Below are 57,671 nucleotides of genomic sequence, written 5' to 3' on the forward strand. Positions count from 1 at the left end.
CCGGCAGTCCATCACCTTCCGGGTCGACCGCGACTTCTCCAAGGTGCTCACCGGGCGCGCCTCCATCGGACGCACTCAAATCGACACCGACAGCCTGGTCGAAAACACGCGTGTGACCGGAACCAACGGCAGGCTCGGCCTGACCCTGGCACGCCCAAATGGCAATCTGGAGCTGGATCTCTCCACGGTCACCAATGCAAACGGGGATCGCCAGAACCTCGACCTTCGGCGCAGCCTGCGCTTACCACAGGGGACCCTCTCCGCGGGTCTGGGCCTGACCCGGCCAGAGGAGAGCGGCGGCACCGATACAACGGCCGACATCAACTATACCCAATCCCTGCCCAGCGGCAGCCTGGGGCTGTCGCTCAACCGCTCGGTCCGCTTTATCGAGGAGGACAACGAGGACCAGTCCTTCCTCAGTGCCTCGATAAGGCACACTTACGACATCAATCAGGTCTCCTCGGTCAGCTTTCGGGGCGCGCTGAGCCAGACCGACGGTACGGACCGCACCACACTCAGCGTCAGTTACAACTATGCCCTGACCGCGGATTGGGACCTCTCGTCAGGGTACAGCTTCTCCACACAGGAAGAAGATGGCAGCGCGCGGGCGGACACACACCGCATTTTTGTGGGCTTCAGCCGCCGGTTTGACCTGCCCTTCTGACCTGCCTGCCGACGTCTGCGGCAGGTCATGTCATAACGAAATATTGATAGGATCCGGGTTTATCCCCAGGGACCAGACCACTTAAATTCTGGTTTTTGGGCGGTATTCGGGATAAGGTTGCGCAGCCTGTCAGCTTTCATCCCCGGTCACCATCTGCTTTTGCCAAGGTTTTTAATGATGACAAAGTTTTCGAGTTCGACCCTGACCGCCACAGATCTGCGCGTGAACCCCACAGGTCTTTTGTGGTTTGGCCTTCTGGTGATCGCGGCCCTGCCTGTCTTCTGGATGGGTCTGGCCTCTCTTCTGGTGGCCTGGAGCACGCCAGAATACAGTCACGGCCCTCTCATACCGCTGATTTCATTGTATCTTTTCCTGCGTGAGCTGCGCAATGCGCCAGTGGACAGGTTGGATGCGCCGGTCAATCGCCGCCCCGGTCTGCTGGTGGTTGTGGCCAGCCTGGTGCTGGGCGTTTTCGGCAATCTGGTCCAGATCCCCGATATCATCACCTATGCCTTCATCATCTGGGTCGGCGGGGTCGTTCTGACCTGCTTTGGCTGGGAGCGCGGCAAACATCACCAGCTGCCGGTGCTGCACCTGATCTTCATGCTGCCGCTGCCGCAGTTTCTCTATTGGAAGCTCACGATTTTCCTGCAGGGCGTCAGCTCGGAGCTGGGCGTGTGGTTTGTCTCTCTCGCCGGCATCCCGGTCTATCTGGAAGGCAACATCATCGATCTGGGCGTCTACAAGCTGCATGTGGCCGAGGCCTGCTCGGGCCTGCGCTATCTCTTCCCGATCCTCAGCTTCTCTTACCTCACGGCGATCCTCTATCGCGGGCCGATGTGGCATAAGGCCGTGCTGCTGCTGGCCGCAGCGCCGATCACGGTGCTGATGAACTCTTTCCGCATCGGCGTGGTGGGTGTGCTGGTCAACAGCTACGGCATCGAGCACGCCCAGGGTTTCATGCATTTCTTCGAAGGCTGGATCATCTTCCTGGCCTGCATCGGCATCCTCTTCCTGATGGCCATTGCCCTGCAGCGGCTGACGCCGAACCCGCTGCCGCTGGCTGATGCCATCGACCTGGACTTCCAGGGTTTCGGCGGCCAGTTCAAGAAATTCTTCGCACTCTCCAGCTCGCGCACCCTGGCAGCGACGGCCCTGCTGACCACCGTGATTGGTCTCGCCTTCGTGCTGGCCCCCTCGCCCCAGCGGCAGCATGTGGACCGGGACAGCTTCCAGCTGTTCCCGCGCGATCTGGCCGGGTGGTCCGGATCACAGCGGGCGCTGGATCCGGAGGTGGAGCGTGTGCTGGGCGCCAGCGACTATGTGAACGCCACCTATCTGCACGCCGAAGAGGCCTCTTACGTGAACTTCTTCGTCGCCTATTACGACAAGCAGACCGAAGGCTCGGGCATTCACAGCCCCGAGGTCTGCCTGCCGGTGGGCGGCTGGGAGGTGTTCAGCCTGGACGCCCATGAGGTGACCATTGCCGACACGATCTATGGCACCTTCAACGTGAACCGCGCAGTGATCCAGAAGGGGCTGTCCAAGCAGCTGGTCTATTATTGGTTCGAACAGCGCGGGCGCCGCATGACCAATGATTTCGCCGCGAAAGCGACCGTGGTCTATGACAGCCTGCTGATCGGGCGGACCGATGGCGCCATGGTGCGCTATGTCACCCCCATCGCCGAGAATGAAAGCGAGGCGGACGCGGACGCCCGCCTGCAGCGGTTCATGGGTGTCAGCCTGGCACGGCTGCCGAGCTTCGTCCCTGAATAGAGCCTCTTAAGGTGCCAGAACTGTGACCCCGCGGGCCGCCAGCCGGTCGCGGGAGCGCAGGAAGATCGCCTCCAGCTCTGCTGCTGTCTTGGCGCTCTGCCAAACGATCAGCTCCGCACAGTCGAAGCTGCCGACAAAGGCGGCGGCGTTGAAGTGCACATCCCCCAGGGCGACATTCAGGTTACGCACGGTGCCCCGGCCCGTATTGCCCGCATTGACGATATTGGTGCCGGGCGTGCCGCGGAAATAGATGTGCTGCCCCGCGGCGCTGAGTGAGAGACCCAGGAAGTAGAAACTGTCGAGCGGCGAGTCATTGTCCAGCTCAACAACCTCGGAGCCTCCCTTGTTGCGCACATGCAGATCGTTGGTGTCCCAGGTGAACGGAGACCAGCCCGCCTGCGCCGCCCCTGCCCCGCTGTCCATCACACCACCCAGAATGGCCCGTGTGGTGCCCAGAGGGCGCCGTACGACCGCACAGAAGGTGATATCGGCACTGTCGGCCACATGGCTCAGCAAACCGTTCGCCTGGCCCTGAATGCTCAGATAGCCGTTTGACCGCACAGGCGCCGCCCCACTGGCGACCAGGGACTGCCCGGTGATCATGTCACTGTCCGTGGCATTGTCAGTGCCAAAGAACCAATGCCCCTGCGCATCCGCTTCCGCCGCTGCCGGAAGGCTTGTGGGGGCCACCGGCGTGCCAGACGCCGATGCTGAAAACGCCCCCGTGCCTTCTGCATTCACCGCAGCAACCCGATAGGCATAGGCCGTCCCATTGGTCAGACCCGTATGTACAAAGCCTGTGCTGGCTGAGGTGCCGTCCGCCACAGTCCCAAAACCGGCACCGCTGTCCACCTCGATGGCATAATCCGTGATCGGGCTGCCTCCATTTCCGGGGGCAGACCAGGTCAGGGTGTTGCGCCCATCCCCTGGCGTGACGGACAGGGTGGTGACCTGCGCCGGCACAGAGGCGCTGACTGTGGCGATGGTGATCATACTGGGCGCCTCTTCGGAGAGGGCCTGCACAGTATATGTACCGTCCGGCAGCAGCCCGCTGACATTGAAGGGCAGATCGCCCTCCAGTGTTGTCACCACACCGGTCGATGTATTGCGAAAAGAAAACGTGGGCATATCTGCCTCCCTTACGTAATCGTCGTACCGGCCACGGTCGGGGTTGGTACGGCGGAATAGGACAAAATTGTCTGTTGCGAGATCATCCAGCCACTCGGCACATTCTGTGCCGCGACGGCCAGAGCTGCAGCATAGCGCGTGCCTAGCACCCGCATGGAGGCGGCATTGAAGTGGATCCCATCGAAGGCTGCCAAGCCGGTGCTGCTGACATAGGAGGAATAGGCCACGCGATTTGGCGTATCCTCAAGCCCGGCCTGTACAGTCTGGCGGTTGCCATTGCCCGCGACCCAGGACGGCACCATGCCGCCCAGAAGAAAGGGCGTGGTGTCGTCAGCACCGGTGATCGCGCTGCGCAACGCGGCAACCATCGTATCAAGCCGACCTGCATGCGCCGCCGAAGCTGACACGCTGCCAGAGTCGGTTTCCCCTTGGTGCCACAGGATACCCCGGAAGATGAAATCAGGATGTGCAGCCAGAACCGCGTTGGTGCGGGCCACGGCCTCCTGAAAGAGATCGTCTCCGGGATTCCAGCGGTTGTCGCTGAACCCCGTCCCCCCCCAGGATGCGGGCACCAGAACCAGATCGACACCAGGGTTTTGCGCCAGATAATCGATGCTGAACTGCAGCGCCCACCCCATGCCCCCCGCGACGCGCTGCGTCCCGTGGTCGAGCGGCCGGGCCGCCGGGATCAGGGTCTGATCCGCATTGTCCGTGATATAGGGCGCCTCTGCCCGGGCGGGACTGCGGCTCCATTGGCGCACATTGGATGGCCAGTCCGCGCCTCCGTCGAAGGCTGCGCGGCTGGTTGCATTGGATTGCCCGGCGATCAAAAAGACATGCGTTGTCCGGTTTGAAGACACGGACAGCGTCTCACTTGCCCAGGGGCTGGTGGTCGCGACCTGCCACGATCCTTCCCCAAGGACCGTTGACGCATCAAAGGGCACCGGGCCTGACGCGGTGACCAGCTCCCCCGTCGCCGTGTTGCGGAAAAGAAAATCGACCATGCGTTCAAACCTCGACTATGGATGCGGTCACGGTTGGCTGCGGCGGGATACCCGGGGTCCCGAGGATCATCGCCCCGTCCAGAAACCAGCCACCAAAGACCAGAGAAATGGTGTTGCTATAGGCAAAGCGCGGCGCATATCCGGCCCGGAAACACCGCACCAGAACCCGGATATCTGCCCCGGAATCGGCAAAGGTTTTCTGATAAATAGAGCCTGTTTCCCCTGGAATAGGGACTGAATTGCGCAACCACTGGCGCGTGACAATGGCATCCGCCGGCTCCACCACCTGCACGGGCTGCAGCGTCAGCACGCCGCTCAGCGTGTCATCCCCCACAATCACCGGAGCCGCAGCCAGCACGATCGGAGGCAGAGAGGGGGCCGCAACCCCGCCCGGGGCATTGACCCCGATGGAAAGCCCAAGCTGCATCAGCTCAGACCAACAATGCCTGTTGCATCCGTTCCCGTGGCCCAGACCCGGCGCGCGCGCAGCGGAAAGGCGATGCCTGCGGCCACATAGACCTGCGCTTCGTCCCCGTTCACCGTGGTGACCCGGACAACACCCGCCGAGGAGACATTGATGGCCCGCGTGGCCCGCGGCAAATCGGCACTGTCACTGGGCACAATGGCTGTCAGCGAGGCGGGCGGGCTGTCCAGGCCGGGTTGGTAGGATTCGAAAAAATCGGTCATGACGGTCTCCTGTGCGATCGGACAAATCTGGGATCTACGTAGCCGCAGGTCTTTGCCGGAAAGAAAGCCTGCGACGGCGGACCATAGGCAGATTGTCTTAACGCGCAGCGATGGGTGCGTACGCTCCCTTGCGCCTGCCCTGCCCTGCTGCCAGAACAGAATAATGAGGCTGATGCAGACCCCAAAAGCCAGATGGCAGGCGCTCCTATTCGGCCTCATCGCAGCCAATCTGCTGCCTGAAACTCTTCTGCAGCTCGCCGATGCTGGCTGGTTCGGTGTCGGCTACTGGCGCCTGACCGCCTACAGCTATGGCGGGCTCTGGAGAGGGTTGCTGGCCGGCTGGCAGCCAAACTTCACAGGACAGCCTGCGCTGATGTTCCTGACCTATGGGTTTCTGCACAGCGGCGCGATGCATTTGCTGGGCAACCTCGCAGCCATGCTCTGGCTGGCACCCATCACAGCCCGAGAGGTTGGCGCGCGCGGGCTGGCGCTGATCTATGCCATCTCCGTTCTGGGCGGGGGCCTGATGTTTGTGCTTTTGTCGGACAGCGTGCGCCCCATGGTGGGCGCCTCTGGGGGCGTCTACGGGCTCGCCGCAGCCTGGATCTATTGGGAATACCGGGACCGCGTCTCTGACGGTCTGCCGCTTGGCATCATCTGGATCAAGCTTGTGGTTCTGGGGCTGACCAATGTGCTGGCCTGGTGGTGGCTCGCAGGCGAGATCGCCTGGCAGACCCATGTGGGGGGCTCCATCGCCGCCTGGGGCTGCGCCTGGGCCCTCAGCAAACCGTCACAACCCGACCCTAACGCGTGAAGATACGCTCATAAGCGGCCAGCAGCTGCGGCACTGAATGCTCCCAGGAGAGCGTCTCCAGCACACGCGCACGGCCCAGCTTGCCCATCTGCTGCCCCTGCTCCGGGTTCTCGATGAGCTCTGCCAGTTTCGCTGCGAAATCCTGCGGGTCATTGGCCGTGGCATAAAGCGAGGCCTCCCCGGCGGACGCGCGGCCTTCCTTCAGATCAAACTGCACGCTTGGCTTCTCAAGGGTCATATACTCCATGACCTTGTTCATGGTGGAGATGTCGTTCATCTCGTTCTTCGGATCAGGGGCCACCCCGATATCCGCCGTGTTCAGCACCCGCAGCAGATCTTCGTCATAAAGTGGCCCTGTGAAGGTGAAATACGGCTCTAATCCGCGGCCTTTCACATCTTCGATCACATTCGGCACCTCCGGCCCAAAGCCCACGATGGCGAAATGCACGTCCGTGTGTCCCAACTCATGGATCAGATGTTCTGCGGCCTGCACCAGCAGATCCATCCCCTCCTGCTGGCCAATCACCCCCACATAACCGATCAGCGTGGCGGCCCCCTTCTTGACCTCCGGATCCCCCGGGCCGGGCTTGAACTTTTCGATCTTCGGCGCGGAGCGGACCACAAACACATCCTCCGGCGCCATGCGCCCGCGCCGGATCGCGATCTCGCGAAAGCTCTCATTGGTCGCCATGGAGACATGGGCGGCGGCAAAGGTCATCCGCTCCCACAGCTTCATGACCTTGTAGAGCAGCCCCTTGTTGCCAAATTTCGCCTCGAAGAGCTCCGGGCAGACATCGTGATGGTCAAAGAGATAGCGCGCACCCGAAAGCCGATAGCGCAGGCCAAGAAGGAAGATCAGATCCGGCGGGTTGCAACCGTGGATCACGTCAAAGCCGCGCTCGCGCCGCACAACGCGCGCCAGGCGGAACATATGCCACAGCGCCCCACCCCATTCGCGCGCGTAAGACAGCGCGCCGGAATGCGCCTCGGGCGGCTCGGGGTAGCGGTAGATATGCACCCCTTCGATCTCTTCATAGAGCTTGTCCCAGCCGCGCCCGGTGGGGCAGATGACACTGACCTGATAGCCGTGGCTCACAAGCGTGGTCGCCTCCAGCCAGACCCGGCGATCCAGAGGCACCGGCAGGTTTTCAACGACAATCAAAACCCGGCGGGTGCTCTGCTCTGTCATGGGGGTGCTCTGCTCTGTTCTCACTTGCCTCTACCTAGCCAAGCGGCCCCTTTGATGCCAGCGCCAATTCAACTCGTAGCTGTCAAAGGGTTACGTGCGAAAATTTTCCGAATCTGCATCCTGGAAAACGCTTAGTTTCAATGCGTTATGGAAATTTGTTTCGCGCGCGAAACATTTCACTGGTCCTTGAGCCAGGCCTGCAGGCGCTTTTGCAGCTCAGGCGTCACCGCCTTGCCGCTCAAGGTAAGGGTCAATCCAGACCGGCCCGCCTTGGTTTTGAGAAAGACACCCGTCGCGATTTCTTCCGCTGCGGGCGCTGGTTTGGCAGCGCTTTGCGTGCGGTCCGCCAAGGTCTCTGTGAGCAACGACAGCTCCGCCTCGGGTGTCTCCGGCACAGCCTTGCGCAGCCGATCTTTTAGCCGCACAGCAAACTCCGCATCCTTGTCCAGCCGGGCAGCCAGCGCCAGCCCCAGACGTTCGGCGATGGATGTGGGGAAGGTGAGCAGATCACCCAGCCGATCATGCAGGGTGACAAAGCTGTTGATCTTCGACCGCTTCGCCCGGCTGGCTGTGCTGAAGAGCGCCTGCACCGCCTTAGCGGTTGTGGGGTAAAGCCCCAGCTCCGCCGCTTTCGCTGCGATGCGCGCGCGCTCGAAGTAGGACAGCCCCACCCGGATCTCATTTTCCTCGACCATGGCGAGATAGGCTTCGGCTGCGGTGTCCGGTTTGCGGATGATCGCTAGAACGGTCCCAGCCTCCAGCTGCCGCAGCGCCTGGACCCGCCGCCAGCCGGAGATCAGCCCATAGCGCCCCGGCGCCAATTCCAGCACCTCGATGGGCGTCTGTTGGCCGCGCTCCTCAAGGCTCTGCATCAGGCTCTGCATCTCATCATCATCGATGGTGAGCCGGTCACGGATCAGGTGGTCGGCCTCGATGGCCTCCAGCGGCAATTCCAGCAGCAGGCGTCCCTGATCCTTGGCCGCCTGAAACGCATCTGCCACCTCTTCCAGGGCGGCCTGGGTGGCCGCTTCACCGGCCACATGGGCAATGGGTGCGCGCAAGGGAGTCTGCGGCGCACGGGGCAGGGGTGTTTCGCTGCGCGCAGGCGTCAGCCGTTTACGCTTGGCCATAAGATGCCTCCTTCTCCTCCGCTGCGGCCAGCTCATCCCGCCGCCAGCAACCCAGGAGCAGCCGTTTGAAGGCCGCATAGGTCTCGTCAAAGGTCTCGCGGCCCCGCACGTAGGTGTCGCGGTTGAAGTCGCGGTAATCCGCCTCGTAGATGCCCGAGACCTGCTCGCCCGCCTGCCCGATGAGTGCGGTGAAATCCTGCCGATGCGGCGAGAGCACTGGCCCCAGATAGGCCTGCATCAACGCCGCCAGCTCCCCTTGCTGGGAGGCGTCATAGCGAGTGACCACGGCGCGCACCGCATCCCATTCAAAGGCCAGTTCTTCGCGGCCCAAGGCGCGGGACGCCACGTTCTCGCCCTCCTCGATGGAGGCGAAGGTGGAATGCAGCATGTCGAAAAATCGCCCCGTGCTGTCGAACTCCAGAAAGGAGGCGCCCAGAGGCACCAGCAGGATATCAGCGGCGGCCAGCCCGTTGATCGTGAGATAGCCCAGGGCAGGGGGCGTATCGAGGAAGACCAGATCATACTCATCGAGCACCCCATCTTCAGCCAGCGTATCGGCCAGTGCATCCCAGAGCTTCCACTGCCGTAGCCCAGTGCGCCAGACGGGGATCTGGAACTCCGCCCAATAGAGGTTCAACTGTGCGCCAATCAAATCGATGTTGGGCCAGTGCGTGCCCTGAATAAGATCCTGCGCTTTCAGCCCCATGGCCTCGCTGAGCGTGTCGTCGAAGGGCAGGGGGGGCTCACCCCGATCAATGCGGCGCTGGTTTTCATCGCGCAACCGTGCCCCGTAGTGGCGGGCCATGAGCGGAAACACCGTCTGCCATTCATCCGCCACCTGCCCGCCGAGGATCGAAGTCATGGACCCCTGGCTGTCCAGATCGATCACCAGCACCTTGTAGCCGTCGAGGGCGGCTGACATGGCCAGATGCGCTGCGGTGGAGGTCTTGCCCACGCCGCCTTTGAAGTTGGTCACGGCGACGATCTTGGCGGGCAGACCTTTGGGCCGGTAGGGCAGGTACTCCTTGGCCTTGGAGCCTTCGGCGCCAAAGAACGCGCGCAGGCGTAGCACCTCATCCAGTGTGAACCATTTGGCGCCGCCCTCACTTTCCGAGCGACCCTGCGGCAGATCGGGGTTGTTCTTCAGCACCCGGCGAAAGTGCTGCGGCGCCACGGGGATCAGATATTTTGTGATCTCCCAGGTGGAGAACAGACGCAGGCTTTTCCGTCCCGATCCATCCAAACCCCTGCTGGCCAGATCCTCCCGCCCCGCCGCACAGGCGGAAGCGATCTGGGCAAAACCAGCGGTGCCCATGGGTGCGTCCAAGGCCGCCAAGGCTGCATCCGGGGCAATGTTGAAGTAGGGTGGAAGATCATGGGATGATCTGGACATGGGCTGCTCAATGTTCGCTGTTTTCCTCAATATATCCGAAAACACGATACATGGAATAGAAAACAATACCCCTTCTATATTTCTAAGTAAAATCAATGGTCAAAATCGACAGGCAGGCCGGTCTTATATCCCTTCCAGCAAAAAAATTCTTGTTAAATATCTGTTATACTATAGTTATGGAGTATCTCTGTTTTTCCATCTCATTGAAATTGTGGGTTTTATCTTCTCTTTTTTGCTAAAGGCGACTCTGATCCCACGAAAGAGTGACTCTGGTCCCACGTTCACCCGACTCCGATCCCACGTTGGTGCGATAGACCGGACCTGTGGATATCTCTAAGGTGGCCGTCAATAAAACCACGATACGATTCGCCGTCTAAACAGGCGAACATGAGAGCAGATCAGAACGCGGGGCAGGCAGGTCATGGCGTCACGGCAACCGGGTGCGCGCGGCACCCAAGGCCAAGGGCTTTTACCCGATCGTTATCCGACGGCGGATTTCTTTGTCTGCGACATCTTCGATGCCATCCCCAAATCTGATCTGGGCACGATGGAGCACCCGGTGTTTTCGCTTTCGACCCGGCCTGACCGGCGCATTCTGGAGTATGCGCACAACGGGGTGGAGATCTCGGTGGTGCCGTCCGTGAAGGGTCTGGCCACGATCCACGATAAGGACATCCTGATCTTCTGTATCAGCCAGCTGATGGCGGCGCTGAACGCAGGTCGCGAGGTCAGCCGCACGGTGCGGCTCAAGGCGCATGATCTGCTGGTGGCCACCAACCGGGATACGTCGGGTGACGGCTACAAGCGGTTGCGCGACGCCTTTGAGCGGCTTGCGGGCACGCGCATCACCACCAACCTCACCACTGGCCCAAAAGACGACCCCGTCGAGGTGACCCGCGGCTTTGGCCTGATTGAGAGCTGGGAGATCATCCGCCACACCCGCCGGGGGCGCATGGCCTCCGTCTCGGTGACCCTGTCAGAGTGGCTCTATCGGGCGGTCTTGGGCAAATCGGTGCTCACGCTCAACCGCGATTACTTCCGTCTGCGCAAACCGCTGGAGCGGCGGATCTATGAGCTCGCGCGCAAACACTGCGGGCGGCAGAGCAGCTGGCGGGTGTCGGTGGAAACCCTGCATAAGAAATCCGGTTCCGCCAGCCCGCGCCGGGTGTTCCGCGCGATGCTGCGCCAGATCATTCAGGCGGATATCCTGCCCGACTATCACCTGACCGAAGAGCCGGGTGATCTGATCCGGGTCACACAGCGCGATGCCGTGCTTGACCCTGGCACCGCACCGGTGCTCTCGGCCGAGGCCTTCGACAAGGTGCGCATGCTCGCCCCGGGGTGGGACGTCTATGCGCTGGAGGCGGAGTGGCAGCGCTTCTGGGTCGGGTCGGGCAAGCCGCGCCTGCGCAGCCCGGACAAGGCGTTCATCGGGTGGGTCACGGCGCGACAGCAGTCCCGCCAGTAGGGCAGGGGGCTCAGACCTCGTAGTAGCCTTTGTACCAGTCAACAAAGGCTGCAACCCCGGCACGGAAATCGGTTTGTGGCTGGTATCCTGTCAGCCGCTTCAGCAAATCGGCATTGGCCCAGGTCGCGGGCACGTCGCCCATCTGCATGGGCATCATGTTGCGGATCGCCTTGCGGCCGAGGCTGTCCTCCAGCGCAGCGATGAAATCGAGCAGACGCACCTTGTCGGAATTGCCGATGTTGACCACGCGGTAGGGGGCAGCAGGGCTCAGGCTGTCGCCTTCGGGAATGCTCTCACCCGGAGCAGGGCGCTGGGGCACGGCCTCCATCAACAGCCGAATGCCGCGCACCAGATCGGTCACATAGGTGAAATCGCGCTCCATATCACCGTTGTTGTAGATGTCGATGGGGCGGCCGTCGAGAATGGCCTGAGTGAATTTGAAATACGCCATATCGGGCCGCCCCCAGGGCCCGTAGACGGTGAAGAACCGGAACATGGTGGTGGGCAGATCCCACAGATGCGCATAGGAATGCCCCATGGCCTCATTGGCCTTCTTGGTCGCCGCATAGATGGTCAGCGGGGTGTCGGCCTTGTCCGTTTCGGCAAAGGGCATCTGTTCATTGGCGCCGTAAACCGAAGAGGTCGAGGCCATCAGCAGGTGCTTGACCTCAAGCTGGCGCGCGGCCTCCATCACATTGAAGGTGCCCACCACATTGCCGTCGATATAGGCGCGGGGGTTCTCCAGGCTGTAGCGCACGCCGGCCTGGCCCGCCAGATGCACAATCACATCCGGCGCGAAGGCTTCCGCCGCTGACCAGAGCGTGTCGTTCTGCTCCAGCATCGCTTCGGTCCTGCTGAAATTCGGGTTTTGCAGCAGCGTTTGATGGCGCCGGGCCTTGAGGCGCACGTCGTAATAGTCGGTGATCCCGTCAAACCCGTGCACGATGAACCCTTCGTCGAGCAGCAGCTGCGCGAGATGGTAGCCGATGAACCCGGCGGTGCCGGTGATGAGAACGCGTTGCATGACACTCCTGTCGGGTGGATCCGGTGCTGCATGTCCTAAGACCGCACCCGGACGCGAAGATCAAGAGAGCAGGGGGTGCATCCCGCACTCGTGCTGCAGTTTTTGGGGGCTTTGGGCTCTGTAAGACGCGCGCGCGGTGGCGTCACTATGAGGGTTTTTGACAGCGCAGCCGAAGTTTCTGTGGGCTTGGTGCACTTTATCTGGAAACTCTCCCCCTGCCATGATCGAGTGAGCGCGGGGATTCAACACCCGCGTCACCCTCTTTTTGATGGATAGGAGACCCAAGAGATTGCCCATGCCCGGAAAACACAGCACTGTCCTGGTTGTTGGCGGCGCGGGATACATTGGGTCGCACACCACCCTGGCGCTGAAAGACGCAGGCTTTGCCACGGTCATATACGATAATTTCTCCACCGGGCACCGGGACGCCTGTTTTGCGGATCATCTGGTCGAGGGCGATCTGGCGGATGTCGCCAAGCTGACAGAGACGCTGGAGCGGTTCGAGATCAGCAGCGTGATCCATTTCGCGGCCATGATCGAGGCGGGCCAGTCGATGGTGACACCGCTGCCGTTCTTTGAGAACAACGTCTCGGGCACGGTTTCCCTGCTCAAGGCGATGCTGGCTGCAGGGGTGTCGCGGATCGTCTTTTCCTCGACAGCGGCTGTTTACGGCAATCAAGATGGTCGCCTCACGCTCTCGGAGACGCTGCCGCGCGCGCCGATCACCCCTTATGGTCATAGCAAGGCGATGGTCGAGAGGATCCTGGAGACCTGTGTGCAGGCCTATGGGCTGCAGGCCATCGCGCTGCGGTATTTCAATGCTTCGGGGGCTGATGCAGCGGGGCGCACCGGTGAGCGGCACGATCTCGAAACCCACCTCATTCCGCTGATCATCGAGGCGGCACGCGGGATCCGCCCCAACGTCAAAATCTACGGCACCGATTACGATACGTCGGATGGCACCTGCATCCGCGATTACATTCATGTCTCGGATCTGGCCACCGGCCATGTGGCTGCGGTGCGCTATCTTCTGGATAACAGCAATACGGGCTTCCAGGCGATGAACCTTGGTACGGGCACGGGCTATAGCGTGCGCCAGGTGATCAATACGGTCAGAGAGGTCTCGGGCCGGGCGGTCGATGTTGTCGAGGCAGATCGCAGGCCCGGTGATCCGGCCCGGCTGGTGGCGGATGTCGCAGCGGCCAGAACCGATCTGCATTGGTCTGCTGCCCAGAGCAGTCTGGACGAGATTGTGCGGACCGCCTGGGCTTACGCTGAGGCCAACCTGCCGCACTGAGGTGTGGCGCTAATTTTTACATAACAAGGATTATAAGTCTGTCAGATATGTCGCTCTAACGCGGCGCGCAGCCCGGTCAATGCGGATGCCAGCAGCTGGTCAGCCGATATGGGATCACGGCTTTCCACATAGAGGCGCAGCTCTGGCGCGTTGCCGGAGGGCCGGAGGTGGAGGACCTCGCCCTCTGCCAGCGTCATGCGCAGCCCGTCGGTGAGATCAAGCGCGGTTTCCTGCTTTCCGAGAAGCGCCAGGAAACCAGCGCGCGCGGCAGGATCGGCCTGCCAGGCCCCCAGCAGCGGCCCGCTCTTGCTCTGTTCCACCTCCTGCAACCTGTCCGCGACAGTGACGACCGCTGGCTCCTGTGCCACGCGGGCGGCGACGCCGCCTTCGCGGCTGGCGTAAAGCACCGTGAGCAGCGGCAAGGTGCAATCGCGGGTCACCAGCGGGGCGAGCCCCCCCGCCGGCCCTTGCGCCGTGAAGCCCAGCAGAAAGCCGCCATTGGCCTCATAGCCCACGACCGCTCCACCCCCTGCCATCGCGGCAATCACGTAAGGCGAGCCAATGCGGGTTTGCCGCACGTCCTTGAAGGCTTTCTGCGTCACACCGCTGTTGGAGGAAATCGGCGTGACGATGACTTCAGCGCCCAAAGCTTCGGCAGTGATCTGGCCCAGAATGTCGCCGGGGATCACGCGGCCTGTCTCATCCGCCAAAAGCGGGCGGTCGGAATCGCCATCGGTTGAGACTAAGGCATCCAGTCTGTGCTCTGCCACCCAAGCCTCGATTTGCGTGCGCACCTCCGGAGCCACCGCCTCGGTGTCGACGGGAATGAAGCTCTCGGAGCGACCAAGCTCAATCACCTCCGCCCCCAGCCCGGCCAGAATTGCGGCCAGCGCATCGCGGCCCACGGCACTATGGGCATAAAGACCGATGCGTTGCCCTTGCAGTGCCTGCGCTCCAAAAGCCTCGACATACCGCGCGATATAGCGGGCGTTGGCTTCTGCATCCTGCTCCAGCGGGCCGCGCGGGCCATCCGCCCCCTGCCCCAGATGTGTCAGGATCGCGACCTCATCTGCCTTGGTGATCTCACCGGCGCGGGTGTAGAACTTCAGCCCGTTGCGATCTGCCGGGATATGGCTGCCGGTGACCATCACGGCCCCGCCGCCTGCGGCCTCAGCCGCCAGCGCCAATGCGGGTGTCGGCAACGCACCACAATCGATCACACGGGTACCCATGGCCCGGGCGGCGCGGATCACATCCTCAGCGATGCGGGGAGACGAGGGGCGCAGATCGCGGCCCACGCAGATCACCCCGCCGGTGCCGCAAGCTGTCAGAAACCCCTGAATATGCGCCGTGATCTGCGCAGGCGTCAGATCACTGATCCGCCCGCGCAGACCGCTTGTGCCAAAGCTGAGCGGCACGTCAAAGCGCGCTCAGATAGGTCCCATAGTCGTTCTTGGCGTATTTCTTGGCCTCAGTCGCCAGATCCTCGCGCGTGATCCAGCCCAGCTGGAAGGCGATCTCTTCGGGGCTGCCGATCTGCAGGCCCTGCCGCCGCTCAATGGTGCGCACGAAGTTGCCCGCATCCAGCAGGCTGCCATGGGTGCCGGTGTCGAGCCAGGCATAACCGCGCCCCATGCGTTGCACCGTAAGTGTGCCTTCCGCCAGATACATCTCCAAAAGCGTGGTGATCTCCACCTCGCCCCGCGCCGAGGGTTTCACAGCCCGCGCCTTGGCAGGGGCCGTGCCATCGACGAAATAGAGACCGGTGACAGCGAAATTCGAGGGCGGCACCTCGGGCTTTTCGATGATGCGGCGCGCCACGCCGTTCTCGTCAAAGTCCACCACACCGTAGCGTTCCGGATCCGCCACCTGATAGCCAAAGACCGTCGCACCGCTGTCTTGCGCATCCGCCGCCGCCATCAGTTCGGGCAGCCCGTGGCCAAAGAAGATATTGTCCCCCAACACCAGCGCCGAGGGGCTGCCCGCCAGAAAATCTTCGGCCAGGATGAAAGCCTGCGCCAGCCCGTCAGGCGAGGGCTGTTCGATATAGGTGAGCTGCAGCCCCCATTGCGACCCGTCCCCCAGCATGCGCTGGAACTGATCCTGATCCTGGGGCGTGGTGATCACCGCAATCTCGCGGATGCCCGCCAGCATCAGGGCCGAGAGCGGATAATAGATCATCGGTTTGTCGTAGATCGGCAGGAGCTGTTTCGAGACCCCAAGCGTGATCGGGTAAAGCCGCGTGCCCGAGCCGCCCGCCAGGATGATGCCTTTGCGCTGTGTCATGTGGATCGCTCTCCAAGATCGTTCAGGATATCGCTGAGGCCTGCGCGCCAATCCGGGCGCGGCACGCCCAGGACCGTTGTCAGGGTTGTGCAGTCCATGCGGCTGTTCAGGGGCCGCACCGCCGGGGTGGGATAGTCCGAGGAGGGGATATCCGTCACGGCGCAGTCAATGCCCGCCTGGGCAAAGATCTCGCGGGCGAAATCCGCCCAGCTCACATCCGGGCCACCGCTGCAATGATAAATGCCGGTCTTGCCCTCCGGATCCTCAAGCAGACCCTTTGCCGCCCCGATGCAGGCATCCGCCAGACCCGCCGCCGGGGTCGGCCCGCCGATCTGGTCGGCGACGATGGTGAGGGCATCGCGCTCCTTACCCAAACGCAGCATGGTTTTCACAAAGTTATGCCCATGCGAGGACACCACCCAGGAGGTGCGCAGGATCGCATAAGCGCCTCCGGCCTGAATAACCCCCTCTTCGCCCGCAAGCTTGGTGCGCCCATAAGCGCCCAGCGGGCCGGTGGGGTGATCCGGTGTAAAGGGCTGATCGCCGCTGCCGTCAAAGACATAATCGGTCGAGACCTGCACAAACGGCAGCCCGCGTGCGGCCGCTGCCTTGGCCATCAGCGCGGGCGTGGTGCCATTGATCTGCAGCGCCAGGTCTTCCTGCTCTTCGGCCTTGTCCACGGCGGTATAGGCCACCGCATTGATCACCGCATCCGCATCGGTGGCCTCGATAAAGCCCACGCAGCTGGCGGGGTTGGTGAAATCCGCCTCCTCCAGCCCGCGCACTTCCAGGGCCACATCACCTGCGCGGCGGATCAGCTCCTGGCCCAGCTGGCCGATTTCGCCAAAGACCAGAAGCTTCATGCTTTCACACCCAACCGGGTGCCCACGCCCTTGCGGTCCTGCAGGGCGCGCCACCAGTCCTCATTGTCGAGATACCACTGCACGGTCTTCTCCAGCCCCTCTTCCACGGTGACGGAAGGCCGCCAGCCCAGCTCTTCACGCATGCGCGTGGGGTCGATGGCATAGCGCGCGTCATGTCCAGGCCGGTCGGTCACAAAGGTGATCTGATCGGCATAAGAGGGTGCGTTGTGGCCCACCCCTTCGCCATTTGAGGAGGGTGTCTTGGGCCGCAGCCTGTCCAGGATGCCGCAAAGCGTCTGGACCAGTTCCAGATTCGTGCGCTCGTTCTCACCACCGATGTTGTAGCTGCGCCCCAGCTTGCCCTTTTCCAGCACCGTGAGCAGCGCATCGGCGTGGTCTTCCACGTAGAGCCAGTCGCGAATGTTGGAGCCATCGCCATAGATCGGCAGCTCCTTGCCTGCCAGAGCATTAAGGATCACCACGGGGATCAGCTTTTCCGGGAAGTGGTAAGGCCCGTAGTTGTTGGAGCAATTGGTCAGAACCACGGGCAAACCATAGGTCTCGGCCCAGGCCCGCACCAGATGGTCGGAGGCCGCTTTGGAGGCCGAATAGGGCGAACGCGGATCATAGGGTGTGTCTTCGGTGAACTGCCCCTCCGCGCCCAAGGAGCCGAAGACCTCATCGGTAGAGATATGGTGGAAGCGGAAGCTTTCCGGCTTGCCCGCCTGTGTCCAGTAAGATCGCGCGGCCTCCAGCATCTGATAGGTGCCGGTGATATTGGTCTCGATAAAATCACCCGGCCCGTCGATGGAGCGGTCCACATGGGATTCCGCCGCCAGATGCATCACCGCATCCGGCTTATGGGTGGCAAAGATCCGATCAAGGGCGGCACGGTCGCGGATGTCGGCCTGCTCGAACGCATAGTTCGGGCTTTCTGCCGCCTCGGCCACATTCTCCAGACAGGCCGCATAGGTCAGCGCGTCGAGGTTCACCACCTCATATCCGCGCGCCACAGCCAGCCGCACAACGGCAGACCCGATAAAGCCCGCGCCTCCGGTGACAAGCAATTTCATCGAAACTATCCTTTATACTCAAATGGGCTGTCGAACGCGTCCAGCCCCGGGGCTGCGGCATCTTTCTCGGACAAGACAGGCTCTAAATTACCTAAATCCCAGTTAATCCCGATGGTCGGGCAGTCGAAGCGCACAGCACCGTCACACTCCGGCGCGTAATAGTCGGAGCATTTGTAGACCACCTCGGTCTCGGACTGCCGCGTGGCAAAGCCGTGCAGGAAGCCTGCGGGCACCAAAAGCTGCTTGCCGTTCTCAAAGCTCAGCTCGACGCCCACCCATTGGCCATAGGTGGGGGAGCCGCGGCGGATATCGACCGCCACGTCAAAAAGCGCCCCGCGCCCGCAGCGCACCAGCTTGTCCTGCGCGTGGGGCGGCGATTGGAAATGCAGCCCACGCACGGTGCCCGCCTGCATAGAAAGGGAGTGATTGTCCTGGACCCAGCCGTAATCGAGACCGGCCTCTGCCATCTGACGCTTGCTCCAGCTTTCGCTGAAGAATCCACGCTCATCGCCAAACCGTTTGGGTGTCAAAATGACAACACCGTCGAGCTTCGTTTTCTCTATCTGCACAGCGGGTACCTTTACTCAACCTGAGGTCACGGGTCAGATAGCAAGCTGCCTTGCGGCTGTCATCCACAAAGCTTGCAGAGGCCTATGACCTGTGCCCATCTTGCCTGAAACCACAGCATCAGGCACAAATCGGCATCGGCGGATTTGCGCAGACCTGTATCTTCAGGGGCGGTTATAGATGTCGTCGTGGCGTTGAATGTCATCCTCGCCCAGATAAGCGCCGGTCTGCACTTCGATCAGATACATCGGCACATGCCCAGGGTTGGCCAGCCGGTGCTGCGTGCCCAGGGGGATGTAGACGGACTGGTTTTCCGTCACCAGTTGCACCTCCTCCCCGATGGTCACCTCGGCGGTCCCTGCCACGACAATCCAGTGCTCGGAGCGGTGCAGATGGCTTTGCAGGGACAGCCGGCCATGGGGTTTGACCATGATGCGTTTGACCTGAAAGCGTGCACCGAGGCAGAGCGTCTCATACCACCCCCAGGGTCGGTAGAAGCGGGGATAGTTGGTGGCCTGTTCGGCGGAGGCAGCCTTCAGCAGGGCTACGGCCTCCTTGACCTGCTGGGCGGCCCCCATATCCGCCACCAGCACCGCGTCGCGCATGGCCACAGCGACAATATTCTTCAGCCCCACACCAACCAGATGCAGGTTGTCGTCTTCACTGCGCAGGAAACTGTCCTGGCAGTCCAGCGCAGTGGTGTTTCCCTGCTGCACCAGCCCTCCCTCATCCGGACCGGAGGCCGCCCAGAGCGCATCCCAGCTGCCCAGATCGGACCAGCCACAGCCCAAAGGCACGGCCATGACGCCCTCCGCCTGCTCCATCACCGCATAATCGATGGAGGCTGCGCGCACCGGGGCAAAGGCGTCCTCTCCCAGCCGCAGAAAGCCCAGGTCTTCGCTGCGCGTCGCCACGGCTGCCCGGCAAGGCGCCATCATGTCCGGGGCATGGGCCTCGAAGGCGGCAAGGATGTCGCAGACGCGCCAGAGAAACAGCCCGGCGTTCCACAGGTGCCGTCCTCCGGCCACGAACTGTGCTGCCGTCTCTGCATCGGGTTTTTCGGTGAAGCTGGTTAGCGCCACGGCCTGCCCGTCTGTCGGCGCGGCTGTCAGTTCCAGATAACCGTAGGCCGTTTCGGGTCGGTCGGGGGTCACCCCGAAAGTGACGAGATGACCTTGTGCGGCTGCCTCGGCTCCGACCCGGATGGCCGCCTGAAAGATGTCCCGCCCGCTGATGATATGGTCCGACGGGGCCACCAGCATCAGCGCATCAGGCGTCTCTTCCAGCAGCAGGGCGGCACAAAGGATCGCAGGCGCCGTGTTGCGCAGCGCAGGCTCGATCACCACCTGCGCGTCCGCCAGCCCGATATCGGCACATTGTTCCATCACGATGAAGCGGAAATCCGCGTTGGTCATGACCAGGGGGGCTGCGAACTCCGGCCCTGTGAGCCGCTTCAGCGTGCTCTGGAACAGGGTGTCTTCGCCGATCAGGCGGCCAAACTGCTTTGGAAAGGCCCGGCGCGAGGAGGGCCAGAGGCGGGTTCCAGAGCCACCGCACAGGATAACCGGATAGATCATGAGGCCTGTTACTCCGATTGACGTGGTTTTGAAACACCCCTGCGGTGGTCGAGATGGGTGGGGAGACGGCCTCTGCGGGATTTGGCGGATCCTGCCCCTAAAGTGGTATGCGAAAAACCAGAATCATCTAACGCTCTAGACAAAAGCGTCGGGGGGAGGCAGGCATGCCCCCTATGATTGAGCGCTTTCAGGCGAATATGAACACCGCGATGCTCCGCCGGCTTCTGGCGGAGAACCTGCGCAGCCAGTCCCTCAACTATGGCACTGCTATTCTGGCGATGATTGTGATTGCGATCATGACCGCGCTCACCGCCTGGATCATGCGAGATATCATCGACAGTATGGTCGAGGTGGGCAATCGCGGTGCCGTGTTTTCGGTGGCGGCGGCCGTGGCGGCGATCTTCACCGTGAAGGGCATCGCCTCCTACATTCAGGTCATCTCGCTCAGCCGCGCGGGCAACCGCATCGTCGCGGATCAGCAGCGCAAGCTCTATGACCAGCTCTTGAGGCATGGTGTGGCGTTTTTCAACACGCTGGAAAGCTCGAACATCCTGATGCGGGTCACCACCTCGGCGCAGGCCGCACGCGTGGTGATCGACACGCTGATCATGGGGTTTGTGCGAGACCTTCTGACCCTCATTGGCCTGATCATCGTGATGGTCTACCAGCAGCCCACCCTGTCGTTTTTCTCACTGGTCTTTGGCCCGCTTGCTGTGCTCGGCGTGCGCCAGATCCTCAAACGGGTGCAAAGCATCGTCGAGGCGAACATGGCCTCCACTGCCGAGATCATCAAAGTGGTGCAGGAAACCTCCACCGGCATTCGCGTGGTCAAGGCTTTTGCGCTGGAAAAGCTGATGGCGGCCCGCATGAACGCGGCCGTGAGCACGGTGGAGAACCGCTCCAACGCCATGGCGCGGCTGCAGGGCGCGACCAGCCCGCTGATGGAGACGCTCTCGGGCTTTGCCATCGCCTCCGTGGTGGCGCTCAGCACGATCAGCATTTTTGGCGATGATGCCACCTCCCCGGGGGAGCTTATGTCCTTCGTCACGGCCCTTCTGATGGCCTATGACCCGGCCAAGCGGTTGGCGCGCATGCGGGTGGTGATCGAGGAGGGGCTGGTGGGCGTCGGCCTGATGTATCAGATCCTCGACACGCCCATTGCCGTCAGTGAAGAGCCGGATGCCAAACCCCTGCCGGATGGGCCGGGCGCGGTGCGTTTTGCGGATGTCACCTTTGGATATGAAGACAAGACCCCGCTCTTACGTGGGCTGGATGTGACATTTGAGGCCGGCAAGACCACGGCGCTGGTGGGTCCCTCCGGCGGGGGCAAGTCCACCATCATCAATCTGATCCTGCGGCTTTATGATCCCGGCGAAGGCCGGGTCGAAATCGACGGTTTCGATGTGCGGCAGGCCACCTTCGCCTCGCTGCGCGACAAGATCGCCTTTGTGGGTCAGGAGACCTTCCTTTTTGACGGCAGTCTGAAGGAAAACATCGCCATGGGGCGGGAGAATGCCAGCGACGCCGAGATCATCGCTGCCGCCAAGGCCGCCAACGCCCATGACTTCATCTCAGCAATGCCGCAGGGGTACGACACGGATGTGGGCGAGAATGGCGCGAACCTTTCGGGCGGGCAGCGCCAGCGCATTGCCATTGCCCGCGCGATCCTGCGCGACAGCCCGATCCTGATCATGGACGAGGCCACCAGCGCGCTGGATGCCGAAGCTGAGCATCTGGTCAACGCGGCGCTGCAGGAACTCTCCAAAGGGCGCACCGCCATTGTGATTGCGCACAGGCTTTCCACCATCCTGAGCGCGGATAAAATCGTGGTCTTGCAAGACGGTCAGGTGGTGGAGGAAGGCACGCACAGCGCCTTGTTATCCCAGGCAGGCCTTTTCAAGCGGCTCTATGACCGGCAGTTCAGCGGAAGCTAATCCATCCTCTCAGCCCGCTGGATCGTCCTTGCCAAGGCACTCTACAACAGTGTCGATGCAACGCTGCAGGAGGCGGTTACTCTGACAGACTGTGGCATTCACCCTCTTGGTGAAGGGTATGACCTTGGCATGAAACCACTCTGGCGCTCCGAGCCAGCCAGCTAGAGCCCGGCTTGCACCGATTTATCCAGCGCTCTGCGCAACACGAAAGACTTCATCCGGGCGCGTATCCGGCGCAGCAGGTTGCGATCCACCTCTTTGTCATCGGCGATGCGCGTTGCCTCCGGACAGTAGTCAATAAAGAGGCCCAGAACGACAGGCGACATCCTCGACACCTGGTGCGCGCCGAAGCTTTTGTAGAAGAACCACTTCTCTGAACTGAACCTGAGGCTGTCATGGCTGTTCGCAACCTTGGCACCCAGAAGCTCCATGTGGAATGCGAAATATTTGTCTTCGGACGAGGGCCAGTCTGCGGGCGGGAACTGCGTGAGGCACTCCACGCTGCTACGCCAGTCTCTCAGGCTGAAACCACCGTTGCCGCCCCGGAAGTTGATCTCCGGATTGGCTTCATATTTCCAGGCCGACCCGATGTAGTCGAACCCCATGAAATCCGACAAGGTGAAATCGGAACCGGGGCACAGGATGCTGTCGGTCTGGAACACGAGGATCTTCTTGCGCCCCTTGAGGCGCTGCCAGAAGTCCGGCGCCATGAACATGCCGTTGTAGGCGTCAACGGAAAACTCCGTGTCGTCAATCTCTGTCAGGACCACCTGTCCTGCCTCCACCAGCTCGGCGATACGGGTCCCCAGGATGAACTCCCGGTTTGAGATCCCATGGATCACCTGCACAGGAATGGCGAGCCGTTCGCAGGCATCGCAGACTGTATATTCAAGGTTCGGATGCGCACGGGTCTCAAGAATGACACCCCAGACGGCGGTGTCCTCATCCGGTGTGACCGGTGCCATTTTCGACAGGACCCGATCCGCCAACTCCCAGTCAATGCCCGGCAGATGAGACGCGCGTTGCGCGCGGTAGCTTTTATAGAACGCGGCAAGCTCGTCGGCGCTTGGGAACGGCGCGCCCTGTTGCATCGAAACGGAGGTGTCACGCAAGTTCTGCGCCGCAGATGTCTCCATCAGATAACGAAATTCCGGGAATCGCACCCGTGCCAAGCGTGTCCAGTGCGACATCATTCCCTCAAAACCTTCTTACTCACAGCAGCAGCGCCGACCAGACCATGCTCAGATATCCGCTATCCCAACCACATCGACATGGCTGTTTTTGTGTCATTTCCCAAGCAAAACCGGGGCAATGAAAGGAAATGCATCATTCTGGTGTCCGCGCGAAATGATCAATCTTACGACCTGCTCCGTGACATGCGGCCACCTTCGATGACAGCGCGGCCTCACATCCGCCAAGCAGCATTACATGCGGTCGCATATGCCAAGGTATGGGGGTACATGTCAAAGGGCAAAGGCGCACGGCGTTAAGCGCGCATTTTTGCGCTCGCACAGGCTTTTGTGCTCAAAACCTTCGGGGGCCTCATGTGGCACGCACAATCGGACTGCCGACCCCCTGCACAGCCTTAGAGCTGTCGTAACCGAGACACCCGGCAGGTATTGACACAAAACCGAGGCACGCGCATCTAGGCACCTGATCAGCTTCGAGGAATTCTGTTATGCGTATTACGATGATCGGGACCGGCTATGTAGGCTTGGTGTCGGGGGTGTGTTTTTCGGATTTCGGTCATGACGTGATCTGCGTCGACAAGGATCCCTCCAAGATCGCACTGCTGGAAAACGGCGAAGTGCCGATCTACGAGCCAGGCCTTGATACGCTGATGGCCAAGAACGTGGCCGCGGGTCGCCTCACCTTCACGCAAGACCTCAAGGCCGCCGTTGATGGCGCGGATGCGGTCTTTATCGCCGTGGGCACGCCGACGCGGCGCGGGGATGGCCACGCGGATCTCACCTATGTCTATGCCGCTGCTGAAGAGATCGCCCATGCGATTACCGGCTATACAGTTGTGGTGACCAAATCCACCGTGCCGCTTGGCACCAACCGCAAGGTGCAGGAGGTGATCGAAAAAGCCCGTCCGGGGCTTGATTTTGATGTGGCCTCAAACCCTGAATTCCTGCGCGAGGGGGCGGCGATCGACGATTTCATGCGCCCCGACCGGGTGGTTGTCGGCGCCGAGACCGAGCGCGCCGCCGAGGTCATGGCGGAGATTTACCGCCCGCTGTTCCTGCGCGACTTCCCGATCATCACCACCGATCTGGAAAGTGCCGAGATGATCAAATACGCGGCCAACGCCTTTCTGGCCACCAAGATCACCTTCATCAATGAGATTGCCGCCCTGTGCGAGCGCACCGGCGCGGATGTGAAACAGGTCTCCAAGGGGATCGGGCTCGACAACCGCATCGGCAATAAGTTCCTGCACGCAGGGCCCGGCTATGGCGGCTCGTGCTTCCCGAAAGACACCAAGGCGCTGGCGCGCATCGGTCAGGAACATGCCACGCCCATGCAGATCACCGAGACTGTCATCAAGGTCAATGAGGAGATCAAACGCCGGATGATCGACAAGATCACCGATCTCTGCGGCGGCTCGGTCAATGGGCTCAAGGTGGCGGTGCTGGGGGTGACCTTCAAACCCAATACCGATGATATGCGTGACGCGCCGGCCCTGACCATCGTGCCGGCTCTGGTGGGCAGCGGCGCGCAGGTGCATGTCTGTGATCCGCAAGGTCGCCATGAGGGGGAAGGGCTCTTGCCTGGGGTGCACTGGATCGAGGACCCCTATGATGCGGCTGAGGCGGCCGATGCGGTGATCCTGCTGACCGAATGGAACGAGTTCCGCGGGCTCGACCTTGCGCGGCTCGCGCAGGCCATGCAGACCCCGCGCATGATCGATCTGCGCAATGTCTATAGCCCTGAGGATGCCACCCGTGCCGGCTTTGCCGCTTATACCTCCATCGGTCGGCGGGATCTGGCGCCAGCGGGTTGAGCGGCGGGCGCAGGTTCGCTGTTTCCGGGGCGTCGGCTTGAAAGGATGCAGGCTTTCTGCTCGGATCGCGCCCATGATTGGCGTATGCAAGACTGATCGATGACGGTGCTCTCCCCCGATGCGGTTCTGAGCTGCGCGATGGACCTCTGGAACCCCGAGATCGGCGATCCCAGCCTCATGGGCTGGGTGACCGTAGGCGCCTATGTGCTGGCCGGGCTCCTGGCGGGCCGGGTGGCGCGCACCGGGGCCTTTCCCACCCTCTTGGCACGGCGCGAGCGGCTGTTCTGGGGCAGCCTATGTCTGTTGATGTTGCTGCTGGCGGTCAACAAACAGCTTGATCTGCAATCTTTCATGACCGCCGTGGGGCGCTGCGTGGCCAAGCTCGAAGGATGGTATGAGGCGCGCCGTGCGGTACAGCAGGGGTTTATCATCGGCTTTGCGGTGCTGACGGGAGGCCTGGGGCTCTGGCTGGTGATCCGTCTGCGCGCCACCTTGCGTCGCACGGGGCTGGCGCTTTTGGGGACAATCCTGGTCTTCGGCTTTGTGCTGATCCGGGCGGTGGGCTTTCACCATATGGAGGCGATCTTCCCTCCCCATATCCTGTCGGTGTGGATGAATTGGGCCCTGGAGCTGTCGGGGCTGGTGCTGATCATCCTGGGCGCGGTGTTGCACCGGCGCAAAGGGCAGCGACGGCGCCGCAAGCAGGTGCAGCTCTGAGGCCGCAGTTTGCATCTCTTCTTATTGCGTCCAGCCGAGCCGCTGTAGTTCCGGGATCAGCTCGGCCCCAAAGCTCCGGGCTGCCCCATTGGTGAAATGCTCCTTGTCGATATAGAGCAGTTTGCCATCCGTCACCGGGCTGCAGGGAACACGCCCGGCGCAGATCAACCCCGCACTGTCCAGAATGTGGACGTTTGTCGGCGGGCGTGTTTCCGACATGCTGGCCGAGAACAGCAGCGCTTTGTGCATGTCCGGGGTCGTCTGCGCCAGACGGTCCTCGCCGAACCAGAGGAAGCGTTGCTTGAGCTGCGGGTATTCAGGGCGGGGGGTGAAGAGCAGCAGCTTGTCCGCGCGCGCGCTCCAATCCGCGACAACCCGGTCAAGATAGGCCCCCTGGATTTCGGTCGGTGCATAGGAATTCGCAAGCAGGAGCCAGTCGCCTGCGCGCAGATGGACCTTGAGCCTCTCCTTGAGCGCCTTGCAATAGGGCGGCTCTTCGGTGTCGTCGAGCGCGAGGGCACAGCTTGCTCCGGTGAGTTGCAGATGGTCGATGTTCTGCTGCGTGAGGGCACTCGCGATATCGGCGGCCAGGCTATCACCGTAGACCACCAGCCTTGGGCGTGTCAGATCATCACCGGGGGGGATGCAATTCCACTGATCCAGAAAATCCGGCAGCTCCCCGAATGCGCCGCGCTTGTTGAAATGGCAGGTCCCCGCCCATACGGCGTCTTGCCGGTCGCGCCACTCGGCCTCAAGGGTGGCCTGGCGGGCGCCATAGGCGTCAGGCAGGCGCTGCGGAAACCCGCCCGCCCCATAGCCCACAAAACCAAAGATCAGCAGCGCGACACCGGCCACTCCGCTGGCCGCAAAGACCCGGGCGCGTGTGGCCAGACGTGCGTCCGGGCCCCGAAAGGGCTGTTCGATGTATTTCCAGCTCAGCCAGCCGAGCCCGAGGCTGACAAGCGACAGCCCCAGCATCATCACTGGCGTGGGCAGCACCCAAAGCTGCAGCCGTGCAAAGACAAAGAGCGGCTGATGCCACAGATAGGCCGAATAGCTGATCAGCCCGATACCGACCATCCAGCGGTGCGACAGAGCCGCCGCCACCCGTGTGCCCTCTGCCGCGCAGAGAATGACAAGACAGGTGCCCACAACCGGCAACAGCATATAGAGGGACGGCACAGGCGTTGCGGTGTCATACAGCAGCACCGCCAGCAGGATCATCCCCACGCCCAGGGCCGCGGCCGGATCATGGCGCCGGGGGGATGTGTCGCGCAGCGCAAACGCACACAGGCTGCCGGCGAGCAGCTCCCAGGCCCGGAACGGCAGCAGGTAGAAATTCGCATCCGGAATGGTACGCCAGCCCCATTCGCTTGCCCCCAGGCTCACAGCCGCGATCAGGGCCACGACCAGCCCCAGGCGCGCGGGGCCAAGCCGCCAGAGCGCCATAAGCAAAAGGGGAAAGAACAGATAGAACTGTTCCTCCACCGCGAGGCTCCAGGTGTGCAAAAGCGGCTTGAGCTCGGAGGCCCCCTCGAAATAGCCGCTCTCGCGCAGAAACAGGATATTCGATGAAAAGGTGGCCACCGCGATCAGGCTCTGGGCAAAGTCGATCAGCTGTGACGGCACCATCAGGGCCCAGGCAAAGGGGATCGAGACCAGGGCGACGACGGTCAGTGCCGGCAGGATCCGCCGGGCCCGGCGTTCGTAGAACTGCCACAGGCTGAACCGGTTTCGCGCCATGTCCTTGAGCATCAGAGCGGTGATCAGATACCCCGAGAGCACAAAGAAAACGTCCACGCCGACAAAGCCGCCATGAAAGGGCGCAAGCTCTGCGTGATAGAAAATGACCGATAAAACGGCGACGGCGCGTAACCCGTCAATTTCGGGGCGGTATCTCATTCAATTGCACGCTATGCAGAAGTAAACATGGGGCAACAACCCGCATAAGGAGAATCAGTACCGCTTTTTCCGGTAAGTTAGCCCTTCCTTAAAGATTTCATCTCATCTGGTTAAAGGAATCCTACCGGAAGACGCGGAAACCAGCCTTAGTGCTGGCGAAACGAGCAGCCATCCGCCCATTTCCGGTGGAATGTCCAAAAAGCGTTAGGCTTTCCCGCTAGGGGGAATTATCAGCCGCGCCGGACCAGTGCTCATGCCGTTTGCCAGTTTTTTGTTTCTTTTGAACACTTCCGCAAAAAACAGGAAAGACCCCCTCCCCCTTATGCGTCATCGATCATTGCTCCTGCTGCATGTGGGGTCATCCACATGTTTAGCGGCTCCTCCCCTTTTGCCCGCCAAACCACAACCAAGGCACGGTGCCATCATACTGCCCGGATTGCGGCGCGAACTTCTTCGCGAGGTCCGTTTTGCGTCTCAATTCTCCCTCAATCCGCTCGTATCTCTTTGCGCTGGGATCAGAACGGTCTCCGTCATCGCGACGCAACTTCGTCACTTCTTGAACCCCTGGATCAAAATGCCAAAGCGCTTCACAGACCTTGCCCTTGGATCAGCTCTCACGCTGCTTCTCTCTGCGCATACACCTGCCCTGGCAGGTGGTGCGGCGCAGAGCCAGAAGGCGCCTGTCTATGTGATGTGCGGCAGCGATCAGGATCCCGCGCTTTGCAAGGCTCTTGCAGAGGCATTGACCCAAACGTCCGCAGGGCGTGAGGTCAAAATATGGGTCAAGGATACGCCTGTCACAGGCTCTTATCACATGACGATCCGCTTTGTGCAGAATGTGCAAACCGATGACAGCCTTTCTGGGCATCTGCTCTGGCAGACCGCCGGGGGCGCCCCCGAGACCGGGCCGACCCTCGAGGTTTCCGTCATGGACGCCGTCCTGACCGAGCAGATTCTGAAAGGTTTCGCCCAACACCTTCTGCAATCCAGCGACATCCCGATGTGACCGCAAGGCCGCGCGGATGTGCTTTGACATGCGAGAGACCCAAAGATGTGTACCGTTTGCCAGACTCTGAACCCAGAGATCGAAACCTATGATGATCACGGCGTGGAAAGCCTCCAGGACGAGTCCGTCAGTTATTCAGGCACAAGTTCGAACAGCGGTTCAGCCGGTGATCTGCCCTATTACACCTATGATCAGATTGCGGAATATCTGACCGAGGGCTACTGGGCGGACAGTGATCGCAACCCGCGCTCCTTCGATGTGCAAACCGGCGATACGCTGACAGTGGATCTGTCCGATCTCGGCACCAATGCGGCCAACACAGCCCGTATCGCGCTGGATTCCTGGGCCGCTGTCAGCGGGCTGAAGTTCGAAGAGATCTCCGGCACTGCGCATGCGGGTGATGGGCCAACGGCCGTTGTGCAAGAAGTCGGCGATGCCGCAGGCAATGCCAGCACCACCGCCGCGATGCAGGTGGGTGAGCAGTTCAAAGGGACAATCAGCAGCGCGCGGGAGAAGGACTGGATCGCAGTTGAACTGGAGGCCGGGCAGAGCTACACGATCGGCATGTCCGGCGATGGGTCCGAAGGGGCAATCAACAATACCTATCTGCGCCTGATCGACCCCTCAGGCAACAGCGTGGCCCAGAACGACGACCGGGCCGCAGGCGACCGCGCCTCCGAAATCGAGTTCACCGCCCAGCAGGGCGGCACCTATTATATTGAGGCGGCAGGTTACGGCACCCGGACCGGCAACTATGAGGTCAACGTCAGCGGCGGCCGCAGCAACACGACAGCTGATATCACCTTCGGCGAGGACAATGCCGGCGCTTATGCCGCGTCCTTCACCCAAGGGACCACGATTCAATCCGCGATTGTCAACGTCAGTGCGAGCTGGGTCAACTACGGCAGCTACTATCTGCAGACCTATATTCATGAGATCGGCCACGCCCTGGGCCTTGGCCATTCGGGCAATTACAACGGCAGCGCCAGCTTTGGGCGGGATGCACTCTACGCCAACGACAGCTGGCAGACCACGGTGATGTCCTATTTCGATCAGAACGACAATCCCAACACCGATGCCAGCAAACTGGGTCTCGTGACCCCGCAGCTCGCTGATATCGTCGCGATCCAGAGCCTTTACGGCACGCCAACGAGCGTTCGGACTGGCGACACGGTCTATGGCGATGGTCACACAACTGGCCAGGTCGGGATGGACCTGCCCTCGTCACGCGCCGTGGCGATCCAGGACAATGGTGGCATCGATCTGATTGATCTGGGCTCGCGCAGCGCCGATCAGCGGCTTGATCTGCGGCCCGAGACCTATTCCGATCTGAACGGCAAAAAGGGCAATGTGTCCATTGCCCGGGATACCATCATCGAGAACGCCATCACCGGTTCGGGTGACGACCATATCACCGGCAACGCAGCGGATAATGTGATCCACAGCGGCAGCGGCGATGATGTCATCTTCGGAAAGGGTGGCAACGACGTGATCAACGGCGGTGGTGGCAGTGACTACATCGACGGTGGCGACGGCATCGATACGGCAGAATTCAGCAACACCTCGGACAATTTGACCATTGTTTATGATGCGGAGGCCGCAAACGGCGGGCCGATCAAGATCTACGGTACGTCAGGCAAGGAAAACACGCTGGTCAGCATTGAAAAGATCAAGATGAATGACGCCACGATTGATGTGGCCCAGATGCTCACCCAGCTTGAGGCGAAATATGGTGCGATCCCGGCGTCCGGCAGCGCGTCTTATACCGTCGAAATGTCTCAGGTCGTGGCCTGGGTGGAAAATGGGACACCCCCGCAGCCCATTGATCCAGAACCGGTCGAACCCGCCGAGGGCCATATGGAAATCGGCAGCGTTGCGGTCAGACAGGACGACGGCACGCAGTGGCACAGCGTCAGCTTTGATGCAGCGATCACAGATCCGGTTGTGGTCATGGGGCCAGCCTCCTCGGACGGCGAACAACCGCTGACCGTGCGTATCCGCAATGTGACCGAGACCGGCTTTGAGTATCAGGTCGATGAGTGGAACTATCTCGACGGGACCCATACAGAGGTCGATATCAGCTGGATGGCAGGCACCGCCGGCGATCACACGCTGGAGGATGGCACGCGCATCTCCTTTGGCAAATCTGATGCCAAGACAACAGACGGCGGCGCGGTCGCACTCAATGGCTTTCAGGACACGCCAACTGTTTTTGCACAGCTCACCGGCGATGCCGAACGTGATGCCTTGACGCATCGGCTCTACGATGTGGGCAGCGATGGGTTCGACTTTGAGCTCAATCGTGAGGAAGGGGATCATCACAAGGGCGCTGATATTGCCGATGAAGTGCTGCACTGGATTGTCATGGACATCGCCGAGGGCAGCACCATCTTCGAAGAAGGCGTTCTGATGACAGATCATACCTACACCAGCACCGGCACCACGCTGGATGCGGGCGAGGCCTTCTTTGCCGATATGCAGACGCGCAATGGCGTCGATACAGCCAGCCAGCGCTACGATGTGGCCGAAAACGGCATTGTGTCGCTGCGTGTCGAAGAGGAGACCTCCAACGACAGCGAGATAACCCATGCCGTAGAGGAATTTGCCTGGTTCACCGCAACCGAAGGCACGTTCGACTTCATTTAAAGCGCGGGTTTCAAGGTGCGGTGCATGAATCCCGTGCCAGACTGAACCGATCAAAAGGCAGCCCTTTGAGGGCAGCTCATAGGATCACCGCGGACGCCAGGCCCTGGCGTCCGCGGTGATCCAGTCAGGCCGTCACACAATCTTAGGACACTGGTCTTATCTGCCTAATACGCCTAAGGACATGAAGATCCGGAATCGATAATTGGACTATGCCGACTATGGCGTATGCGCAGACGACAAACGGCGAGACGGACGCAGCCAGCGCAGGGCGCAAGGCCGACCGGACGGTCCTTTTTGTTCTGTTCTTCATCTGCATTCTGCTGCCGCTCAGCATCTCGCTGGGATCATTGCGGCTCACCCCTTTGCGCCTCTTCCTGATCGCCTCCTTTATCCCCTTCGTCCTGCAGGTCGTGTCGGGCAAAGTGGGGCGGTTTCACACCGCTGACATCCTGGTTTTCTGTTTCGGCGGCTGGATCATGCTGTCGATGATCGCCGTGCATGGGATGGAACGGGTTGCCTACGCCGGGATCACGGTTGTGGAACTCATCGGCGGCTATGTTGCTGGCCGGGTGATGATCCAGAGTGCGACGCAGTACAAACGGTTCTTCAATATCTATTTTATCGTCCTGATCTTATTGGCCCCCTTGGTGCTTTTTGAGCTTTACACAGCACGCGCGCCGATCCTGGACGGGCTGGGCGGGCTCGCCAGCTTTGGCAAGAACCGCACCGAATTCCGCTTTGGGCTCTCGCGCGTGCAGGTGTCCTTTTCGCATTCGATCCTGTGGGGGCTGTTCTGCTCCATCGCGATCGGCAATCTGTTCTACATCTACGGAAAGTCCTTTGTACGCGGCTCCACCTATGCGGGGTTTGCGCTCAGCATGACCTATAGCTCGCTCTCGTCAGGACCGTTCCTGGCCGGGATGCTGCAGTTCCTGATGATCCTTTGGGACAAGATCACCAAGGGAAAGTGGAAGCTTTTGGTCATCCTCTTTGCGATCTTTTACGTGACGATCGACCTGCTGTCGAACCGCACGCCGATCCAGATCATCATCGAAGAGCTTACATTCTCCAGTCACACCGGCTGGTACCGCATCCATATCTGGCGTCACGGCACCGACAATGTGTGGGACAACCCGATCTTTGGTCTGGGGCTCAACGATTGGAAGCGCGCATCCTGGATGACGGGGTCTTCGGTCGATAATTTCTGGCTTCTGACCACCATGCGCCACGGGCTGCCGGCCATCGGCTTTCTTTTTGGGGCAATCGGACTCTCGGTTTTATACACCCTGCGGGCCAAGCTCACGGACCCGGATATCGCGCGTATGCGGGTGGGGTATCTGGTGACGATGGCAGGCCTCTTCTTCACGCTGGCCACCGTTCATGTCTGGGAACAGCTCGCCGTACTGGTGATGTTCTATATCGGCATGGGATCATGGTTCATGACCGCGGGCGGAGATCAGCCCCCCCCGTCCGAGACAACGCCCGAGACAGAGGCCCCCCCTTCCTCGCGCTACAGCCGCCGCGCCCCCAAACCGTCACGTCGCGCACAAGGCAAGCACCAGCCTGCCAAACCGGGCCGACCAGCCCGGTCAGCAAGACGTACCAACCCGCAACGTAGACCTATATCAGAATGATCAAAACCTACCGCCAGATATTCGTGCTCTTGCAACCGCGGGAGCAACGCCGCTTTATACTGATTGCGTTCATGTCGCTGTTCAACGGAATATTCGAGGCCGTGGGCGTTGTTGCCATCCTGCCGTTCCTGACCATCGTGGCGCAGCCCGAGATGATCCAGACAACACCGGCCCTGGTCAGGGTCTACGACACACTCGGCTTCACGTCAGACCGCAGCTTTGTGGTCTTCGCCGGCGTGGCCGTTTTTGGGCTGATCTTATTGTCCTCGGCGTTCAAGGCTTTGAATGTCTATGTGGTTGCCCGTTTCTCGGGCATGTACTCCTATACGCTGTCGTCGCTGATGCTGAAGGGGTATCTGTTTCAGCCCTACACCTGGTTTTTGAGCCGCAACAGCGCCAACTTGAGCAAGACAGTTCTGTCTGAGGTGGGCATCGTTGTGAACCAGCACATCATGCCCGCCATGCTGCTTATGACCACCGTCGCATCGATTATGAGCGTGTCGCTTGTCCTTTTTGTGCTTGAGCCTTATGTGGCCATCGGCGCCATCGTGGTGATCGGTGGCAGCTATCTGGTGATCTACCTGCTGGTGCAGGCCCGGCTGACAACCATTGGCAAGGATCGGGTGATCGCCAACAAGGCGCGGTTCAAAACCGTGCAGGAAGCCACGGGCGGGATCAAGGACGTCAAGATCACAGGGCTGGAGACCGCGATGCTGCGGCGGTTCCGCATCCCGGCACGGCGCATGGCGCAGATCCAGGCGCAAAGCCAGATGATCTCGCAACTGCCGCGCAACGGGCTTGAGGCCGTTGCCTTTGGTGGGCTGATCCTGCTCATCCTCTCTCTGGTCCAGCGCAGCCAGGGCGGCATTGAAGAGGTGCTGCCGGTCCTGGGTCTTGTCGCTTTGGCGGGGGCGCGGCTCTTTCCGGCGGTGCAGGCCCTGTTCCAAACGGTCGCCAGATTGCGCACCAGTGCGCCGGCCATCGAGGCGCTGCTTAAGGATCTGCAGGAGATTGAGACCACCCCGAACCGCACCCCGATCCCAACCGGTCCGCCACCGGCCCCCATCGGATTGCGCGACCAGCTGGTTCTGGACGATATACATTTCGCCTATCCGGCATCTGACAAGAGCGCGCTGACAGGCGTGTCGATGGAGATTGCGGCCAACAGCGTGGTGGGCCTTGTCGGCGGCACCGGGGCGGGCAAGACCACCGTGGTCGATGCGATCCTCGGTCTGCTGCGGCTCGATGCTGGCGCGCTGGTGATCGACGGGGCCCCGATCACCGATGACAACCGGCTCGCCTGGCAGCGCTCAATCGGCTACGTGCCGCAACAGATCTATCTTACGGACGAATCCGTTGCGGCCAATATCGCCTTCGGGTTGCCACGGTCGGAAATCGATATGGATGCGGTCAAACGCGCCGCACAGGTCGCCGCCCTGCATGATTTCATCGTCGAAGAGCTGCCCCAGGGCTATGACACAATTGTCGGGGAGCGCGGTGTGCGGCTGTCAGGCGGGCAGCGCCAGCGGATCGGGATTGCGCGCGCGCTCTATCACGACCCCGACGTGCTGATCCTGGATGAGGCGACCTCCGCGCTTGATAACATCACCGAAGAGGCGGTGATGGATGCGGTGCACAATCTCGGTGGCAAGAAAACCATCATCATGATCGCGCACAGGCTGACCACGGTGGAAAGTTGCGACTGCATCTACCTGATGGAACACGGTCAGGTTGCCGCCTCAGGAACCTATGCCGAACTGGTCGAGCAGAACGCGACGTTCCGGCGAATGGCCCGGGCGTGATGACGGATCGGATCGCCATATATACATGCGTCGTCGGCAAGTACGATGTGGTGTTGCCGCCGCTTGAGAGAACACCGGGGGCAGACTACCTGCTCTTTACGGACCAGCCGGGCTTGCGCGTTCGTGGCTGGCGCACCCTGCCTCTTGCCTCTGAGACGGCCGCGCTGTCCCCCAGCCTCAAGAACCGGTTTCACAAGCTTTTCCCGCATAAGGCGCTGGACCCGAGCTACGATATGTCCATCTACCATGACGGCAACATCCGCACACGAAAGGATATCACGCCGCTTTTGTCGGAGATGGGCGCGCATGACATCGGGCTGTTCCCGCATGAAAAGCGCAGCCGGGTGGCCGAGGAAATAGAGGCCTGTTTGGAATTCAACAAGGTGTCGGACCCGCAGAAGATCTACGCCGAATACGACACCTATACCGCCGATGGCTTCACGGACGCACCGGGCTGCCTGAGCGAAAATGCCGTGCTGTTCCGGCGGCATAAGACAGCCCAGGTTATCGAAGCAATGGAGCTGTGGTGGGACCTTGTGGCGCAGCACAGTGGCCGGGATCAGATTTCCTTGCCTTACGTCCTTTACAAGACAGGCATCACCGCACACCGCTTCGGGTTCAACTACCGGATCGAAAACCCTTGGTTTCATTATTACCGTCATTGGACAAAACCGGGCCGCAAAGCCTGGCTGAGAGTCTATACCGAAGGCCGCATCATCGAAGGGCTCCCCTATAGGATCCTTCACAAGATTGCCCGCAGACTGTAAGCCTTAGCGCCCGTCCGGACGCCGGTAGGGCTCCGATCTGAGATTGAAGAGGCCGCGCAAATAGCCCCAGGCGCTGGCCGCACTCAGCACCGCCTTCATCGCCTGGGCCCGCCCACGGCGGCGCTTCGGAATAAAGAGCACCAGCGCCTGCGCCAGACGTCCAAACGTCAGATAGAGGCAATGACCAATCCGCGGAACCACATAAGGAAGCACCGGACGTTCGTGCAGCCGTTCAATCATCACCCCGGCACTGCCACGGCGGATGTTGCGGGCGATATGCCAGCCAAGCGTGCTGCGATTGTCGGGGTATTCCTCGAAAACCTGGGCTTCGGCGATCCAGATCACCTGCCCTCCCTGACGGGTGACGCGCAGGAAAATCTCCGTATCCGACCCGCCGGTGTAGCGCATCTTCTCCTCGAACCGCAGCCCCAGACCATCTGCGGAGAACACATGGGAGGCCACGGCGGTGTTGTTGGTGGCCGCCGCCTGCAGCGACGTGCCCGTAGCCACCCCGTCATGACCGCTGCGCGGCAACCAGTCTGGTGCCGTTTCGGGATAGTCCCGCAGCACCGGCCCGGTCAGCACATCGGCCTGCGGATAGGCTGACCGCCCGGCGAGCATCTGCTCCAGCCAGTCTTGGGCAACCCATTCGTCATCGTCGATGAAGATGAGCCACGCACAGCCCCGCGCCAGCGCCATCTCCACCGCGCGGTTGCGCGCAAAGGGAATGCCGGGCTCTTCCTCCTGGGCGTAGATCACATCAAGCTGGTCCGCAAAGCCCTCGACTGTCGCGCGCGCCTGCGCATCCGGGCTGTTCTCCACCACCACCACGAAGACGGGCTCTTCCACCCGTGCAATGGCCGCTGGCAGGGACGCCAGGCACCGCGCCAGCATTTGCGGCCGTCCGCGCGTACATAGGGTGATGGCGACCGTCATGTGCAAAGCCCTCCGGCCCGTATCAGTTTCTCAACACCCATCCGACCTCAAAACAGCGTTTTGAAGCGCTTCGGCACCGCATGCAGACGCGGCGCGGGATATCTCGGATATGGGTAGAACCCGTTTTCGAGCGGGCGACTGCCCCGTTTGGCAAGAACGCGCAGATAGCTCCAGAGGACCATGATCATTCCGAAGGGCCGGATTGGCGTGGCGCGCAGCGCATTGAGCAGGTCCTGTGCGGCTGCATCACTCTGACGCCACCGCCGGCTTGGATTGGCGTCAAGAGATTTCGGGGCCTTCGTCGTCTTTCGCCGCCGCGCAGCGCGTTCCAGAAAGCACGTCTCGTCGTAAAACCGCAGATGGATCGCATAGACATGCGGCAGGAACCGCACGCCGCGCTTGTCGTGGAAATGCCCGCCACGGCCCCAGCGGATCGGGGCCGTTATGATGCAGGGCTTCCCGTGGAAGGTATTGGTGCGGAAAAACCCGCGTTGCTGCAGGATCGGGCGCGACAGGTCGATCGGGTCCGGTTCAAGATCGCCACGGTGGATGATTTCAATCCCGCAGGCATGGCTGACCGGGGCTTTTGCCGCGGCGAGGCGGGTGGCGATATCCTTGCCCAAAAGCGGGTCGGTCACCAGGATCTCGTCGACATCCGTATAGACCGCAACCCGAAACCGGTCGAGCAGGCCGGAGACGAACTCCGACAGCATCTTCCAGCGGTCCTCTTCCATCTCCGGATAGGGTTCGCTCCGGGGAATGACCACTATATTGGTCCCTTCGGCCATCGCGGCGAGCTGTGCATTTTCACCGTGGATCAACACGAAAAGCTGGTCGCCCGGCACCTGTTGGCGCCAATACTCCAGCCATATCCTGAGGTAGTCGGGCTCGTCATAGACCATCGTGACAATGGCCAGCGGTGCCCGGTCATCAGATCCACCAACGGAGGGCGTGTTCTTTGTCGCGTCCATCATGCCATCCAGAATTCACGCGCATGGGTCAGCACCGCGCGGTAGTGGCGCCCGCGTGGGGCTGCCTGGCTGCGTACCATGCCCAGAAGGCTCCAGGCCCCGGCGCGGGTCACGGTATAGATCCACAGCACCAGCGCCGTGAGCTTTGCGGCGGCGGGACCACGGTGTTTGGCATTCAGATGCACCAGCGCCGAGAACAGCATGATGTCACGCTTGTGGTTGAGCTTCTTGACCGACCCGCCGCCGTAATGGGTGATCTCGCCCACAGGGGCCAGCATCAGCTCCCAGCCGGCGGCCCGCATGCGCTGGCACCAGTCGGTCTCTTCGCCGAAGAAGAAGAAGTCTTCATCCAGCAGGCCCACCTCATCCACCACCGTGCGGCGCAGCATCAGATAGCAGCCCGAAATCACCTCCACTGCGCGCGTGCTGTCCCGCTGCCAGTAGCGCATGTGATAGCGGCCAAAAAATCGTGGCCAGGGCAGTTTCGACAGACCGAATGTGTCGAGCGCGAGGTTGAGCGGTGAGGGAAACATCGAGCAGGTCCGCTGCAGCGAGCCATCGGCGTTGAGCACACGGCAGCCCATGGCACCCACCTCTGCCTGCGCGTCGAGATAGGCCACGCTTTGCGCCAGCACATCGCCATGCACCAGCGTATCGGAATTCAGCAGCAAAAGAAGATCGCCCCGCGCGACCTCCATCGCCTGGTTGTTGGCTGCGGCAAAGCCGCGGTTCTCCGTATTCTCGATCAGCCGCACCTGCGGAAAGTCGCGGGCCACCATCTCGGCGGACCCATCCTCCGAGGCATTGTCGACCAGGATCACCTCTGCCGCCAGATCCCCAAGCCCCGCCATAACCGAGGCCAGACAGTCGCGCGTCATCTCGCGCGTGTTCCAATTGACGATCAGGATCGACAGGCGAGGGGCAGGCGCGCTCATAGCAGGCTCAATAGGCAAAGATGCGACGGCCGGTTTCGGGATGGGCGGTGCCGCCATAGACGTTGCGGGTGTCGATCACCAGACCGCTCTGCCCAAGCAGCGCCTCGTAATCCACCGCATCGTGATCGGTCACAACCACGGCGGCATCCCAATGGGCCTCCCCCGGCGCGACAGAGGCCATGCCTTGCAGGGTGGCGTGCTTGCGGGTGGGTGGGATCTCGGGGATCAGCGGGTCGTGATAGGCCACATCCGCGCCCATCTCCTTGAGGATCTCCAGGATCTCCAGACTGGGGCTTTCGCGCTGGTCGTTGATATTCTTCTTGTAGGCGAGCCCCACCACCAGCACTTTCGCGCCGCGAATGGCCTTGCCAGAAATCTCCGACAGGCGCGCCACCAGCCCGTCGACCACATAGCGGGGCATCCGGCCATTGACCTCACCGGAAAGCTCGATGAAGCGGGTGTTCAGCCCATACTCCCGCGCCTTCCAGGTCAGATAGAAGGGGTCAATGGGGATGCAGTGCCCGCCCAGGCCGGGCCCCGGTGTGTAACGGGTAAAGCCAAAAGGCTTGGTCGCCGCGGCATTCACGACTTCAAAGATGTCGATGTCCATCGCATTGGCGATCTGCTTCATCTCGTTCATCAGCCCGATGTTCACCGAGCGCTGAATGTTTTCCAGCAGCTTGGTGAGCTCCGCCGCCCGGGTGGAGCTGACAGGCACCACCTGATCGACGATGGCGCTGTAAAGCTGCTCACCCAGATCACGGCAGCGCGGTGTCTCGCCACCCAGAACCTTGGGGATTTGCCGAATTGTATAGACCTCATTGCCCGGATCCTCGCGTTCGGGCGAGAACACCAGAGCCACATCCGTGCCGATCTCCAGGTTTTGCGCCTCGATGATCGGGCGCATCACTTCCGTGGTTGTGCCGGGCCAGGTTGTGCTTTCCAGGCTGATCAACATGCCGGGGTGCAGATAGGGGGCCAGCGCCTCCATACTCTTAACAACATAAGACAGGTCAGGCTGACGGTAGCGATCCAGCGGGGTTGGCAGGCACAGGATCAGGGCCTCCACCTCGGCCGCCCGGGCAAAATCAGAGGTCAGGAGCGTATCGGCCTGCGCCAGATCCGCCACGGCGGCATCGGCGATGTGATTGAAAGGGCTCTGCCCTGCGGCGAGGCCCGCAACGTGATCTTCATTGATGTCGAACCCCGCCGTCGGGAACCCGGCCTCCGACAGCCGCAGGATCAGGGGCAGGCCGACATAGCCCAGACCCACCACGCCAATGCGTGCGGTGCGAGAGCTGATTTTATCTGCGAGGGTATCAAGAGCTGTCATCTGGGGGTACTTCTCTGCGGGCCGATTTTGCGTCACGGCACAGTTATCTATAAATGGAAACCAAGGCAAAGCCTTGTCGCTTGGGGGGTTGTATTTAACTCACGTTGGGCCGGTTCCAGCTTTCTGCGTTGCGGCTGCGGTTGCCCCGCAGACACAGGCCCAGCATCTCGCGACTGCGATAGAGCCTGATCCGCGTCAGGGCCAGCACAGCCAACCCCCGGGTCCGGGTGCCGGTGATCCGGTCGCTTGCCAGGATTCGCGGCAGCTCCACCAGAGGAGAGACCGCCATGGCCCCCGCCTTTGCCAGCCAGCGCATCCGCGCCCCTGCCCCGGCAGGCAGATCCGCAAAGTCATGCGCGATATGGCGCGCCCACTTGAGCCGCAATTCGGCAAAGCTGATGCGTGCGGGGTGAAAGGCGCGCATCTCGGGGGCGAAGGTGATCTTGTAGCCTTTTGCCGTCGCGCGGCGACCCCAATCGCGGTCTTCGGCCACCTCCAGACCGGCGAAGGGGCCCACGTCCTCCAATACGGCACGGCGCACCGCAAGATTGCCCGTCCCGGTAAACCCCTGTTCGACGATATAGCGGTCCATCCGGTAGGCATAGATGCTCTCATAGGCCTCCAAGCTGGTCGGGCGAGCAGGGTCGCGCACGTCGATGCGCACATCCCCGCCGAGGATCTGGGCCACCGGGTCTTCAAATCGGGCCAGGATTGCGGCCAGCCAGCCGGCATCCGCCCGGCAATCTGCGTCGATGAAGGCCAGGATATCGCCGCTGGCCGCCGCCACACCGCAGTTGCGCGCGGGGCCCGGCCCGGGTGTCCTCTCCTGCAACAAGCTCACCTGAGGATAGGCATCGCAGACTTCTTGGGGCAACGTCTCGGACCCGTTGTCGACGACAAAGACCTCCGACGGGGCAAGCGCGCCGTCAAACAGGGAAGCCAGGCAGCGCGCCAGCGCCTCTGGCTGGTTCAGATGAGGGATCACAACCGAGATCATGAGGCCAGACGGGCCAGCCTGCACCGTATCGCTGTGCTGCGTTGTCAAACCAAAACCCTCCAGATCAATCCCGTGATCCGCACCACACCGTGTATTCCGGCGCAACCATACCCGTTCTGGCAGTGCAGGAAAACCGTCATCCGCACAGGAGGGTTAAATCTTTGGCGTTTGCTTATTTAATAAAAAGAGTGCCTTAAGATATCCCTCCGATCCGCTAAAATCGGGTGTTCAGAGGGCCGATGCGCTGCGATACAAAGGCAAAAAACACGGTACCTTCATCCACATCTTACGGGATAAGACACTCTGGGGCAGGCGGCTTCCTGTCATCTTCTTACACAAGGGCGGTTTTATGCCGAGTAACACAGTCGATTTCTTCATTGCCGGGGTCCAGAAGGGCGGCACAACAGCGCTGCACAAAAAATTGCAGGGCCACCCGGAGATCTTCCTGTCTCAGAAGAAGGAAATTCACTTCTTCGACAATGACGCACTGGATTGGCAGGCCCCCCCCTACGAAAAGCTGCACAGTCATTTCGATTTCACGCAGGACCGGGTCTTTGGCGAGGCCACACCCGTTTATACCTACTGGCCGGACGCCCTGCGCAGGCTGAAGGCCTACAACCCGCAGGCCAAAATCATCATCATCCTGCGCCATCCGACATTCCGGGCGCGGTCTGCCTGGAAAATGGAAGTGACCCGGGGGGCCGAAAAATGGGGGTTCGGGCTTGCCGTCTCAAAGCTGGGGCGAGCGCGGGTGCGCTGGTCCCGGGGCGGGGTGCACCGGGTCTATTCCTATGTCGAACGGGGCTATTACGCCCGCCAGATCGCAGAGCTCCTGGAATATTTTCCCCGCGAGCAGGTGTTTTTCTGCACCTCCGATCAACTGTGGCACACCGAACAGGACACCCTGGCGCAAATCTGCACGTTCCTGGGCGTGGCCCCCCCTGCCGCAGGCGCCGAGGCTGGGGCCGAGAAATATGTGGTTCCCGTCGACTCGTCGCAGGTTGTGGTCAAAACCACAGCTGTAGAGGCGCGGCTGAACCAGCTCTTCCGGGACGAGATCATCGCCACGGCCAAGATCACCGGCCTTGATCTGTCGCACTGGCTTGAGGACGGCTACAGCGAACCGATGCAACAGGCCTGACACCCGCGCCGCTTTGACCCAAAATAAGGACAGCCTTGCGTGCAGGTATCCCGAAGCGTTAGGTGCTGCCCCATAAGACGCCACTTCCATACACCTTTGATGCAACCACTAAGAGACCATCCCGGTATGTTTGAGACGCGAACGCCAGAGGCTCTGCCGCAGACTTGCGGTGTGATGGGCGCTGCAAGATCACACAGCGCACTTGAGGGGCGCGCAGTGCAAGCAACAGGGGCCTGTGCCAAGCACGGAAAGACCTTTGAAACCTTCCGGACTGTAAGAACACCGTCATGTCCTCACCCCTGATCAGCGTTGTCGTTCCTGTCTACAATCGCGCCCATCTGATCGCACGATCAGTGGGCAGTTTGATCCATCAGAGCTATGACAACCTTGAGATCATCCTGGCCGACGATTGTTCAACCGATGATCTGCAAGCTGCGGTGCGCGCGCTTGATGACCCGCGGGTGCGGATCGTGCGGCTGGAGCGCAACGGCGGTGCCAGTGCGGCCCGCAACGCAGGCGTCGCCGCAGCCCGGGGCGACTTCATCGCCTTTCACGACAGCGATGACATTGCCGTGGGTCACAAGCTGGAGGCGCAGATGCGCGCACTGCAGGATCTGGGGCCGGAGTATGTGGGCGTCTATACGGCAGTCCTGTCCTTTTCGGATCTGGAGCCGGAGGCCTATGGCGGAATGCAGGTGCGGATCGTCCCGCCCCCCGGCACCCGACCGCTCAGCGGTGACATGCATGCGCGCACCGTCGAGGGCAATATCATGAACCTGCCCACCATGCTTTTGCGCAAGACGGCCGTGATCGCGGCTGGCGGGTTCGACGTGCGGATGGGCAACAACAACGACTGGGATTTCACGCTGCGGGTCACCCGGCAGGGGCTCTTTCATTTCATCCCCGAGCCGCTTTACCTCGTGCCGGAACAGCCCACAATCGACCCATCGGGCAAGATCTCCCGCTCGGCCCGGAAATCAGCTAAGAGCTTTGCCTTCATCACCGGCAAGCTGCGCCGGCAGAACCCGCACACCCCGGCACTGGCCCGGCATTACGCCACCACGGCGCGGTTCCTCTTGCGACTGGGCCGGGTCCGTTTTGCACGGCGCTATCTGGCCCATGCGCTCCGGCTGCAACCTGCGGCACTGCGCGTCTGGGTGCTTTATGCGCTCTGTCTTTCCCCGAAACTTTATAAGCAACTGCGTCGGATCAAGGATGGGACCCCATCATGACACATAGATTTACAGGATAACCGTATGAGTGATTTGACCGTCAACCGTTTCCGGCAAGCGCGCGGGCGCCTTTTGCGCGCACAGATTGAGCGGATGGCCGACCATCTGGGCCGGGATTTGCGCATTCTCGATGTGGGCGGGCGCGCGGATTACTGGAAAAACGTCGGCCTGGAGCGGATCGCTCACATTGATCTGCTGAATTATGACGAAGGTGAGTTTGACCGCACCGCACCGGAGGGCAGCTTCACCAACATCCTCGGCGATGCCTGCGATCTGAAGGATTACGCCGATAAATCAGTAGATTTCGTGCACTCCAATTCAGTGATCGAACATGTGGGCGACTGGGGTGCGATGACGCGGATGGCCAAGGAAGTGGTCCGCGTGGGTCAGGCGGGCTGGGTGCAAACGCCGGCCTGGGAATTCCCGATCGAGCCGCATTTCCGCGCGCCCTTCCTGCATTGGTTTGGCGCCCCTCTGCGGCGGCGCATGCTCAGCCTCTCCAAGCTCTATCGTCAGTGCGACATTGCCGAGCGGCGCATACATATCGACCGCATCAATCTTCTGTCGAAATCAGAGGTCGCGACCCTCTTTCCCGACTGCGAGATCCACGTGGAACGGCTTGTTCTGGCCAAAAGCTATTGCGTGCACTGGAAGCCCTGAGGCGGGCTTACTGCAGAAACGGCTGCAACGCCTGCGCCAGATCATCCAGGAACGGATAGGCCGTCTCGCCTAGATAATCGGGCATATGCGACCTGGCTTTGACCCCGCCTGACGGGTCGGCCTCAAAGGCGCGGCAAGCCTCTGCCAGCGCCTGGGCCAGCGCGTCTGGCCGACTGTCGGCGAGCGAGACGATATTGTCATGGGCGGTGCCGAGATCTTTGTGCGCAAAGCGATTGGTGAGGGTCCGCAGCCCGAAATGTGCCATTTCAAAAGGCGGATAGCTGGGATGCGGTGACGCCATCAGCGAAATCCCCACCGCAGTCTCACAGAGCATCCGGGCGTAGTCTTCCAGGGAGAGCTTGCCAACGGACTGCAGCTGCCGCCCCCCCGCCAGCGGGACAGGGCGATGCGGGGTGCCCGCCGACAGCACGCTCCAGCCCGCCTGCTCCGGATGCGCTTCAGCCCAGATCTGCAAGGCTTTGCGCAGAATGGGGAAGCAATTGCGATCCTCTGCCGGGCGACCATAGACGAGGATCTGTTTCTTGCGCGTCGTGCTTGATGCGTCTTTCAGAAATGGCCGCAAGGCAGCGGAGAGCTGCGGCTCAAAGACATCGGTGCGGGCAAAGCTGTGGCCCTGCACCTCCAGCCAGCGGGCAAGCTGGCTGCTGTTGACGAGAGCAAAGATCGGCCAGTCGCTGTCATAGACCTCGCGGGCCAGCAGATGATCGGACGAGAAGGTGTAGAAGTTGGGCTCATATTCCTGAATGGGATAGAGCATGGGGCGCGGCGCCACATCGAAGTGCTCCGCCTGGGCGCGCAAGAGCCCGCGCAGATTGCCCGCGCAGGTCCAGTTGAAGGCCATGAAAACCTCGTTCTTGCGCACCGCAACCTCAGAGCCCTTGAAGCAGCGTGGCCGGATGTCGACATCCGAAATATCAAGGCCCGTGGGTTTGGCCGCGCGCGTAAAGGCATTGTCCGCCTCCACATCTTCGGGGTTGGTCAGGATCAGCCGCAGATCAAGCGGGCCGGTCTGGCGCAGGGCCTGTGCAAGACGGCAAAAGAGATCAAGACCGGTGTTGACCCCGCCAAAGGCATTGCGCCGCAGGATGCCCGGCAGCACCAGGGTCAGCCGCGGCACCTCGGAGGGGTCGGCGGCAAAGCGGTAATCGCCCAGTTCAACCTCAAAGAGGCTTGGCCCCATGAAGGATTTCTTGGCGCGGCGCACCGCAGATCGCAGACCGGGTGGTGCGGCACGGCGCGCCATGTCACGCAATCGGCTCATGCAGATATCCCCCTCAAAACCTCTGTCCCGGTGTGCACCCGATCCGTCATAACCGCCCAAATCTTACAGTCTCGTGTCTGACGGCTTCCTACATGCCGTCCTGTTGCGAGGCCAGCGGGGAATTCAGTTTTGGGTCAGGATGATCCGATCTGCGGCAAAGGCGCTGCGGCCTTGCAGATCACGGAGTCTGAGCCGGATCTCGGTTTCCTTCGGACCGGTCACAAGCTCTGTGCGGATGTACTGCGGCGCCTGTTCAGAGGCCGGGCCGATCTCCCAGGCCGCCCCGTCGCGCAGGGGGCGGTCATTCACCTCAAGGCTGAGCGTGGTTCCGGGGGCGGCCTCCGTGAACCGCATCTCGAAACGGTAGCGGGTTCCGGGTGTGAGATTGCGCGCCACAAGATCCAGCGCGCCACCGCCGCGCGGGTCCCGGATGAACTCCTGCGCCTTGGCGCCGCGCGACTGCAACCGCTGCCCCGCAAAGCGCAGAAACTGCGGATCGTCAAACAGGCTCTCGATCTGCGTCACCACCCTGTTGTCGACCGCCTGCTCTGTAAAAGCGGCCACCGGGCTGTCGTCATACCCGCTCAGGGGCTGCGACCCGGGATCATAGCTTACCGTGAGCCTGTCCTCGGCCTGGACCGGCTCCGACAGGGACAGGCGCACCCCGATGCCGGACCGGGCGACGCTGTCTATCGCGCGGGGTGTGCCGTTGACCCTCACGGTCCAATGGGCTGGATCATTCGGCGCCGCACCGCTTCGACCCTCGCGAATGGGCCGGTCAAAGCGCAGATAAAGCGCGTCTCCCCGCGTGGCACTATAAGCCGTGGCCACCTGCGGCGCGCCCTCCGGATCGAAAGGCACCCAGGCCGCCCGCATCAGCGCATGCGCGCCGCGCGAAAATCCGTTCACACTCCCGGGCTTATTGCGACGCTCGTTCAACCAGTAGCGGTCAATGTATCGCGCGACATCCTCTCCTGCCAGATAGCGAGCATCCCCGGTCAGAGCACGCACCAGGTAAAGCGAGGGCACCACAGAGGCCGCCACCCAGCGGTAGCTCGCCCCCCAGTTTGAGGCATCGCGGGACCCCTGTTTTGTATGTTGCTCCCCCCATTCGGCCATGCCGATATGATGATGGCCATAGGGATCGTGCCTGCGGCCTTGCCGGTCGGGGTTGGGGATGCGCTTGTAGACGTCCCGTTCTTCCACGGTGAAGACCTGACGCGCAAAGCCGGTCCGCCGGGCCTTGACGACAGCGGCAATCTCCTCGCTTTGCAGCATCGCGGCGGCGAAGGCCAGGGGCGCATCCATCCAGGCCTGACCACCACCCAGCCCCTCGAACCGGCCGCCCTCCTCGATGCGCCCATAGATGTCGAGCCCGAGGGCCACCAGCCGATAGGCGACCTGCTCTTTCTGATAAAGCGGGCGGAAGAGCCCGAGGAAGAGAAACGCTTCCTCCAGTTCCCGCGCGATATCGCGCCCGTAATTGGGCGCATAGACATTGCGCGCCGCGAGGTTATTCGTCGTATGAATATAGCGCACCCGCTCCACCGCTGCGAGCGCCTCCGTATAGCTGGGCATATGTTTCTGCTGTGGCGGAGCCCAGTTGGGCAGGCGTCGGACATCAATGTCATCGACGTGAAAGTCAGAGGTTTTGCGCGCCACGGATTGCGACGGGCGCAGGCTGCCGTCGCGGGGCGGATCGCGCACCACAGTGAAAATCCCATAGCGCTGCACCACATCGCGGGGCCGCTCGAATGCGGCCGCAAGCCGGCTTTGGGCCACCACCAATGTGCCCTCGGTCACGGTCAGCGGCGCGGCACCGGGCAGCCCGGGGTCGAGATTAAGCGCCGCCTGGTAGCGGTCGGTTTCGCGGGACGTGTCATAACTGTCAAAGCCCTGTGCCCCTGCGCCTATACGGTTCTTGGCCGGGTCGCCGCCGACATAGTCGCGGTGTCCGGGGTTCAGCATCATCCCGTGCACAACACGATCCGTGACCAGCGCTCCATCCTTGTCCCGAAACCGCTGATCGGCGCGTCCGGCGGGCAGCTTTCCAATGATGGTGACAGGGCCCTTGATCCAGGGTGTTCCGTCAGCATAGGTGCCGACCTCGGTCTCCTCCTGCCAGAACAGCTGCATGCCATTGGACGACACCGCGCTGGTGGCCATCTCACTGGTATGGGACGCTGCGGTTGCGGCATGGATCCACCGGTCCGGCAGGCCATCACCGCGAAACGGGGCCGCAGCCGCCTGCGGGGCGCTCCGCTCTGCCGCGACCTGCCAGATCGGAGCCGTTTCCGCATGGGGCAGGCCTGCGCCCCCGCAGAGCGTGGCCAGCAGACTGAAGACCATCACAATATCATGTCGCCGCATGGCAAGCCTCCTGAGCAGACCGCCGCACGGGGATACCAGGGGCCGTCTGTTCATGGAAATCACAAAGGGCGGAGGCGATCCACCCCGAAGGCGAGCCCCGATCCGAAGCCAGAGTTCTATCGGCAGCGGACCGCGTAGCCTGCGGCGGATGCGCTCACAGACGCCCGCGCCTGTATTGAAACACCACCAGCGGCGCAGCCACGAGCGCAAAGAGCAGCCGGGCCCAGGCCCAGTGGTCCGTAGGGGGCGGCTTCCCGGCACCCTCTGCGGGATCATAGCCAAACCGCTCGAAGTCGTTTCGGTGCAGCCAGTGGATAAACCGCAGATCCTGACGCGACGGCACCGCATCGCGCCTGTCTGTCGAGGGCAGGGATTGCGGCATCTCACCCGGGGGGGATCCGTCGATTTGCGCCAGATAAGCGGCGACAGGGTCAAGCCCGTCCTCCAGCCGGAAGAGGTCGACACCGCTCTTTGGCATCAGGTCAGTCTGGGGGCGGATATGATTGTCATAAAGATGTGGCATAAGCTTCGACGCAATCCCCACAACCCGCAGCCATGTCGCAAAGGACATCCAGCCCAGGCGCCGTTCCAACCATTTGAAATTCCGGTAGCTTTTCTGATAGCGAAACTCGCTCACAAGACGCGCAACCGGGTGCCGGATAACAGCAAAGATCTGGTCGGGGTCCTTTTCGAGCAAGGCCTCCGCCTCGGACCAGATCATATGCTGCGGCGAGCTCAGCGGGCGGTGGCGCCCCTCGCTCTTCTTCCAGGCTCTCAGCCATGCGCGATCCAGCAGCGTGACCTCATAGGACTGTTTGTCCAGGTAGTCCTCGACGCTTGACCCGCCTGCCTTGGGGCAATGCACGAAATAGACGGATGTCTCGCCGATCTTGATCAGGGGCATGGCCTGTCCTCGCGGTTTCGAAGCGATGTGGCCGGGTTTTCAAGGATATGCCCTGCAGGGTCAATCGTCATGGCCGCGCCCCGTATGAAGAAAACGCACACTCTCGTCCAGACAGACCGCGGTGAGCCGGTCGGAGTAATAGGCCCCTGTGTCCACGCAGATGCGGGCAGGGGTGACGACAGGCTCGGGGCCGTTGTAATGGCCATGCACCACCCGCAGGCCCTTGAGCCCCCTGCCCCGCAAAAACGCCGTATTGCCCCAGAGCAGATCGCGGTCGCGCTGATCCGCAAGCGCCCGACGCGGATCGACGGCCGCATGCACAAACAGCACCTCCCCTGACTGCCAGAACCGCTCCGTCTCCTGCAGAAACGCCAGATGTGCGCCAAGTGCGGTCTGAAACGCCGGCGCAAGCCGTTCCGGGTCGCCGTCCGGATCCAACCCATAGCTCTTCAGGGTTCTAGCCCCGCCAAAATCAAGCCACCGGCGGCCCGCGACGGGGTCTTGCAAAAAATCAAGCAGGGCGGCTTCGTGGTTGCCCTTGAGGAAGATTGCGTCCTCCGCCCCGGCCTGTTGCAGCACCAGAAGCCGGTCCAGCACCGCGCGGGACTGCTCCCCCCGATCCACGTAGTCACCCAGAAAGACATATTTGACCGCACGCGCATCGGCCTGCCTGCGGCTGTCCTCAGTGATAAGGTCCAGTAATTCACCCAGCAGATCGGCCCGCCCGTGAATATCACCAATGGCATAGATGCGGTGATCCGGCTGCACCTGCGGCTGGGGGGGCGCGGTGCGCGATCCGGGTAAAAGATGCGTGAAGATTTTGCCGATCATCCAGATGCACCCTTTCTTCTTCGCCCGACACGCCACAGATGTGACACGGGACCATAGGCGCCCCGCAGGAGGGTGGATACCGCTATCGGAGAATTCTGCAAGGCTCAGCCGGCGCGCTGCGGAGTGGACGACGCGGCGGCGGTGACCTACGCTTATCTCCCGAGAGCGACACCGGGGAGAGGTGCGATGATGAAACAGCTTTTCGCCTTGGCAATTTGTATATTCTGCTGGTCCGGATTGCCTTTGGGCGCCGAAGGCACGCGCGCCTCGCAAACGCAACCGGCCGTCAATGAAGGCCAATCGCCCCTGCCTCTCTCCCGTGCCGCGCCAGAGCCAGCCGTGCCCGACGCGCACAGGCTGCCGATCAGGTCAAAAAATCTTGCCTGGAACCCGCAGATACGACGGTTTGTCGTCCCGATCAATTTGCCGACAGGCGTACCAACGCCCCCCTTGCCTTTTGCTGATGACGCCCGGCCCGACCAGCGGGCGGCCCAGGCCAATCTCGCCCGGCTCATCAACGCGGGCCAGGCCGCAGGCTTTGCCGGCCTGATCTACGACAACCGCGATGCGGGGCACTCGGATCTGGGCCATGCCCGCTATCCAGGGCTCGTCGTTACCCGCTATGGCCCGGCGCTGCAGGATCGGCGTCTGCACTACGGGCTGGCGGAGGATCTTCTCTTTGACGGGATTGTTATCGGAAATTCCTCCACCGCGTTCAAAAGCGGGCGCGCGCCGCGCAGCCTGCCGCGCGCTGCCATGACCAGCGGGGTGGGTCCCACTTTTGCCTATCAGAACTACCGGCTGAACCACTTTTACGTCTATCCTGAGCACCGCGACCATGATGCGGTGGATCTCTTTCCGGCAAACTGGCCCTACATGATCATCAGCCAGGGGTCGTCTTATCGCGACCGGCCCTTCGTAGCGGCTGCGGTTTGGGCCTTGGCGGCCATGCGCCCCGACACCCGCGCGATGCTGCAGCGCGAAGACTTGGTGGCGCCGACGCTGCAAATGATCCTGCGGCGCAGCCAGGCCCATGTGCGCAACCGCGCCACCTATCTCACCGGCGCGGCCCACCCCACCGTTTTCCAGCAAAGCGCGCTGCGGCTCGACCGGGTGGTGGCGCTGGCGCAAAGCCTCACGCCAGACACCGTGCCGCCCGTTCCCATGCTGCAGGTGCTCTCGGAAACATTCGCCCCGCGCGCCGGGCTGATCGGGCGCAGCGAGCGGCTTTTTGACACCCCGGGGGCCATAGCCCGGATCTGGCGCGGCCCGGAGTGGGAGAAGGAGATGATCCTCGCCACCGACACGCGCGGGCCTGCGCGGGCGGCAGATGCCAAGCTGCACTGGGTGCTGTTGCGGGGGGACCCGTCGCGCGTGCGGATCGAACCACTTGATGAGAGCGGTACCCGCGCCCGGCTGACGATCAACTGGCACGATCGCCGCCCCATAGCCCCCCGCGCAGAGCGGCTGAGCGACCGGGTGGATATCGCGGTGATCCTGACCCAGGGCGGGGTCGAAAGCGCGCCGGCCATCCTCTCCATCAGCTTCCCGACCCATCAACAGCGAGACTACGCAGCCCCCGACCGCCCCGGCGCGCCACCCCGCCTTGTATCCGTCGATTACGATGCGATCGCCGCCGGGCGCACATATGACCCGGGCCTGCACTGGAGCGCCCCCTGGCGAGACACGCCGATCTACGAAGAGGACCGGCTGACCGGCTGGACCCGGACCTTCAGCGATGACCGCCCGAATCAGCGCTTTCTGGCTGACGGGCGTTTTGCAAATGGGCGCGAAGCTGCCTACACGCTAAAGGGGAAAGAAAAGGGCTCGCCCTTTCTCGAAGTTGCGGAAATAACCTTAATCGATGAACAAAACTGATTCGCAGCTGCGATGATCACGATCTGTATCGGAGCCGATTTCCCCAAAAAATCAGGGCAAGATCGTTGAAAATTCGACAAATCTGCCTCTGACGGGCGATTGATGAAGTTATTTTAGCGCAAGATTTCGCTTTTACTCTTCTGTGCACAGGCCAGAGGTGATAAAACTTCTCCGAGGGTTGTCTCTTTATTGTATTCGAATTTTAACGTTCGAGGCTGTAAAGGGGCGGAGAATAGTAGTGTAACTTTGGAGTTATAAGATGTCGGTTTCGTTTAAATCCTTTTGTCTTGCGGCAGGTGTAACCGCTGCAAGCACCATGGGCGCCTCTGCTGCGCTCCTCGATTTTACTGCAGGTCCTGATGCAACAGGCCAATTCAGTGATGGCGATGGTGGCTTCATCACTTGGGAAGTGACTGCAACTGGTGGCACGTTGAACACAAACACGCCCATCGACGCAGAACTGCCCCTTCCAGCGCCGGGCGGCGTGCTGGCACTTGAAAACGACGGTGTCGGCGTCGATGACGACGAAGCAACGGCCCAGGATGATCAGACTCTGATCGTCACGTTCAGCGAGGCTATTCTGCTGACAGGTCTGCACTTCCTTGATCTGTTCATCGGCCCACAAGGCGGAACAGAGTCGGTTTCCGTCTTCGCAAATGGCGGTATCAACCTGACAGCTGGCGATCCCGTCGAAGCCAGCGACGATATTGGTGTAGCACCCGACAATGGGTATGCATTCCGCAGCTTCTCGGACATCGAGATCACGTCTTTGACGTTCATCCCTGGCGATGCAACCGATGACACAACTGGCGACTTCGCACTTGCTGCCATCGAATATGAACTGGTTGACGATCAAATGGATCCAGTTCCGCTTCCTGCTGGTGGTTTCTTGCTGCTGGGTGCCCTGGGTGCTCTGAGCGTCGCACGTCGTCGCAAGAAAGCCTGATCCAAAGCGATCATATGCTAGTTTTGAAAAGGCCTGCCTTGTGCAGGCCTTTTTTTGTGGGCAAGGCCTCTTCCCAGAGTTCAAACAGGAGAAATACATAAAAAAGCACTGCCGCGACGACGACAGTGCCCTCAGCGTGGTGTTGCAGTCCGTAACAGAACGGCAAGACAACCCGAAGTCAGGCCTTACGAATAATAATCGTAGCCGTATTCCTTGCCCATATAGCGACATTTGTTCAGCACCACCCCCAGAACATTGGTCCGTTCCGAGATATCACGCTCACAATTGTCCACCTCACTGATCGAGGTGCTCTCGGCAGCCGCCACAAGCAGCGCACAATCGACAGTGTCGGCAAAGCCGACCATATCGTCACTCACGAGTGTGGGAGGCATGTCGAAAATCATGATCGTCGGTTGATACACCCGTTCAACCTCATCAAGTGCAGTGCGCATCGTATCGCTCTGCAACAGCTCCGACGGATGCCGGGCGGATCCGTGATTGGCGCCCACGAGAATATTTTCCGAAATGCGCACCAGATGCTCCTCGATCGGAGCACGCCCTTCAAGCGCATTGGCAAACTGGCTGGTGCCGCGTGGCATGCCCAGAGTGGCAGCCACATTGGGACGCCGCAGATCCATTTCGATCACGGCAACCCGCTGTTCGGGCTGGCGCGCAATGCTGAAAGCAAGCGACAGGCTCAGCGTGGTCTTGCCACAGGCGGCATTGGGCGAGGTGACAGCCAGCCGGTTCCAGCCGTTGTCACGCATCATCTGCAACACTTTGGTGCGCAACATATCGATGGGCGTCGACAATTGATTGCGCTCATATGCCGGAATGCGATTTGCCGCCAGAAGCTGCGGATCAGGCTCAAAGACCTTGATGGCCTTCCAGGCTTCCACAAGATTGGCGCTGCCCTTGATCGGAGTGGCAGGTCTGGCATTGGCCTTGTCGGCCGGTTTCGCGACGGTCCCGCGTTTCGCGCGCGCGCGCTCAAGAGCAACCTGGATACGTTCCATATCTTCTACATCTCACCTTTCACATCGCCCAATCAAGCCGCGCACAAACGCGACCTGGCACATCAAAGACACATCACCCGCCGCTCAGAAGGCGCGTCACATTTGACAACCCGGTCTGGTCCAGCACCTGTTCAATCAGCAAATCGAGCGGCAGATAATATGTATGCAGCGCCCAGATCGTCGCCGGGGCCGCGATCACTGCGATAAAGACACCACAAAAGATAATGCCATCGTGAATCCGCCGCTGCCGGTTGGTCCGAATGTAAGGCAAGGTCGCAATGGGCGTGATATTGAGCTTGTTCTGGATATCGACAGGGCGGCGGACAGATGAATTGAGCAGCTCCATCAGCACGATCAGGCCGAGCCCCAGCACAAAGCCCATACCCACGCTGCCGCCAGCAATCAGGGGCCGGTTGGGGCTGGTCGGTGCATTCGGAACCACAGCCTGCTCAACCAGCTGGAGCCGCTGGCCCTTGGCCAGAACTTCAATCCGCTCACCCATCTCGGCAGTGGCCAACCGTTCAGACGCCGATTGATACTGTCTTTGGACATTGCGAAACGCGCGCTCCAGCTCGCTGAGCCGGATCGAGTTTTCGGGTGTGGCATCAATGGTATCCTGCAACCGGGCAATCTCGGTTGCGATTTCTTCTTTCTGACGGGTGAATTCCGTAAGCTGCTGGTCGATATCGCCAAGCTGGAGTTCGAACAGCGCCCGCCCGGCATCTTCTTCACCCTCAACCGCTGACTGCGACGCCACAACGCCCTCCAGGGCAGAAATGCGGGTCTGCAGAACGCGAATGCGCGGGTTTTGCGGCGAATAGACCAGCAAGGCGTTGTCCAGCTCTTTCTGCAAGTTTTGCAGCTGCCGCTGTTCAGGCGAAAGATTTGCAGAATCCGTATCGACACGGCCTGTCCGTTCGAACAAATCTACGAGGTTGGCACGCCGCTCAACCAGCGCCGTTTCCTCCCGCTCGATCTGCACCAGTCGCTGTTGCAGCGATGTCTGCTGCCCGCGGCGGAACTCCATACTGTCGGGCAGCGCATTCTGGTGCTGCAGGCGGAATTCCAGGATGTTGCTACTTTGCGCATCGATCTCGGCGCTCAGCCGGGCGACCTCCTGCTCGAAGAACTCCAGCGTCTGGGTGGCACTACCTGTGCGCAGCTCCACGTTCTGAGCCAGGAGCCGCGTCACCAACTCATTTGCGACAGCAGCCGTGGTTGTGGCATCCCGCCCGCGGAAGCCGACCGTAACAGTCGCCGCACCGCGCCCGCGCGGTTGTGCGATTGTGATCCGCTGGCGCATGTCGCTGATGATGAAATTCGGGTCAAGTTCGCTGCGGTTGGGGTAGATCTGCATCTTGTCCGCCATTTCGAGAACCGCAGCGCGGCTGGTCAGCTCCTGCTGGATGATCTGAACCTGCTCGCCGACACCGGTCTGCACCGTGGAAGAGGCCAGATCTTGCGGGATCTGCGCCCGCTCGACCCGCAAGATGGCGGCGGCCTCGTATTCCGCAGGCAGCATGGTGGCAACCGTGACCCCCACAGTGGAGACGAGCCCCGCAACCACCAGGAAATAGTGAAACCGGCGGAAGAAGATCGACAGGTAGAATTTCGGGCTGAACGTCATAACTCAGGTCTTTTCCAAAAAGAGAACATTCGACATAAACAAACCATCCCGCAGGACGTTCCGGACCATATCAGCGGTCACGACCTCCTGCTCTTCGGATGAGGCATATACCAGAGAAAAGTCTGCGAGTTGGTTCACAAGACGCGGAATTCCCCGGGCAGACCGCGCGATAAGCCCGATCGCCTCATCGGTGAACATATCCCTGCCGGCCCCCGCGACCTTCATACGGTGTTTGATGTAGTCCGTCACCGTATCCACGGTCATGGCCGATAGATGCACATTGGCTGCGATTCTCTGGCAGAATTGCTCCAAACCGGGCTGGCGCACAATATCGCGCAGTTCTGGCTGACCGACAAGCACAAGCTGCAAGAGCTCATCCTTGTTGGTGTTGATGTTGGTGTACATGCGCAGCTCTTCCAGCGCCTCACGGTCGAGGTTCTGCGCCTCGTCGAAGATCAGGACAACCCGGCGACCCTGACTATACTCCTCAATCAGATACATCTGAAACTGGTTGAAGAGATCGACGTAGTCCGACCCCGGCACCACCGGCTGGGACAGCGCCATCATCACCCAGCGCAACAGCTCGCCCCGCCCGCCCTGCGCATTGGAGATCAGGCCGATGGTGATATCGCCCTCGATCTGTTTGAGCAGATATTGCAGCAGCGTCGTCTTGCCTGCCCCCACATCCCCTGTCACCAGCGTGATGGGCGCATGGGTAAAAAGACCATATTCCAACATGTTGAAGGCCCGCTTATGGGCATCGGACCAATACAGAAAATCCGGATCCGGGACGAGCGAAAACGGGCGCTCGGTCAGGCCGAAAAACTCTGTATACATATCAAAGGAGCTGGACATGGTCATCTCGTCTGCTGGCAACTTTTACTACACATCAAAACCAAACCCCTAGAGGTATGTCCCGACCTCTTCCACGTTCTGGAGCTAGGCTGCGGCTGCCATAACTGATTTTGCATTGCTGTTCATCCAGTTTTTTCGGTCACCTGTGCCAAACCCCGCCGATGCCCGCCCCGCCAAGTGGGGGGCCGACACCAGGCTCTCGAGCCTTACCCGGCAATTCACAACACCTTGTCTCTGCGGTGCTGGCGAGTACCTCAAAACCGAATCAAAAATGAGGCAAGGTTGAATCACAGGAATGATTTTGCGATGCTCAGACGGGTGCGGCACACGGCCAGGTTGATTAATCCATGGGCATTTGCTTCAAACATGGGCAAAACTGATCACAGAAACGGATGACCTTCATATTTATCAGTATCTTACAGTATTTCCTAAAATTTACCCTAAACTACGATAAAATTGCCAAAGCCTCGTTTCGCTTGTATGTAGGATTGGCGGAAAAATTTTGCGGAGACACCAGATCCTTTAGATTTGTTTCAAATTTGTTATTTAAAGACCTCGAACAAACGTATCCAGTAAGTGGCTTTGGCCGACAAAGTGAAGGTTGCAAGTATGTCCATTCATTACACGACGATCGCGGAACATGACGATGACACAGATTTCATCCAGGCCCGTTATCGCCGATCGGACGCTCGGGACGCCTACAGAGGCGGGATCAAACGGTGTATCGACGTCGGGCTGACGCTGATGGCATCCCCTCTGGTTGTGTCTATCGTCTTTGTTCTGGCTCTGTGCATCTTCCTGCGGGATGGCCGCAACCCCTTCTATTCGCAAAGCCGCGTTGGCCTGGGCGGGCGTATTTTCACCATGTGGAAACTGCGCAGCATGGTCACCAATGCCGATGCTCTGCTGGAGCAGTACCTGAACGAGAACCCCGAAGCCCGGGCCGAATGGACCAGCAAGCAAAAGCTGCGCAATGATCCGCGCATCACCACTCTTGGGGCGGTTCTGCGCAAAGCATCGCTCGATGAGCTGCCACAACTGTGGAATGTGCTGAAGGGCGACATGAGCCTGGTGGGCCCGCGTCCGATGATGCCCAAGCAACAGGCGCTTTACACCGGCACGGCCTATTTCCGCATGCGCCCGGGTGTGACAGGCTTGTGGCAAATCTCTGACCGCAACGACACCGCTTTTGCACGCCGCGTGCAATTCGACAACGTATATGAGCGGATGTTGTCCTTCCGGACAGATGCCAAGATCATTCTGGCGACGATCCGGGTCGTGCTCAAAGGCACAGGCTGCTGATCCAGGCCTTCTGTGATCTTGATTACGTCTTTGTTATTACAGATCTGATAGCTTCACATTTAGGCCGTTGACCATTACGTTTTAGTCGGCTGCCTGCTGGATTTTACCGACATCTGTGGAGTGTTCAGATGAGACTTATGCGTAAGCTTCTGTTTCCGCTCGTTATCTTGATGGCGCTCAGCGCCTGTGAGACCTCTGAAGAACGTGCAGAGAAGCATTTCGCTGCAGCACAGGAACTCCTGGCTGAGAATGATGTGGATCGCGCGCTCGTCGAGCTGCGCAACGTCTTCAAACTCAACGGTCAGCACCGCGAGGCCCGCAAGCTCTTCGCCCAGATCCAGCTGGATCGTGGTCGCGAGGATATCGCCTATCGGCAATACCTTCGTCTGGTTGAACAATACCCCGATGACATCGACGGGCTCCGCGTGATCAGTGAAATCTCGCTGCGCCGCTTCGATTGGGAGAATGCCGAGCGCTATATCCCGCGCGGGCTCGCATTGGTTCCGGAGGACCGGCTCTTTCAGGCGATGAATGCGGTTGTCGCCTATCGGGCCGCCCGCAATGACGAAGACGCCGACGCGATGGAGGCCCTTGTCACCCAGGCCGAAGAGATCGTCGCCGAAGATGGCAGCCAGCTTTTCGCCCGACAGATCCTCATCGACGACCGGTTGTCCAAACGCGATCTGACAGGCGCGCTGGAGCAGGTTGAGACCTCGCTCGCACAAGAGCCTGACAATCTGCGTCTGCACGAGATGAAACTGCGCATTCTCAATGAGTTGCAGGACACCCCGGCCGTCGGCGCGCATCTTGAAGAGATGATCCGCCGCTTTCCCGAGAACGAACAGATCCGCAGCTTGATGATCAGCTGGTACCTGCAGGAGGGGGAGCTTGATCAGGCCGAGGCCTTCCTGCGGCAGCTTGCGGAGCAAGCGGACGACGCAGACCGGCGGGACGCGCAGGTTGCGGTCATCCAGTTCCTGCGTCGCACCGCCGGGGCGGAGGCGGCCCTCGCCGAGATCGATGCACGCATCGCCGCAAGCGACAACCCGCTCTATTTCCGCAGTCTGCGGGCGGCACAGCTTTTCGACAGCGGCGTCCGGGAT

The 57,671-nt window shown here is 61.2% G+C and carries 48 protein-coding genes (1 of these 48 running past the window's edge); 20 read left to right on the forward strand and 28 right to left on the reverse strand.

Annotated features, from left to right (window positions below; genetic code table 11):
- Positions 1-664: hypothetical protein (locus So717_RS21255; RefSeq protein ID WP_159981139.1), on the forward strand; the 664-nt coding region annotated here is incomplete at its 5' end.
- Positions 665-841: 177 nt separating this feature from the next.
- Positions 842-2,440, forward strand: coding sequence for a VPLPA-CTERM-specific exosortase XrtD (xrtD, locus tag So717_RS21260; RefSeq protein WP_159981142.1), 1,599 nt, complete (start codon positions 842-844; stop codon positions 2,438-2,440).
- Positions 2,441-2,446: 6 nt separating this feature from the next.
- On the opposite strand, the gene So717_RS21265 is transcribed toward xrtD, so the two are convergent.
- From So717_RS21265 to So717_RS21280, 4 genes are read right to left on the reverse strand one after another with little or no spacing between them, the layout of a single operon-like run.
- Positions 2,447-3,568: a fibronectin type III domain-containing protein gene (locus tag So717_RS21265; RefSeq protein WP_159981144.1), complete on the reverse strand. Its 1,122-nt coding sequence runs from the start codon at positions 3,566-3,568 to the stop codon at positions 2,447-2,449.
- 11 nt (positions 3,569-3,579) lie between these two features.
- Positions 3,580-4,572 (reverse strand): sialate O-acetylesterase, encoded by a 993-nt coding sequence (locus So717_RS21270; RefSeq protein WP_159981147.1) that lies wholly within the window; start codon positions 4,570-4,572, stop codon positions 3,580-3,582.
- A gap of 4 nt (positions 4,573-4,576) precedes the next feature.
- A complete protein-coding gene (locus So717_RS21275; RefSeq protein ID WP_159981149.1) occupies positions 4,577-4,999 on the reverse strand; it encodes a hypothetical protein in 423 nt (140 codons plus the stop codon).
- Entirely contained in the window at positions 4,999-5,259 is a 261-nt protein-coding gene (locus So717_RS21280; protein ID WP_159981152.1) for a spike base protein, RCAP_Rcc01079 family, read from the reverse strand. The genes So717_RS21275 and So717_RS21280 overlap by 1 nt, the downstream gene beginning before the upstream one ends.
- A 172-nt stretch (positions 5,260-5,431) precedes the next feature.
- Here So717_RS21280 and So717_RS21285 point away from each other — a divergent pair, with 172 nt between their 5' ends.
- Positions 5,432-6,073: a rhomboid family intramembrane serine protease gene (locus So717_RS21285; protein WP_159981155.1), complete on the forward strand. Its 642-nt coding sequence runs from the start codon at positions 5,432-5,434 to the stop codon at positions 6,071-6,073.
- On the opposite strand, the gene So717_RS21290 is transcribed toward So717_RS21285, so the two are convergent.
- The 3 genes from So717_RS21290 to So717_RS21300 form a co-directional block, all read right to left on the reverse strand.
- A complete protein-coding gene (locus tag So717_RS21290) occupies positions 6,063-7,262 on the reverse strand; it encodes a glycosyltransferase family 4 protein (protein WP_159981158.1) in 1,200 nt (399 codons plus the stop codon). The two genes, So717_RS21285 and So717_RS21290, sit on opposite strands and share 11 nt — an antisense overlap.
- Positions 7,263-7,438: 176 nt before the next feature.
- Positions 7,439-8,392, reverse strand: coding sequence for a ParB/RepB/Spo0J family partition protein (locus tag So717_RS21295; protein ID WP_159981161.1), 954 nt, complete (start codon positions 8,390-8,392; stop codon positions 7,439-7,441).
- Complete coding sequence (locus tag So717_RS21300) at positions 8,379-9,785, reverse strand: AAA family ATPase (RefSeq protein ID WP_159981164.1); 1,407 nt, start codon at positions 9,783-9,785, stop codon at positions 8,379-8,381. Before So717_RS21300 ends, So717_RS21295 begins: the two co-directional genes overlap by 14 nt.
- A 421-nt stretch (positions 9,786-10,206) precedes the next feature.
- On the opposite strand from So717_RS21300, the gene So717_RS21305 reads away from it, so the two are divergent.
- Entirely contained in the window at positions 10,207-11,253 is a 1,047-nt protein-coding gene (locus So717_RS21305) for a replication initiator protein A (RefSeq protein ID WP_159981167.1), read from the forward strand.
- A 10-nt stretch (positions 11,254-11,263) separates the two neighbouring features.
- On the opposite strand, the gene So717_RS21310 is transcribed toward So717_RS21305, so the two are convergent.
- Positions 11,264-12,277 carry an NAD-dependent epimerase/dehydratase family protein gene (locus tag So717_RS21310; protein WP_159981170.1) on the reverse strand — a complete coding sequence of 338 codons (1,014 nt, stop codon included), beginning with the start codon at positions 12,275-12,277 and terminating at the stop codon, positions 11,264-11,266.
- A gap of 295 nt (positions 12,278-12,572) precedes the next feature.
- Between So717_RS21310 and galE the strand changes: the two genes are divergently transcribed.
- On the forward strand, positions 12,573-13,574 hold the full coding sequence (galE, locus tag So717_RS21315) for a UDP-glucose 4-epimerase GalE (RefSeq protein WP_159981173.1): 1,002 nt from the start codon (positions 12,573-12,575) through the stop codon (positions 13,572-13,574).
- 41 nt (positions 13,575-13,615) lie between these two features.
- Here the strand turns inward: galE and So717_RS21320 are convergent, their stop codons facing one another.
- The 6 genes from So717_RS21320 to So717_RS21345 all read right to left on the reverse strand — a co-directional run bounded on the left by So717_RS21320 (position 13,616) and on the right by So717_RS21345 (position 19,940).
- A complete protein-coding gene (locus So717_RS21320; RefSeq protein WP_159981176.1) occupies positions 13,616-14,992 on the reverse strand; it encodes a phosphomannomutase in 1,377 nt (458 codons plus the stop codon).
- Position 14,993: 1 nt separating this feature from the next.
- Positions 14,994-15,860: a glucose-1-phosphate thymidylyltransferase RfbA gene (rfbA, locus tag So717_RS21325; protein WP_159981179.1), complete on the reverse strand. Its 867-nt coding sequence runs from the start codon at positions 15,858-15,860 to the stop codon at positions 14,994-14,996.
- Positions 15,857-16,723, reverse strand: a complete 867-nt coding sequence (rfbD, locus tag So717_RS21330) for a dTDP-4-dehydrorhamnose reductase (protein ID WP_159981182.1) — start codon at positions 16,721-16,723, stop codon at positions 15,857-15,859. The genes rfbA and rfbD overlap by 4 nt, the downstream gene beginning before the upstream one ends.
- A complete protein-coding gene (gene rfbB, locus So717_RS21335; RefSeq protein WP_159981184.1) occupies positions 16,720-17,796 on the reverse strand; it encodes a dTDP-glucose 4,6-dehydratase in 1,077 nt (358 codons plus the stop codon). The genes rfbD and rfbB overlap by 4 nt, the downstream gene beginning before the upstream one ends.
- A gap of 5 nt (positions 17,797-17,801) precedes the next feature.
- Positions 17,802-18,365, reverse strand: coding sequence for a dTDP-4-dehydrorhamnose 3,5-epimerase (rfbC, locus tag So717_RS21340; RefSeq protein ID WP_159981187.1), 564 nt, complete (start codon positions 18,363-18,365; stop codon positions 17,802-17,804).
- Between the two features lie 162 nt (positions 18,366-18,527).
- Positions 18,528-19,940 (reverse strand): mannose-1-phosphate guanylyltransferase/mannose-6-phosphate isomerase, encoded by a 1,413-nt coding sequence (locus tag So717_RS21345; protein WP_159981190.1) that lies wholly within the window; start codon positions 19,938-19,940, stop codon positions 18,528-18,530.
- Between the two features lie 164 nt (positions 19,941-20,104).
- Here So717_RS21345 and So717_RS21350 point away from each other — a divergent pair, with 164 nt between their 5' ends.
- Entirely contained in the window at positions 20,105-21,874 is a 1,770-nt protein-coding gene (locus tag So717_RS21350; protein WP_202981928.1) for an ABC transporter ATP-binding protein, read from the forward strand.
- Between the two features lie 161 nt (positions 21,875-22,035).
- On the opposite strand, the gene So717_RS21355 is transcribed toward So717_RS21350, so the two are convergent.
- On the reverse strand, positions 22,036-23,010 hold the full coding sequence (locus So717_RS21355) for a DUF5672 family protein (protein ID WP_159981193.1): 975 nt from the start codon (positions 23,008-23,010) through the stop codon (positions 22,036-22,038).
- A gap of 542 nt (positions 23,011-23,552) precedes the next feature.
- Here So717_RS21355 and So717_RS21360 point away from each other — a divergent pair.
- Both So717_RS21360 and So717_RS21365 read left to right on the forward strand, forming a co-directional pair.
- Positions 23,553-24,878 carry a UDP-glucose dehydrogenase family protein gene (locus So717_RS21360; RefSeq protein ID WP_159981196.1) on the forward strand — a complete coding sequence of 442 codons (1,326 nt, stop codon included), beginning with the start codon at positions 23,553-23,555 and terminating at the stop codon, positions 24,876-24,878.
- A 99-nt stretch (positions 24,879-24,977) separates the two neighbouring features.
- On the forward strand, positions 24,978-25,595 hold the full coding sequence (locus tag So717_RS21365; protein ID WP_238841173.1) for an isopropylmalate isomerase: 618 nt from the start codon (positions 24,978-24,980) through the stop codon (positions 25,593-25,595).
- Between the two features lie 21 nt (positions 25,596-25,616).
- Here So717_RS21365 and So717_RS21370 read toward each other — a convergent pair whose 3' ends face one another.
- On the reverse strand, positions 25,617-27,497 hold the full coding sequence (locus So717_RS21370) for an acyltransferase family protein (protein WP_159981199.1): 1,881 nt from the start codon (positions 27,495-27,497) through the stop codon (positions 25,617-25,619).
- Between the two features lie 253 nt (positions 27,498-27,750).
- Here So717_RS21370 and So717_RS21375 point away from each other — a divergent pair, with 253 nt between their 5' ends.
- From So717_RS21375 to So717_RS21395, 5 genes are all read left to right on the forward strand, one after another.
- Positions 27,751-28,503, forward strand: coding sequence for a hypothetical protein (locus So717_RS21375; RefSeq protein ID WP_159981202.1), 753 nt, complete (start codon positions 27,751-27,753; stop codon positions 28,501-28,503).
- Positions 28,504-28,548: 45 nt separating this feature from the next.
- Positions 28,549-31,149, forward strand: a complete 2,601-nt coding sequence (locus So717_RS21380; protein WP_159981205.1) for a M10 family metallopeptidase C-terminal domain-containing protein — start codon at positions 28,549-28,551, stop codon at positions 31,147-31,149.
- A 218-nt stretch (positions 31,150-31,367) separates the two neighbouring features.
- Positions 31,368-32,783, forward strand: coding sequence for an O-antigen ligase family protein (locus tag So717_RS21385; protein ID WP_159981208.1), 1,416 nt, complete (start codon positions 31,368-31,370; stop codon positions 32,781-32,783).
- A complete protein-coding gene (locus tag So717_RS21390; protein ID WP_202981929.1) occupies positions 32,780-34,585 on the forward strand; it encodes an ABC transporter ATP-binding protein in 1,806 nt (601 codons plus the stop codon). The genes So717_RS21385 and So717_RS21390 overlap by 4 nt, the downstream gene beginning before the upstream one ends.
- A complete protein-coding gene (locus tag So717_RS21395) occupies positions 34,585-35,352 on the forward strand; it encodes a glycosyltransferase domain-containing protein (RefSeq protein ID WP_159981211.1) in 768 nt (255 codons plus the stop codon). Before So717_RS21390 ends, So717_RS21395 begins: the two co-directional genes overlap by 1 nt.
- A gap of 3 nt (positions 35,353-35,355) precedes the next feature.
- On the opposite strand, the gene So717_RS21400 is transcribed toward So717_RS21395, so the two are convergent.
- From So717_RS21400 to So717_RS21420, 5 genes are all read right to left on the reverse strand, one after another.
- Positions 35,356-36,288 (reverse strand): glycosyltransferase family 2 protein, encoded by a 933-nt coding sequence (locus tag So717_RS21400; protein ID WP_159981213.1) that lies wholly within the window; start codon positions 36,286-36,288, stop codon positions 35,356-35,358.
- A 47-nt stretch (positions 36,289-36,335) separates the two neighbouring features.
- Positions 36,336-37,262 (reverse strand): hypothetical protein, encoded by a 927-nt coding sequence (locus tag So717_RS21405; protein WP_159981215.1) that lies wholly within the window; start codon positions 37,260-37,262, stop codon positions 36,336-36,338.
- Positions 37,259-38,194 carry a glycosyltransferase family 2 protein gene (locus tag So717_RS21410; RefSeq protein WP_159981216.1) on the reverse strand — a complete coding sequence of 312 codons (936 nt, stop codon included), beginning with the start codon at positions 38,192-38,194 and terminating at the stop codon, positions 37,259-37,261. Before So717_RS21410 ends, So717_RS21405 begins: the two co-directional genes overlap by 4 nt.
- A 7-nt stretch (positions 38,195-38,201) precedes the next feature.
- Positions 38,202-39,527, reverse strand: a complete 1,326-nt coding sequence (locus tag So717_RS21415; protein WP_159981217.1) for a nucleotide sugar dehydrogenase — start codon at positions 39,525-39,527, stop codon at positions 38,202-38,204.
- Positions 39,528-39,621: 94 nt separating this feature from the next.
- Entirely contained in the window at positions 39,622-40,629 is a 1,008-nt protein-coding gene (locus tag So717_RS21420; protein WP_238841175.1) for a glycosyltransferase family 2 protein, read from the reverse strand.
- A gap of 244 nt (positions 40,630-40,873) precedes the next feature.
- Between So717_RS21420 and So717_RS21425 the strand changes: the two genes are divergently transcribed.
- The 3 genes from So717_RS21425 (at position 40,874) to So717_RS21435 (ending at position 43,557) form a co-directional block, all read left to right on the forward strand.
- A complete protein-coding gene (locus So717_RS21425) occupies positions 40,874-41,665 on the forward strand; it encodes a sulfotransferase family protein (protein WP_159981218.1) in 792 nt (263 codons plus the stop codon).
- 287 nt (positions 41,666-41,952) lie between these two features.
- Positions 41,953-42,897: a glycosyltransferase family 2 protein gene (locus So717_RS21430; RefSeq protein ID WP_159981219.1), complete on the forward strand. Its 945-nt coding sequence runs from the start codon at positions 41,953-41,955 to the stop codon at positions 42,895-42,897.
- Positions 42,898-42,921: 24 nt separating this feature from the next.
- Positions 42,922-43,557, forward strand: coding sequence for a methyltransferase domain-containing protein (locus So717_RS21435; RefSeq protein ID WP_159981220.1), 636 nt, complete (start codon positions 42,922-42,924; stop codon positions 43,555-43,557).
- A 7-nt stretch (positions 43,558-43,564) separates the two neighbouring features.
- On the opposite strand, the gene So717_RS21440 is transcribed toward So717_RS21435, so the two are convergent.
- From So717_RS21440 to So717_RS21455, 4 genes are all read right to left on the reverse strand, one after another.
- A complete protein-coding gene (locus tag So717_RS21440) occupies positions 43,565-44,839 on the reverse strand; it encodes a rhamnosyltransferase WsaF family glycosyltransferase (RefSeq protein ID WP_159981221.1) in 1,275 nt (424 codons plus the stop codon).
- A gap of 123 nt (positions 44,840-44,962) precedes the next feature.
- Entirely contained in the window at positions 44,963-47,209 is a 2,247-nt protein-coding gene (locus So717_RS21445) for a hypothetical protein (RefSeq protein WP_159981222.1), read from the reverse strand.
- Between the two features lie 154 nt (positions 47,210-47,363).
- Positions 47,364-48,113, reverse strand: a complete 750-nt coding sequence (locus tag So717_RS21450; RefSeq protein ID WP_159981223.1) for a sulfotransferase family 2 domain-containing protein — start codon at positions 48,111-48,113, stop codon at positions 47,364-47,366.
- Positions 48,114-48,173: 60 nt separating this feature from the next.
- Positions 48,174-48,944: a metallophosphoesterase family protein gene (locus tag So717_RS21455; RefSeq protein ID WP_159981225.1), complete on the reverse strand. Its 771-nt coding sequence runs from the start codon at positions 48,942-48,944 to the stop codon at positions 48,174-48,176.
- A 450-nt stretch (positions 48,945-49,394) separates the two neighbouring features.
- Between So717_RS21455 and So717_RS21460 the strand changes: the two genes are divergently transcribed.
- Positions 49,395-50,822 carry a hypothetical protein gene (locus So717_RS21460; protein ID WP_159981227.1) on the forward strand — a complete coding sequence of 476 codons (1,428 nt, stop codon included), beginning with the start codon at positions 49,395-49,397 and terminating at the stop codon, positions 50,820-50,822.
- Positions 50,823-51,081: 259 nt separating this feature from the next.
- Positions 51,082-51,768: a VPLPA-CTERM sorting domain-containing protein gene (locus tag So717_RS21465; RefSeq protein WP_159981230.1), complete on the forward strand. Its 687-nt coding sequence runs from the start codon at positions 51,082-51,084 to the stop codon at positions 51,766-51,768.
- A gap of 185 nt (positions 51,769-51,953) precedes the next feature.
- On the opposite strand, the gene So717_RS21470 is transcribed toward So717_RS21465, so the two are convergent.
- The 3 genes from So717_RS21470 to So717_RS21480 all read right to left on the reverse strand — a co-directional run bounded on the left by So717_RS21470 (position 51,954) and on the right by So717_RS21480 (position 55,272).
- On the reverse strand, positions 51,954-52,784 hold the full coding sequence (locus So717_RS21470; RefSeq protein WP_159981233.1) for a CpsD/CapB family tyrosine-protein kinase: 831 nt from the start codon (positions 52,782-52,784) through the stop codon (positions 51,954-51,956).
- Positions 52,785-52,857: 73 nt separating this feature from the next.
- On the reverse strand, positions 52,858-54,411 hold the full coding sequence (locus So717_RS21475) for a GumC family protein (protein ID WP_159981236.1): 1,554 nt from the start codon (positions 54,409-54,411) through the stop codon (positions 52,858-52,860).
- 3 nt (positions 54,412-54,414) lie between these two features.
- On the reverse strand, positions 54,415-55,272 hold the full coding sequence (locus So717_RS21480) for an ExeA family protein (protein ID WP_238841177.1): 858 nt from the start codon (positions 55,270-55,272) through the stop codon (positions 54,415-54,417).
- 603 nt (positions 55,273-55,875) lie between these two features.
- On the opposite strand from So717_RS21480, the gene So717_RS21485 reads away from it, so the two are divergent.
- Both So717_RS21485 and So717_RS21490 read left to right on the forward strand, forming a co-directional pair.
- Positions 55,876-56,568: a sugar transferase gene (locus So717_RS21485; RefSeq protein ID WP_159981238.1), complete on the forward strand. Its 693-nt coding sequence runs from the start codon at positions 55,876-55,878 to the stop codon at positions 56,566-56,568.
- Between the two features lie 137 nt (positions 56,569-56,705).
- Positions 56,706-57,671, forward strand: the start of a protein-coding gene (locus So717_RS21490) for a tetratricopeptide repeat protein (protein WP_238841179.1). The gene runs 1,476 nt beyond the window's last position; the window shows 966 of its 2,442 coding nt (coding positions 1-966); the start codon lies at positions 56,706-56,708; its stop codon lies beyond the right edge, outside the window.

Source organism: Roseobacter cerasinus, assembly GCF_009811755.1.
In the GTDB taxonomy this organism is placed as follows: Bacteria; Pseudomonadota; Alphaproteobacteria; order Rhodobacterales; family Rhodobacteraceae; genus Roseobacter; species Roseobacter cerasinus.

Bases quoted from the DNA above. Each gene is read 5' to 3' on its own strand.
- xrtD (WP_159981142.1), top strand. From the start codon at position 842: ATGACAAAGTTTTCGAGTTCGACCCTGACCGCCACAGATCTGCGCGTG.
- So717_RS21265 (WP_159981144.1), bottom strand. From the start codon at position 3,568: ATGCCCACGTTTTCTTTTCGCAATACATCGACCGGTGTGGTGACAACA.
- So717_RS21270 (WP_159981147.1), bottom strand. From the start codon at position 4,572: ATGGTCGATTTTCTTTTCCGCAACACGGCGACGGGGGAGCTGGTCACC.
- So717_RS21275 (WP_159981149.1), bottom strand. From the start codon at position 4,999: ATGCAGCTTGGGCTTTCCATCGGGGTCAATGCCCCGGGCGGGGTTGCG.
- So717_RS21280 (WP_159981152.1), bottom strand. From the start codon at position 5,259: ATGACCGATTTTTTCGAATCCTACCAACCCGGCCTGGACAGCCCGCCC.
- So717_RS21285 (WP_159981155.1), top strand. From the start codon at position 5,432: ATGCAGACCCCAAAAGCCAGATGGCAGGCGCTCCTATTCGGCCTCATC.
- So717_RS21290 (WP_159981158.1), bottom strand. From the start codon at position 7,262: ATGACAGAGCAGAGCACCCGCCGGGTTTTGATTGTCGTTGAAAACCTG.
- So717_RS21295 (WP_159981161.1), bottom strand. From the start codon at position 8,392: ATGGCCAAGCGTAAACGGCTGACGCCTGCGCGCAGCGAAACACCCCTG.
- So717_RS21300 (WP_159981164.1), bottom strand. From the start codon at position 9,785: ATGTCCAGATCATCCCATGATCTTCCACCCTACTTCAACATTGCCCCG.
- So717_RS21305 (WP_159981167.1), top strand. From the start codon at position 10,207: ATGGCGTCACGGCAACCGGGTGCGCGCGGCACCCAAGGCCAAGGGCTT.
- So717_RS21310 (WP_159981170.1), bottom strand. From the start codon at position 12,277: ATGCAACGCGTTCTCATCACCGGCACCGCCGGGTTCATCGGCTACCAT.
- galE (WP_159981173.1), top strand. From the start codon at position 12,573: ATGCCCGGAAAACACAGCACTGTCCTGGTTGTTGGCGGCGCGGGATAC.
- rfbA (WP_159981179.1), bottom strand. From the start codon at position 15,860: ATGACACAGCGCAAAGGCATCATCCTGGCGGGCGGCTCGGGCACGCGG.
- rfbD (WP_159981182.1), bottom strand. From the start codon at position 16,723: ATGAAGCTTCTGGTCTTTGGCGAAATCGGCCAGCTGGGCCAGGAGCTG.
- rfbB (WP_159981184.1), bottom strand. From the start codon at position 17,796: ATGAAATTGCTTGTCACCGGAGGCGCGGGCTTTATCGGGTCTGCCGTT.
- So717_RS21345 (WP_159981190.1), bottom strand. From the start codon at position 19,940: ATGATCTATCCGGTTATCCTGTGCGGTGGCTCTGGAACCCGCCTCTGG.
- So717_RS21350 (WP_202981928.1), top strand. From the start codon at position 20,105: ATGCCCCCTATGATTGAGCGCTTTCAGGCGAATATGAACACCGCGATG.
- So717_RS21355 (WP_159981193.1), bottom strand. From the start codon at position 23,010: ATGGAGACATCTGCGGCGCAGAACTTGCGTGACACCTCCGTTTCGATG.
- So717_RS21360 (WP_159981196.1), top strand. From the start codon at position 23,553: ATGCGTATTACGATGATCGGGACCGGCTATGTAGGCTTGGTGTCGGGG.
- So717_RS21365 (WP_238841173.1), top strand. From the start codon at position 24,978: ATGACGGTGCTCTCCCCCGATGCGGTTCTGAGCTGCGCGATGGACCTC.
- So717_RS21370 (WP_159981199.1), bottom strand. From the start codon at position 27,497: ATGAGATACCGCCCCGAAATTGACGGGTTACGCGCCGTCGCCGTTTTA.
- So717_RS21375 (WP_159981202.1), top strand. From the start codon at position 27,751: ATGCCGTTTGCCAGTTTTTTGTTTCTTTTGAACACTTCCGCAAAAAAC.
- So717_RS21380 (WP_159981205.1), top strand. From the start codon at position 28,549: ATGTGTACCGTTTGCCAGACTCTGAACCCAGAGATCGAAACCTATGAT.
- So717_RS21385 (WP_159981208.1), top strand. From the start codon at position 31,368: ATGGCGTATGCGCAGACGACAAACGGCGAGACGGACGCAGCCAGCGCA.
- So717_RS21390 (WP_202981929.1), top strand. From the start codon at position 32,780: ATGATCAAAACCTACCGCCAGATATTCGTGCTCTTGCAACCGCGGGAG.
- So717_RS21395 (WP_159981211.1), top strand. From the start codon at position 34,585: ATGACGGATCGGATCGCCATATATACATGCGTCGTCGGCAAGTACGAT.
- So717_RS21400 (WP_159981213.1), bottom strand. From the start codon at position 36,288: ATGACGGTCGCCATCACCCTATGTACGCGCGGACGGCCGCAAATGCTG.
- So717_RS21405 (WP_159981215.1), bottom strand. From the start codon at position 37,262: ATGATGGACGCGACAAAGAACACGCCCTCCGTTGGTGGATCTGATGAC.
- So717_RS21410 (WP_159981216.1), bottom strand. From the start codon at position 38,194: ATGAGCGCGCCTGCCCCTCGCCTGTCGATCCTGATCGTCAATTGGAAC.
- So717_RS21415 (WP_159981217.1), bottom strand. From the start codon at position 39,527: ATGACAGCTCTTGATACCCTCGCAGATAAAATCAGCTCTCGCACCGCA.
- So717_RS21425 (WP_159981218.1), top strand. From the start codon at position 40,874: ATGCCGAGTAACACAGTCGATTTCTTCATTGCCGGGGTCCAGAAGGGC.
- So717_RS21430 (WP_159981219.1), top strand. From the start codon at position 41,953: ATGTCCTCACCCCTGATCAGCGTTGTCGTTCCTGTCTACAATCGCGCC.
- So717_RS21435 (WP_159981220.1), top strand. From the start codon at position 42,922: ATGAGTGATTTGACCGTCAACCGTTTCCGGCAAGCGCGCGGGCGCCTT.
- So717_RS21440 (WP_159981221.1), bottom strand. From the start codon at position 44,839: ATGAGCCGATTGCGTGACATGGCGCGCCGTGCCGCACCACCCGGTCTG.
- So717_RS21445 (WP_159981222.1), bottom strand. From the start codon at position 47,209: ATGCGGCGACATGATATTGTGATGGTCTTCAGTCTGCTGGCCACGCTC.
- So717_RS21450 (WP_159981223.1), bottom strand. From the start codon at position 48,113: ATGCCCCTGATCAAGATCGGCGAGACATCCGTCTATTTCGTGCATTGC.
- So717_RS21455 (WP_159981225.1), bottom strand. From the start codon at position 48,944: ATGATCGGCAAAATCTTCACGCATCTTTTACCCGGATCGCGCACCGCG.
- So717_RS21465 (WP_159981230.1), top strand. From the start codon at position 51,082: ATGTCGGTTTCGTTTAAATCCTTTTGTCTTGCGGCAGGTGTAACCGCT.
- So717_RS21470 (WP_159981233.1), bottom strand. From the start codon at position 52,784: ATGGAACGTATCCAGGTTGCTCTTGAGCGCGCGCGCGCGAAACGCGGG.
- So717_RS21475 (WP_159981236.1), bottom strand. From the start codon at position 54,411: ATGACGTTCAGCCCGAAATTCTACCTGTCGATCTTCTTCCGCCGGTTT.
- So717_RS21480 (WP_238841177.1), bottom strand. From the start codon at position 55,272: ATGACCATGTCCAGCTCCTTTGATATGTATACAGAGTTTTTCGGCCTG.
- So717_RS21485 (WP_159981238.1), top strand. From the start codon at position 55,876: ATGTCCATTCATTACACGACGATCGCGGAACATGACGATGACACAGAT.